General features: G+C 33.6%; 47 protein-coding genes and 1 tRNA gene (1 of these 48 running past the window's edge). 41 read left to right on the top strand and 7 right to left on the bottom strand.

Features of this window, described 5'->3' with window-relative positions:
• Both DWZ69_RS04755 and DWZ69_RS04750 read right to left on the bottom strand, forming a co-directional pair.
• Positions 1-352 carry the 5' end (the start) of a HAMP domain-containing sensor histidine kinase gene (locus DWZ69_RS04755; protein WP_118436299.1) on the bottom strand. 1,226 nt of this gene lie to the left of the window's left edge, so 352 of the gene's 1,578 nt are visible here — the first part of the coding sequence; it begins with the start codon at positions 350-352; the stop codon falls past the left edge of the window.
• A 2-nt stretch (positions 353-354) separates the two neighbouring features.
• The gene (locus DWZ69_RS04750; protein WP_158561037.1) at positions 355-1,026 is read right to left on the bottom strand and encodes a response regulator transcription factor; all 672 of its coding nucleotides are present in this window, start codon (positions 1,024-1,026) and stop codon (positions 355-357) included.
• A 298-nt stretch (positions 1,027-1,324) separates the two neighbouring features.
• Here DWZ69_RS04750 and DWZ69_RS04745 point away from each other — a divergent pair, with 298 nt between their 5' ends.
• Complete coding sequence (locus DWZ69_RS04745; protein WP_117998806.1) at positions 1,325-1,510, top strand: hypothetical protein; 186 nt, start codon at positions 1,325-1,327, stop codon at positions 1,508-1,510.
• Between the two features lie 41 nt (positions 1,511-1,551).
• Positions 1,552-1,836: a hypothetical protein gene (locus DWZ69_RS04740; protein ID WP_118436297.1), complete on the top strand. Its 285-nt coding sequence runs from the start codon at positions 1,552-1,554 to the stop codon at positions 1,834-1,836.
• Between the two features lie 752 nt (positions 1,837-2,588).
• Here the strand turns inward: DWZ69_RS04740 and DWZ69_RS04735 are convergent.
• Together DWZ69_RS04735 and DWZ69_RS04730 are read right to left on the bottom strand one after the other, a co-directional pair.
• Positions 2,589-4,304, bottom strand: coding sequence for a hypothetical protein (locus tag DWZ69_RS04735; RefSeq protein ID WP_118436295.1), 1,716 nt, complete (start codon positions 4,302-4,304; stop codon positions 2,589-2,591).
• Between the two features lie 399 nt (positions 4,305-4,703).
• Positions 4,704-4,775: transfer RNA gene (locus DWZ69_RS04730), tRNA-Gly, on the bottom strand.
• Positions 4,776-5,110: 335 nt separating this feature from the next.
• Between DWZ69_RS04730 and DWZ69_RS04725 the strand changes: the two genes are divergently transcribed.
• Positions 5,111-5,647 carry a phosphatase PAP2 family protein gene (locus DWZ69_RS04725; RefSeq protein WP_117998808.1) on the top strand — a complete coding sequence of 179 codons (537 nt, stop codon included), beginning with the start codon at positions 5,111-5,113 and terminating at the stop codon, positions 5,645-5,647.
• Between the two features lie 167 nt (positions 5,648-5,814).
• On the top strand, positions 5,815-6,225 hold the full coding sequence (locus DWZ69_RS04720) for an RrF2 family transcriptional regulator (protein WP_117998809.1): 411 nt from the start codon (positions 5,815-5,817) through the stop codon (positions 6,223-6,225).
• Positions 6,226-6,318: 93 nt separating this feature from the next.
• Here the strand turns inward: DWZ69_RS04720 and DWZ69_RS04715 are convergent, their stop codons facing one another.
• Positions 6,319-7,056 carry a cell wall hydrolase gene (locus tag DWZ69_RS04715; protein ID WP_118436293.1) on the bottom strand — a complete coding sequence of 246 codons (738 nt, stop codon included), beginning with the start codon at positions 7,054-7,056 and terminating at the stop codon, positions 6,319-6,321.
• A 478-nt stretch (positions 7,057-7,534) separates the two neighbouring features.
• On the opposite strand from DWZ69_RS04715, the gene nifS reads away from it, so the two are divergent.
• From nifS to DWZ69_RS04555, 32 genes are all read left to right on the top strand, one after another.
• Positions 7,535-8,716 (top strand): cysteine desulfurase NifS, encoded by a 1,182-nt coding sequence (gene nifS / locus DWZ69_RS04710; protein ID WP_022164752.1) that lies wholly within the window; start codon positions 7,535-7,537, stop codon positions 8,714-8,716.
• A gap of 62 nt (positions 8,717-8,778) precedes the next feature.
• Positions 8,779-9,165, top strand: coding sequence for a Fe-S cluster assembly scaffold protein NifU (gene nifU, locus DWZ69_RS04705; RefSeq protein WP_022164753.1), 387 nt, complete (start codon positions 8,779-8,781; stop codon positions 9,163-9,165).
• Between the two features lie 225 nt (positions 9,166-9,390).
• Complete coding sequence (nadA, locus tag DWZ69_RS04700) at positions 9,391-10,305, top strand: quinolinate synthase NadA (protein WP_118436291.1); 915 nt, start codon at positions 9,391-9,393, stop codon at positions 10,303-10,305.
• 83 nt (positions 10,306-10,388) lie between these two features.
• A complete protein-coding gene (mnmA, locus tag DWZ69_RS04695; RefSeq protein WP_117998813.1) occupies positions 10,389-11,477 on the top strand; it encodes a tRNA 2-thiouridine(34) synthase MnmA in 1,089 nt (362 codons plus the stop codon).
• 584 nt (positions 11,478-12,061) lie between these two features.
• Positions 12,062-12,994, top strand: coding sequence for a cysteine synthase A (gene cysK / locus DWZ69_RS04690; RefSeq protein ID WP_118436289.1), 933 nt, complete (start codon positions 12,062-12,064; stop codon positions 12,992-12,994).
• Between the two features lie 198 nt (positions 12,995-13,192).
• Complete coding sequence (locus DWZ69_RS04685; protein ID WP_118436287.1) at positions 13,193-14,482, top strand: O-acetylhomoserine aminocarboxypropyltransferase/cysteine synthase family protein; 1,290 nt, start codon at positions 13,193-13,195, stop codon at positions 14,480-14,482.
• Between the two features lie 317 nt (positions 14,483-14,799).
• Positions 14,800-15,972: a M20 family metallopeptidase gene (locus DWZ69_RS04680; protein ID WP_118436285.1), complete on the top strand. Its 1,173-nt coding sequence runs from the start codon at positions 14,800-14,802 to the stop codon at positions 15,970-15,972.
• Positions 15,972-16,109, top strand: a complete 138-nt coding sequence (locus tag DWZ69_RS12055) for a hypothetical protein (RefSeq protein ID WP_158561038.1) — start codon at positions 15,972-15,974, stop codon at positions 16,107-16,109. Before DWZ69_RS04680 ends, DWZ69_RS12055 begins: the two co-directional genes overlap by 1 nt.
• A complete protein-coding gene (locus tag DWZ69_RS04675) occupies positions 16,088-17,038 on the top strand; it encodes an L-lactate dehydrogenase (RefSeq protein WP_199640862.1) in 951 nt (316 codons plus the stop codon). The genes DWZ69_RS12055 and DWZ69_RS04675 overlap by 22 nt, the downstream gene beginning before the upstream one ends.
• A gap of 24 nt (positions 17,039-17,062) precedes the next feature.
• Positions 17,063-18,148: an iron-containing alcohol dehydrogenase family protein gene (locus tag DWZ69_RS04670; protein ID WP_117998817.1), complete on the top strand. Its 1,086-nt coding sequence runs from the start codon at positions 17,063-17,065 to the stop codon at positions 18,146-18,148.
• Between the two features lie 20 nt (positions 18,149-18,168).
• Positions 18,169-18,978 (top strand): Cof-type HAD-IIB family hydrolase, encoded by an 810-nt coding sequence (locus DWZ69_RS04665; RefSeq protein WP_118436281.1) that lies wholly within the window; start codon positions 18,169-18,171, stop codon positions 18,976-18,978.
• Between the two features lie 593 nt (positions 18,979-19,571).
• Entirely contained in the window at positions 19,572-20,579 is a 1,008-nt protein-coding gene (locus tag DWZ69_RS04660; protein ID WP_117998819.1) for an ABC transporter substrate-binding protein, read from the top strand.
• A gap of 139 nt (positions 20,580-20,718) precedes the next feature.
• Entirely contained in the window at positions 20,719-21,654 is a 936-nt protein-coding gene (locus tag DWZ69_RS04655) for an ABC transporter permease (RefSeq protein ID WP_117998820.1), read from the top strand.
• Positions 21,654-22,454: an ATP-binding cassette domain-containing protein gene (locus DWZ69_RS04650; RefSeq protein WP_118436279.1), complete on the top strand. Its 801-nt coding sequence runs from the start codon at positions 21,654-21,656 to the stop codon at positions 22,452-22,454. The genes DWZ69_RS04655 and DWZ69_RS04650 overlap by 1 nt, the downstream gene beginning before the upstream one ends.
• Before the next feature lie 243 nt (positions 22,455-22,697).
• Complete coding sequence (locus tag DWZ69_RS04645; protein WP_117998822.1) at positions 22,698-23,273, top strand: TetR/AcrR family transcriptional regulator C-terminal domain-containing protein; 576 nt, start codon at positions 22,698-22,700, stop codon at positions 23,271-23,273.
• Between the two features lie 234 nt (positions 23,274-23,507).
• A complete protein-coding gene (locus DWZ69_RS04640; RefSeq protein ID WP_118436277.1) occupies positions 23,508-25,757 on the top strand; it encodes a hypothetical protein in 2,250 nt (749 codons plus the stop codon).
• 15 nt (positions 25,758-25,772) lie between these two features.
• Positions 25,773-27,839 carry an MMPL family transporter gene (locus tag DWZ69_RS04635; RefSeq protein ID WP_118436275.1) on the top strand — a complete coding sequence of 689 codons (2,067 nt, stop codon included), beginning with the start codon at positions 25,773-25,775 and terminating at the stop codon, positions 27,837-27,839.
• Between the two features lie 240 nt (positions 27,840-28,079).
• The gene (locus tag DWZ69_RS04630) at positions 28,080-28,670 is read left to right on the top strand and encodes a cytidylate kinase-like family protein (protein ID WP_118436273.1); all 591 of its coding nucleotides are present in this window, start codon (positions 28,080-28,082) and stop codon (positions 28,668-28,670) included.
• 164 nt (positions 28,671-28,834) lie between these two features.
• Positions 28,835-31,963, top strand: coding sequence for a discoidin domain-containing protein (locus DWZ69_RS04625; protein ID WP_118436271.1), 3,129 nt, complete (start codon positions 28,835-28,837; stop codon positions 31,961-31,963).
• Positions 31,964-32,081: 118 nt separating this feature from the next.
• Complete coding sequence (locus DWZ69_RS04620; protein WP_117998827.1) at positions 32,082-32,498, top strand: hypothetical protein; 417 nt, start codon at positions 32,082-32,084, stop codon at positions 32,496-32,498.
• A gap of 625 nt (positions 32,499-33,123) precedes the next feature.
• Positions 33,124-33,819: a DNA/RNA nuclease SfsA gene (gene sfsA / locus DWZ69_RS04615; protein ID WP_118436269.1), complete on the top strand. Its 696-nt coding sequence runs from the start codon at positions 33,124-33,126 to the stop codon at positions 33,817-33,819.
• A gap of 774 nt (positions 33,820-34,593) precedes the next feature.
• Positions 34,594-35,166, top strand: coding sequence for an AAA family ATPase (locus DWZ69_RS04605; protein ID WP_022165440.1), 573 nt, complete (start codon positions 34,594-34,596; stop codon positions 35,164-35,166).
• Between the two features lie 276 nt (positions 35,167-35,442).
• Entirely contained in the window at positions 35,443-36,900 is a 1,458-nt protein-coding gene (gltX, locus tag DWZ69_RS04600) for a glutamate--tRNA ligase (RefSeq protein ID WP_117998830.1), read from the top strand.
• A gap of 99 nt (positions 36,901-36,999) precedes the next feature.
• On the top strand, positions 37,000-38,472 hold the full coding sequence (locus DWZ69_RS04595; RefSeq protein WP_117998831.1) for a LuxR C-terminal-related transcriptional regulator: 1,473 nt from the start codon (positions 37,000-37,002) through the stop codon (positions 38,470-38,472).
• Positions 38,473-38,523: 51 nt separating this feature from the next.
• Complete coding sequence (locus DWZ69_RS04590) at positions 38,524-40,473, top strand: ATP-dependent helicase (RefSeq protein WP_117998832.1); 1,950 nt, start codon at positions 38,524-38,526, stop codon at positions 40,471-40,473.
• 219 nt (positions 40,474-40,692) lie between these two features.
• Entirely contained in the window at positions 40,693-41,034 is a 342-nt protein-coding gene (locus tag DWZ69_RS04585; RefSeq protein WP_347475009.1) for a DUF1292 domain-containing protein, read from the top strand.
• Between the two features lie 111 nt (positions 41,035-41,145).
• A complete protein-coding gene (locus DWZ69_RS04580; protein ID WP_117998833.1) occupies positions 41,146-41,718 on the top strand; it encodes an SH3 domain-containing protein in 573 nt (190 codons plus the stop codon).
• Positions 41,719-41,995: 277 nt separating this feature from the next.
• On the top strand, positions 41,996-43,291 hold the full coding sequence (locus tag DWZ69_RS04575) for a folylpolyglutamate synthase/dihydrofolate synthase family protein (RefSeq protein WP_118436265.1): 1,296 nt from the start codon (positions 41,996-41,998) through the stop codon (positions 43,289-43,291).
• Positions 43,292-43,294: 3 nt separating this feature from the next.
• The gene (gene folE / locus DWZ69_RS04570; protein WP_118436263.1) at positions 43,295-43,852 is read left to right on the top strand and encodes a GTP cyclohydrolase I FolE; all 558 of its coding nucleotides are present in this window, start codon (positions 43,295-43,297) and stop codon (positions 43,850-43,852) included.
• Between the two features lie 134 nt (positions 43,853-43,986).
• On the top strand, positions 43,987-44,805 hold the full coding sequence (gene folP, locus DWZ69_RS04565) for a dihydropteroate synthase (RefSeq protein WP_117998836.1): 819 nt from the start codon (positions 43,987-43,989) through the stop codon (positions 44,803-44,805).
• Positions 44,789-45,667 (top strand): 2-amino-4-hydroxy-6-hydroxymethyldihydropteridine diphosphokinase, encoded by an 879-nt coding sequence (folK, locus tag DWZ69_RS04560; protein WP_118436261.1) that lies wholly within the window; start codon positions 44,789-44,791, stop codon positions 45,665-45,667. The genes folP and folK overlap by 17 nt, the downstream gene beginning before the upstream one ends.
• A 29-nt stretch (positions 45,668-45,696) precedes the next feature.
• Positions 45,697-46,824 (top strand): bifunctional chorismate mutase/prephenate dehydratase, encoded by a 1,128-nt coding sequence (locus DWZ69_RS04555; RefSeq protein WP_117998838.1) that lies wholly within the window; start codon positions 45,697-45,699, stop codon positions 46,822-46,824.
• Positions 46,825-46,952: 128 nt separating this feature from the next.
• Here DWZ69_RS04555 and DWZ69_RS04550 read toward each other — a convergent pair whose 3' ends face one another.
• Both DWZ69_RS04550 and DWZ69_RS04545 read right to left on the bottom strand, forming a co-directional pair.
• Positions 46,953-47,855: an alpha/beta fold hydrolase gene (locus tag DWZ69_RS04550; RefSeq protein WP_118436259.1), complete on the bottom strand. Its 903-nt coding sequence runs from the start codon at positions 47,853-47,855 to the stop codon at positions 46,953-46,955.
• A gap of 16 nt (positions 47,856-47,871) precedes the next feature.
• Positions 47,872-49,506, bottom strand: a complete 1,635-nt coding sequence (locus DWZ69_RS04545; protein WP_022165451.1) for an ATP-binding cassette domain-containing protein — start codon at positions 49,504-49,506, stop codon at positions 47,872-47,874.
• Positions 49,507-49,745: 239 nt separating this feature from the next.
• On the opposite strand from DWZ69_RS04545, the gene DWZ69_RS04540 reads away from it, so the two are divergent.
• The 5 genes from DWZ69_RS04540 to DWZ69_RS04520 all read left to right on the top strand — a co-directional run bounded on the left by DWZ69_RS04540 (position 49,746) and on the right by DWZ69_RS04520 (position 57,417).
• Positions 49,746-50,237, top strand: a complete 492-nt coding sequence (locus DWZ69_RS04540) for a hypothetical protein (protein WP_117998840.1) — start codon at positions 49,746-49,748, stop codon at positions 50,235-50,237.
• Positions 50,238-50,363: 126 nt separating this feature from the next.
• A complete protein-coding gene (locus tag DWZ69_RS04535) occupies positions 50,364-52,196 on the top strand; it encodes an alpha-amylase (protein ID WP_118436257.1) in 1,833 nt (610 codons plus the stop codon).
• Between the two features lies 1 nt (position 52,197).
• Positions 52,198-52,971, top strand: a complete 774-nt coding sequence (locus tag DWZ69_RS04530) for a TraX family protein (protein WP_118436255.1) — start codon at positions 52,198-52,200, stop codon at positions 52,969-52,971.
• A gap of 92 nt (positions 52,972-53,063) precedes the next feature.
• Positions 53,064-55,016 carry a family 16 glycosylhydrolase gene (locus DWZ69_RS04525; RefSeq protein ID WP_118436253.1) on the top strand — a complete coding sequence of 651 codons (1,953 nt, stop codon included), beginning with the start codon at positions 53,064-53,066 and terminating at the stop codon, positions 55,014-55,016.
• A gap of 292 nt (positions 55,017-55,308) precedes the next feature.
• Complete coding sequence (locus DWZ69_RS04520; protein WP_117998843.1) at positions 55,309-57,417, top strand: SulP family inorganic anion transporter; 2,109 nt, start codon at positions 55,309-55,311, stop codon at positions 57,415-57,417.
• The last annotated feature ends 254 nt before the right edge of the window (positions 57,418-57,671 follow it).

The following is a 57,671-nucleotide window of genomic DNA, read 5'->3' as shown; positions in this document are numbered from 1 at the left end:
GAGTATCGTTAGTTTCGTTATCAACAATAAGCATATTCTGTGTGTTAGCTAAAACGTTCCCATTTAAATTCGTAAGGACTGCATAAAAGCCAATATGATAATTAAGTCCTGCATTAGATAATTCTCTGTAAAAATAAGAACTTGCTGTTCTATCATCTTTCTTTTGGTCTAGTACAAGAGTAGCTCTATAGGCTTTGTCTGCTCTGGTGCAATATTCATTATACATATCGGTAAGATAATCATCTTGAATTTCTATTGCCTTATATAGTGTCAAACTAAGACTGCCTAATATTGCTGCAACAAATATCATAACTGTTAATTTTACTTTTAAACGTTTGTAGTGATTTTTCATTATTATTGCCTCCAAATATATCCACCTTTTATAATTGTATGAATATAATGGTTTTCCTCTCCAAGTATTGCTCTAAGTTTTTTTACATGAGTGTCAACGGCTCTGTCATAACCTTCATAATCATAACCCCATACAGCATCAAGAATCTGGGTTCGACTAAGTACCTGATTTTTATTGTCAATAAAGTACATTAGAAGCTCATATTCTTTTGGAGCAATGGAAATGACTTTTTTATTTACTGTCACAATACGTCTGGCAGGCTCGATTTGAATATTGCCAATTGTTATTAAACCTTTTTTGATTGTAAGACCATGGTATCTTTTTACCAATGAATTAATTTTCGCCATAAGTATTGGCATGGAAAATGGCTTGGTAACATATTCATCTGCTCCAATTTCATAGCCTTGAATAACATCCTGTTCTTTACCTAGTGCGGTAAGAAAGATAACAGGCACATCATATTTTGTTCTAATGTATTGACAAACCTGCCTGCCATCAATTTCAGGCATCATAATGTCTAATACAATAATATCAAATACATTTTTATCAACTGCGGCTATTGCCTCGGCACCATTTTTGGCAGTGATTACATCAAATCCGTTTCGTTCTAAATATTTTTTTGTAATGTCCCGTAAACCTTGCTCGTCATCTGCTAACAATACTTTGTAAACCATATATATTCTCCTTACAGTTGAAACAATAATTAATTCATGTGTATTCTTTATGTACATAATAACATAAATAAAAAAATTTTGATGAATAGGATAAATGATTTGCGATAAGTTTTACATAAAAACTTGGTTGAACAATTTGTTACAATATAGTTGAAGAGAAAACGAAAGCTAGATGTAATCTAGCCTCTGGCAGTATGCAAAATTTACAAAGTAGTGCTACATTTACCAGGTATGGGCATTACTTTTCAGCATTAGTAGTAGCTGATAAAGGGCATGACAAAAGGAGGAATGAAAGAATATGAGTGAAATGTTTGAATATGATGGAGTACAGTATACAAAAGAACAATGTAATCAAATAACTTCTGAATTTTTTAATCCAATTCTTTTAAATCAGTATCCTTTTGTTCATGCGGGGATGACTGTTAGAGATTATCTGGAAGAAAAACAATACTATTTAAATCATTGTAAAGAAGTTCGCAATTGAACATATAAGCCGTTGTGGAAACAAAAATAGATGGAGAGTGAATGTATATGATGAAAAAACAAAGTGATTGGGCTTCATATGTAATGATGGAAGAACCTTTTTGGCGAAATGATATGACCCCGGAAGAATTCGAATTAGAGCGTGCATATCTTGTAAATATATATAGTAGGGGAATAAAGGCTAAAATTAATTATAAACCACTTTGGTATCAAGGGAAAAAGGTTAATTATGATTCATCACAGGATTTTATGGAAATTGTAGAGCTTGCAGGTAAAATAGCACATATGACAGATGACGAATTAGAAAAGATTATTGTTGATGTATAAACATAATATTATTAAATGCTAAAAAGAAAGGTATAATATGGAAGTAGATACTTTAAAAAAAGATGTTTTTGGGATTCACATGGGCTCTCGCCAGAAGCGTTGGAGGAGAGTGTGAAAAAAGCAGATGAGGAAAGTAAGAATTTAAAAGAATGGCCAGAGGATTGATATAATCTAGTTATCGAAAAAAGATTAGGTGCTCATAAATTTTTTATTTAAATTTATGCAACGCAAACGGTTTCAAATACAAGAAAAGCCCTTTAAATAAGGGCAAAAAAACGCGAGGCGGGTTGCGGGTGTCCAGTGGACACCTCTGACGAAGTCAGAAGCAACGACCGAGGCGGAAGCCGAGAAATTGAACCGTCGATTCTAAGGTCAGCCTCGATATTACAATAAAAAAGGCACCTGTTAAGGTACCCATTTTATTGCAAAAAAAGAAGCGTGAGACGGGTATCGAACCCTAAAGTGAATCAATCAGAGTAGAGCATACAGTTTTTCTTATCTTATGAACAGACCGATATTTAATGTTTGTATTATCACATAAAGTTCTCAAACGTTTTTCAAAAATTCGAGGTCGAACAAATGTATCATTAACTAAGAACATAAATGAATCCATTGAAATATCATTTTGTGTGTAGTAGAACTGCAATCCTTGAGGTAACGTTTTGTCATATGGCTGTTTGTCTATTTCAAAGCATTAAAAAAGAAGAGAAAACCGGATTTTGGCTTTCCCTCCTTTTTAACTGTTTATAATTTTATTTTTTTATCTTAACCTGCTTTGGCTTTGACCATTTGCCCTGATAAGTTTTCTTTCCTTTGACAACAATGGCTTTTGCTCTTGCATACAATTTTTTAGCCTTTTTAAACTTGCTATTTGATACACTATATGTCAATTTCTTAGTTGTTTTTGTCACTATTGTCTTTTTAAACTTCTTATCTTTTGCAATCTGTACTTTGTACTTGGTTGCACCATTAACTCTCTTCAATGTAAGACTTATTTTCTTAGCATTTTTCTTTTTAATTGCTTTTTTAACAACTGCCTTTCCAACCTTTACAGATGATTTTTTTGTAGTCTGACTTGGTTGTTTTTTAGTTGTTGTTTGTGCATTTGTATTTGAATCCTGTGGCTTTGTAGTTGTTGGTCCTGCAGTAGTTGTTGGTTCTGCAGTAGTTGTTAGTTCTTCAGTAGTTGTTGGTTCTGCAGTAGTTGTTAGTTCTTCAGTAGTTGTTGGTTCTGCAGTAGTTGTTGGTTCTGCAGTAGTTGTTGGATTTGTAGTAGTTGTTGGATTTGTAGTTGGTTCCTCGTATTCTGAATATGCAGGATCTGCAAGCTCTGCAGGTGTTTTTCCTGAGAGTCCAGGGTCTGCTTTAATTGACACAGTTTTCTTTAATCCAAATGATTCTACATTGTTACTTGTATACTGTGATCTTACTTCTACTTCATATGTACCTGTCGCAAGTCTGTTTTCATAGTAACTTGCCACATTCCCATTGATTCCTACCTTAATACAAACACCATCTACAAAAAGATTCAATCTCTGACCTGTTAAATCTGCCACATCAGACCATGCAATAGTAAATCCATAGTCTATACCTTCTGTTAAAATTGAAAGTCCAAGTGGTAATGTTGGCTGATTTGGTTTGTCAAATGACTGTGCATTATCTATAACCTCACCTTTAACAGTAACCTTTGATGACTGACCAAATGATGGTGCCGCCAAAGCTGACTCTCTGCCTTCTGCATCCACTGCTGATAAATATGCCAGATATTCACCTGATGATACACTTTCCAATATAACATTTGATTTGGTAATTCCATCTACATATACACGTCTGTAAGGTGTACCTGTCTTTGCATCAAATAAATATAAATTGTAACCTACAACTGATGAATCTGCTGATGGAATACTTGCTTCTGATGATGGTGCCCATGCAACACCTAATTTATTGTCTGCCTGCGCCGGATTGTCAGCAGGAACTTCCGGATTTCCTGTAATATAACTTAATCCTGCCGGTGTTTTTGGACCTATGCAATCAACAGGATATGTGTAATTAAGAGTTGCTCCTGTTACTGTAAAGCTAACTTTTTCTGATAATGTTCCCTCACCCATGCTGTTTACATTTGCAGCCTGCGCTGTATATGAACCTGCTGGAAGTCCACCTACTACACCGCCTTTTGTAGCATTGCCAATCTTTGTAACTAACTCTCCATCCTTGTAAATATAAATGACTGTTGCTGTAACTGTTGGATCATATCCAGCTACATTTGCTGGGTCATCGGCTCCTGCCCATGCAAACATAATTGCATTTTCAATTGTATCCGAACCACTTTTGCTAACAGCAACAAGTCCTATTACTTCCTTAGGTAATGATGTTGCTGCACTTACATTGCTTGTTGGATAGTATGTAATCGAAGATACTATCATTGCAATGGCACAAATAATCGCACCAAATTTCTTTAATCTTTTCATTTCATAAACCTCTCTTTCATTTGATTAAATATACATTGTAATTATACACTTATAAAAAGTTATGTGTTAGTATCTTATTTTTATATAAGGGATTAATTTTTTAGAAAAGTGTTTTAATTTTAAGATTTTCCATATATATGTACAAACACAAAAAAATCCTAAAAATGGCAAAAAAAGTACGAGACGTGTTGCGGGTGTCCTGTGGACACCTCTGACGAAGTCAGAAGCAACGACCGAGGCGACAGCCGAGAAGCGGGTGTCCTGTGGACACCTCTGACGGAGTCAGAAGCAACGACCTAGGCGTCAGCCGAGAAATCGAACCTTCGAGCCTGAACTCAGGCTAGATTTTGCAATAAAAAAGGGCACCTGTTAAGGTACCCTTTTTATTGCAAAAAAAGAAGCGCGAGACGGGGATCGAACCCGCGGCCCCCTCCTTGGCAAGGAGGTGCTCCACCACTGAGCCACTCGCGCATTGCTTACTGTGTGATGTCTTGTGTGTCACACGCAAGATATATAATACAGTATGAATTAACTTTTGTCAACAAAAAAAACAAAAAAATTAAAAAAAATTTACAATCACTATTTTTACTAATAAATCATACCAAAAAACAAATACAAAACATACACAGAAATTAACATAATGATATACATTAAATATAATTGCAAATATTAAACATTCTGATTTGAATTTAAACAAAAACTAAAATCCTATAAAAATAATAGAAAAAATATAAATGAAAATAGACAAAAGCAGGGGATTGTGTTTTAATAGTAGTGTTGTAAAAAAAGAGAAGTGAGGTCGGCTTATGGCAATTGATTGGACCATATTAGACGGTATACAAAAGATATTTGGTGGAAGTTTTATGGACTGGCTGATGCCAAAGATAACGGTACTTGGAAATGGTGGCATTGTCTGGATTATAATTGCAGTATGCCTAATATTGACTAAAAAACATCGTAAAGCAGGCTTTTTAGTTTTAATAGGAATGTTACTGGGGCTTATAATAGGAAATGGCATCCTAAAGAATGTAATAGCCAGATCAAGACCATGTTGGATTAATAAGGATTGGCAGATGCTTATTAGCATACCAAAGGATTATTCGTTCCCATCAGGTCACACACAGGCTTCAGTGATTGCGGCAACAATTCTTACTTTATATAAGAAAAAATGGGGTATAGTTGTTATACCACTTACAGTTATCATAGCATTTTCAAGACTATATTTATATGTGCATTTTCCAACCGATGTGTTAGGTGGAGCATTGCTTGGTTTAATAATAGGCTTGTTTACATACTATGTAGGAAATAAGATTATTGAAGCAAGAATATATAGTAAGAAGTAATTAAATGATTCAAAAAATGAGATAATTCTGAAACTGTAAAGAGAAGTGTAGATTCGAAAACTAAGGACGCTGGTATAAGTATTATGCAGAAAAATAGGCATTATATTTAATAAAATAAATATAAAAAGAAAACATTAAAATATATAACATATAAAGAGGGCAGAAAAATGAAGATTTCAACAAAAGGAAGATATGCATTGAGAGTTATGATTGATTTAGCACAAAATGCAGATGGAAAATATATTTCCTTAAAGGATGTGGCAGAAAGACAGCAGATTTCCATGAAATATTTGGAAATGATAGTTTCGCTACTTCATAAAGGAGGTATGGTTAATAGTTTAAGAGGAAAGTCAGGTGGATACAAATTAGCAAAAACACCGGCTGAATATAAAGTTGGTGATATTATCAAATTAGCTGAAGGTTCACTGGCACCGGTTACCTGTTTAGAAGAAGGTGAAATATGCGAAAGAGCAGAGCAGTGTGTAACACTTCCCCTTTGGCAGAAATTAGATTCAGTTATAAATGATTATCTTGATAGTGTAACTTTAGAAGATGTAATTGAAAAGAAAATTTCTTAAAAGAAGAATCAGATACATTAAGAATAAAAAATTAAGAATAAAAAATTAAAAATAAGCAACAAAAAAACATCCATTGGATGTTTTTTTTGTTGCTTATTTAAATTGATGACTTTGAATTGATAATCTCGCACCACTTACATATCCACTAAAGAATAAGTAGCTTGACATATTAATAGTCTGTTTCTTATATCTTACATTCTTATCACCGTTAAGAGTTCTCTTTGCTGCTGTGATACAACTTTTATTTAAAGATTTGTTATCGTACAATGCTAATGATCTTTTTAATGAACCATTTCTAACAGGACCGAACTGATAAGGCTGATAAATAACACCATTTAATGAGTTTGGATAACTTTTAGATTTTACACGGTTCATAATAACAATACCAACAGCCTTTTTTCCGGCGAAACATTCAGCACCGGCTTCGCTATAAATAATAGCAGACATTAATCTTAACTGTTTCTTTGTGTAATTATTTTTTACTTTAATATTAATAGTAGCGTATGTTTTCTGATTTGCATTCGAAACCAATGTAACTACAGAAGAACCTTTTTTAACACCTCTTATAACACCTGCTGCTGAAACAGTGGCAACTCTTGGGTTGCTTGATGTTATTGTGTAATTCTTCATCTTTTTTTTCTTTATCTTAAGTAATTTGTATGCTTTTACATTTTTGTTTACTTTTACTGTTTGTGTGGCTGTTACTTGAGTAGTGGATGCTGTCTGCTGAACTGTTGTCTGCTGTGTAGGTTCAGCCGCTTTAACAGTCATAGTGCTTACTGCACATGATGTAAAAAGTAAAAGTGCTAAACTTAAAAATCTCTTTTTCAAAATAACCTCCAAATTTGTTACAAATTTATTACATTTGTCTCACGAATGTCAATTATGCCGTAAAATTTGTAATTTGTCAAGGTTATTAATGTAATAATAATGCCATATTCCAGTAATTTCCTAATAATTATTTACTTATTTTAGTAGGATATTTCGGTATGCTCAAAGTAAACTTACCTTATACAAACCTATAATAAATATATAAACAAGGGTAGATTAGGGCATTTTTCACTATAATTTGTCACTAAGAATATTTTACAGAAAAATGTCAAAAATAAAGATTAAAAAAAATCCTATTAACCTTATATATAACATTGGGAAAAGAATTGTAAAAAATTAAAAAATGTGTAGAATATATAGAGAAAAGGTTATTCCTATAAGAAACAAAGGAAAAAGTTTTGAAAAGGTATTTACAAATTTTGAATAAGGCTATATAATTCCTAGTGAATTAATAGGAATTAATAAGGAGGAAAGTATTATGTATATATACGCAGATAATGCAGCAACAACTAAAATTAGTAAATCAGCACTTGATGCGATGATTAAAACAAATGAAGAAGCTTACGGAAATCCATCCAGCTTACATAGCGTTGGACAGAAGGCTAAGGAAGTTTTGGAACAGGCGAGAGTTGATATAGCTAAGTGCATTGGTGCGGACTTTAAAGAAATATATTTCACATCAGGCGGAAGCGAAGCTGACAATCAGGCAATTATTTCAGCTGCTAAACTTGGTGCATTAAGAAATAAGAAACATATTATTTCTACAAAAATTGAACATCATGCAGTTCTTCATACTTTAAATAAATTAGAAAAAGAAGGATTTGAAATTACGTTATTAGATGTGCCTGAAAACGGTGTTGTTAATGTAGAAGATGTTGAAAATGCAATTAGAGAAGATACAGCATTGGTTACAATTATGTTTGCCAACAATGAAATCGGAACATTACAGCCAATTAAGGAAATCGGTGCAGTTTGTAAGAAACATGGTGTTGTTTTCCATACAGATGCAGTTCAGGCAGCAGGTCATGTTAAGATTGATGTAAATGAATTAAACATAGACATGCTCTCAATTTCAGGTCACAAATTCCATGGACCAAAGGGTGTAGGTGTTTTATTTGCCAGAAAAACTGTTCCACTTACTAATGTAATAGAAGGTGGCGCTCAGGAAAGAGGTAAGAGAGCCGGTACAGAAAATCTTCCGGGAATAGTAGGAATGGCAGTAGCTTTACAGGAAGCTTGTGCTAATATGGAAGAAAATGCAAAGAAGGAAACAGCTTTAAGAGACAGATTGATCAAAGGTTTATCAGAAATTGAATATTCAATGTTAAATGGTGATCATGAGAAGAGACTTCCAGGTAATGTAAATTACATTTTTGAAGGTATTGAAGGTGAATCTCTTCTATTATTATTAGATGCAAGAGGTATTGCAGCTTCATCAGGTTCTGCATGTACATCAGGCTCACTTGATCCAAGCCATGTATTACTTGCAATTGGAAGACCTCATGAGATTGCTCATGGTTCACTTAGACTTACAATTACTGCTGAAAATACAGAAGAAGAAATCGACTACATTGTTGAAAAAACAAAAGAAGTAGTTGCTTACTTAAGAAGTATTTCACCGGTATGGTCAAGAATGATGGAAGAAAAGAACAACAAATAAAGTACATTAATATATATTGTGATTAGATGCAAAAGCAATTTTGTATTGAAAGGAGATTTAATATGTTATATAGTGAGAAAGTAATGGATCATTTCATGAATCCTAGAAATGTAGGAACAATCGACGACGCAGACGGTGTTGGAGAAGTAGGAAACGCTAAATGTGGCGATATAATGAAAATATTTATAAAAGTAGATAATGATATTATTTCAGATGTAAAATTTCAGACATTTGGATGTGGTTCAGCTATTGCAAGTAGCTCAATGGCAACAGAATTAATTAAGGGAAAACCATTAAGTCAGGCACTTGAACTTACAAACAAGGCTGTAGCTGAAGCATTAGATGGTTTGCCAGCACACAAACTTCACTGTTCAGTATTAGCTGAAGAAGCTATTAAGGCAGCTATTGAAGATTATCAGAAGAAAAAAGAAGCTGGAGAAGTAAAATAATTTCATTAATTCTCTTGCATTCTAGGTTGTTGTGTGATTAAATAAAGAGTCGATTGTCAAGACAGAGGCTGGCATAATATATACGGTTGATACGCATTTATGCCTGACACCTATTGGGCGTGATGTGCAGGATGCCACTGGCTATGTTTTGGCGTATGAAGATTGACTGATTTTACAAGCTTATAATTCATAAGATTAAAAACAAAAAAGGATTGGAAGAGAAAAGTGAGTATTAAAGAAATTCAAGATGAAATTATTAAGTTAAAAAAAGAAAAAGATATTTGTATATTAGCCCATTGTTATCAGAATCCTGAAATTTTGGAAGTGGCAGATTTTACAGGTGACAGTTTTGGACTTTCTGTTGAAGCGGCAAAAACTGATGCAAAAACAGTTATTATGTGTGGCGTTAGATTCATGGCTGAAACAGTTAAGATTTTATCACCTGATAAGAAAGTTATTTTGTCAAATGCTGATGCAGGTTGCCCAATGGCAGAAATGATGGACAAGGACTTAATCGAACAGGTTAAGAAAAGTTATCCGGATTACACAGTTGTAGCTTACATTAATACAACAAGTGAGTTGAAGACAATATGCGATGTTTGCGTAACATCATCTTCAGCAGTTACAATTTGTAATAAGATTGAAAATGACAAGATTTTATTTATACCGGATTGTAATTTAGGTGATTGGGTTTCACAGCAGATTTCTCATAAAGAATTCAAGTTACTTTCAGGTGGTTGTCCAACTCATGCAAGAATGAGTAAGGAAGATGTGAAGAAGGCAAAAGAAAAATGGCCTAACGCACAGTTGTTAGTTCATCCTGAGTGTAAACCTGAAATTGTTGAACTTGCTGATTATGTTGGCTCAACAACAGGAATTATGAATTATGCAAGAAAAAGTGATCATAAGGAATTTATTATTGGTACAGAGAATTCTATCGTAACTCATTTACAGATGGAATGTACAGATAAGATTTTCCATCCATTGTCAAAAGATTGTGTATGCCACAATATGAAGGCAACAACTTTAACAGATGTTTTAAACTGTTGTAAGGGTATTAGTGGTGATGTAATTGAAATGGATGAAGATACAAGAATTAAAGCGAAGAAATGTATCGACAAAATGATTGAAATGGGATAAATTAAAATAATGAGTATAAGGCTGAAATGTATTTTCAGCCTTATGTTATTATCAAAATCCTATAGAAAATTTAGGAGGAAAATATGAAAGCATTAATAGCTATGAGTGGCGGTGTTGACAGCAGCGTTGCAGCAGTTTTTATGAAAGAAAAAGGATATGATCCAATAGGCGTTACAATGAAGCTTTACGACAACGAGGATATTAATATTTCTAATGAAAAAACATGTTGTTCATTAAGTGATATTGAAGATGCAAGAAGTATTGCTTTTCAAGAAGGATTTCCATATTATGTTTTCAATTTCAAAGCACAGTTTAGAGAAAAGGTAATGGATAAGTTTGTTAATTGCTATAAATGCGGTATGACACCTAATCCATGTATTGACTGTAACAGATATTTGAAATTTGACGAGTTAGACAGAAGAGCCAAAGAGTTAGGCTGTGATGTTATCGTAACAGGTCATTATGCAAGGATCAGATTTAACGAAGAGACAGGCAAGTACGAACTTCTTAAAGGTATAGATGACTCAAAAGACCAAAGTTATGTTCTTTATTATATGACTCAGGAAGAATTAAGCAGAACAATGTTTCCTTTAGGGGAATATACAAAAGACGAAATCAGAAAGATTGCAGAAGAGCATAAACTAATTAACGCCAACAAACACGATAGTCAGGATATTTGTTTTATTCCTGACGGTAATCACATGAAGTTTATAGAAGAATATACTCATGAAAAAGTTGGCAGAGGTAATTTCCTTGATATTAATGGAAAAGTAATTGGCCATCACAATGGTTATTACAGATATACAGTAGGTCAGAGAAAAGGAATTAATGTTAATCGTGATGGAAAACATTATGTATTAGAAATCAGACCGGAAACAAATGAAGTTGTAGTTGGTAGAAATAAAGACTTGTTTGCTAATCAGTTAATCGCATCTGATTTTAACTGGATTTCAGGTGAAACTCCAACAGAGCCTATAAGAATCAGTGGTCGAACAAGATACCATCAGCCATTAACAGAAGGAACAGCAGAAGTTTTAGAAAATGGTGACGTAAAAGTTACATTTGATGAACCAATCAGAGCCATTACAAAAGGCCAGTCAGTTGTTTTATATAACGGCGATGTTGTTTTAGGTGGCGGTGCTATAGTGAAATCAATGAACAGCCAGGTATAAATTTATCAATTAAGATTAGAGCTAACACCCAAAATATAATATATGAACAAAAAGCAATTTCTATTTAAACTATTTTTTACAAAACATAAAGTTTAGTAAGAAGAACAGTTTTAAGTAGAAGTTGCTTTTTTACAAAATAATTGGTGTTTTAACATATGATTCAATATAGTAAAATAGAAAATATAAAAAACATCTTAAAACATACTAAATATATATACAATAAATATTTTTTAAAAAAAGTCAATATCTCCTATTGACATTGTAGGAAATAAGTTGTATCATTCCTATTGTAAACAAAACCTACTAAACATATAGGAAATAAAACATTTCTTATAACAAGGAATTAAAAAGGAGTAAGGTAATGAACAAGACAAAGACAGCGTATAATTACAAAATGAGAAAAACATACTGTTGTGTCAGAAGTTACATAGGAAATGCAAAGGCACGAATGTGCAGTTAATATATAATAAGAAGTAATGATTTGAGATTACCGATGAGCCAATTAAATGTAAGTCAAAAGAAAGCTAAAGGAAATATCAAATTATTGAATTAAAGTTTTATAAAAAAAATTGGAGGAAACAAAAATGGCAAAAGTTTACGAAAGTGCATCAGAGTTAGTTGGTAAGACACCACTACTTAAATTAAATAAATATCAGGAAAGCGTAGGAGTTAAGGACGCAAGCATTTTAGCAAAGCTTGAATATTTAAATCCTGCAGGAAGTGTTAAGGACAGAGTTGCTCTTCAGATGATTGAAGATTTAGAAGAGAGCGGACAGATTAAACCAGGAGCAACTTTAATTGAGCCAACATCAGGAAACACAGGTATTGGTATTGCAGCAGTTGCCGCATCAAAGGGATACAAAGTAGTAATTACAATTCCTGAAACAATGAGTATTGAAAGAAGAAACATTATTAAAGCATACGGTGCTGAAATTGTTTTAACAGACGGAACAAAGGGAATGAAGGGCGCAATTGCTAAGGCTGAAGAGTTAAAGGAAGCAACTCCTGGTTCAGTAATTCTTGGACAGTTTGTAAATCCTTCAAATTCTAAGGTTCATAGATTAACAACAGGACCTGAAATTTGGGAAGACACAGATGGGAAGGTTGACATTTTTGTTGCAGGCGTTGGTACAGGTGGTACTGTTACAGGTGTAGGTGAATATTTGAAATCAAAGAACCCTAACGTAAAAATTGTTGCAGTAGAACCAAAAGACAGTCCTGTTCTTTCAGAAGGCAAAGCTGGAGCACACAAGATTCAGGGTATTGGTGCAGGATTTGTTCCTGATGTACTTAATACAGAAATCTATGATGAAATTATTCCTGTATCAAATGAAGATTCTTTTGAAACAGGTAAGGCAATTGCGAAAACAGAAGGTGTTTTAGTTGGTATTTCATCAGGTGCAGCATTATTTGCAGCAAAGGAACTTGCAAAGAGACCTGAAAACAAAGGAAAAACTATTGTAGCATTATTTCCTGACTCAGGAGACAGATACTACAGCACAGCTTTATTCCAGTAGAAATTAAATAGAAATATAAAAAAATAAACCAAAGATAGAATAACAAAAGAAAACATGGCTTTATAATGACAGTTAATGTAAAGCTAGATAAAAGCACTGATTTTAGCAAAAATATATTGCAAAATAAAGAACAAAATACAATTGAATAAGAAATTATATTAAGTATAGTAAACAAGAAAAACAGATAGGAGATTTTAAATGAGCGAAAGAAATTATAGATTTGAAACATTACAGTTACACGTAGGACAGGAACAGCCGGATCCGGCAACAGATTCAAGAGCAGTACCAATTTACCAGACAACATCTTATGTATTTAAGAACTCAGCACATGCAGCAGCAAGATTTGGATTAGCTGATGCAGGTAACATTTATGGTAGATTAACAAATTCAACACAGGGTGTATTCGAAGACAGAATCGCAAAACTTGAAGGTGGTGTAGCGGGTCTTGCAGTTGCATCAGGTGCAGCAGCAATTTCATACACAATTCAGGCTTTAGCAGGAGCAGGCGAACATATTGTTGCCCAGAAGACAATTTATGGTGGTACATCAAACCTTTTAGCACATACATTACCAAACTACGGTATCACAGCTACATTTGTAGATGCTCATAACTTAGAAGAAGTTGAAGGAGCAATTCAGGGAAATACAAAGGCTATCTACCTTGAAACATTAGGAAACCCTAACAGTGATATTCCTGATCTTGATGCAATCGCTGAAATTGCACATAAGCATGGACTTCCTGTAGTAGTTGATAACACATTTGGTACACCATACCTTATTCGACCAATCGAACATGGAGCAGACATTGTTGTTCATTCAGCAACTAAGTTCATCGGTGGCCATGGAACATCACTTGGTGGTGTAATCGTTGACGGTGGTACATTTGATTGGGCTGCAAGCGGAAGATATCCTGGAATTTCAGAACCAAACCCAAGTTACCATGGCGTAAGATTTACAGAAGCAGCAGGTCCTGCAGCTTTTGCAACATACATTAGAGCAATTTTACTTAGAGATACAGGTGCAACAATTTCACCATTTAATGCTTTCTTATTACTTCAGGGTACAGAAACATTATCTCTTAGAATTGAAAGACATAACGAAAATACTAAAAAGGTTGTTGAATATTTATCAAATCATCCATTAGTTGAAAAAGTAAATCATCCATCATTACCAGATCACCCAGATCATGGGTTATATGAAAAATATTTCCCAAATGGTGGGGCAAGTATCTTTACTTTCGATATCAAGGGTGGTCAGGAAGAAGCTCATAAGTTTATTGATAATCTTCAGTTATTCTCATTACTTGCTAACGTTGCAGATGTTAAGTCATTAGTAATTCATCCTGCAACAACAACACATAGCCAGTGCACAGCTGAAGAATTAGCAGAACAGAACATTAATCCAAACACAATCAGATTATCAATTGGTACAGAAAACATTGATGATATTATTGAAGACTTAGATGAAGCATTTAAGGCACTTCAGTAATTAACATAACAATTGATTGAAAAATATATAGGCAGGCATAGACGGGAAACTGTTTATGTCTGCCTTGATTTTTTTAAAAATATTATAAGTACCACATAAATGAATGTGTACTTGATTTTTAAAATAAATAATATAAAATCGTTATAGGTATTAATATTTGTTTCGCGAAAATTATTTCGTGTGTGCTAAGGTTAAGTTCATTCATATTAGAGGACAGTTAGAATAAGAACTTTAGACACGATGATTTTATAAATAAATTAATGAAAATTGAACAAATTAAGTAGTAAAAATTAAATAAATATATTGCGAGGTTGTATATGGATTATTATAAAAGAGCAGTAGAATTAAACGATGACACAGTAGCTAACAGACGTTATATACACGAAAATGCAGAAGTAGGTTTGGAACTTCCAAACACAGTTGAATATATAATGAAGAAGTTAGAAGAGTATGGCTTAAAACCTGAAAAGTGTGGCCATGGTGTAACCGCAACAGTAGGTAGAGGTGGAAAAGTTATTTTACTAAGAGCAGATATGGACGCCCTTCCAATGACTGAGGAAAGTGGCGAAAGTTTTGCCAGCAAAAATAAAAATGCGGCACATTGTTGCGGCCATGATTTTCATGCAGCCATGTTATTAACAGCAGCAAGAATGTTAAAAGAAAACGAAAAAGAACTAAAGGGAACTGTTAAGTTTATGTTCCAGCCGGCAGAAGAAATTTTTGAAGGTAGCAAGGACATGGTAGAAAATGGCTTGCTTAAAAATCCAAAACCGGATGTAGCACTTGCAACTCATGTGGTAGTTGGTAGAATCCCAATTGGAACTTATATGTATAACAGCAAAGATACAATGATGTATTCAGTTGACGGCTTTAAAATCACTGCTAAGGGAAAAGGTTCTCATGGGGCATATCCTCATGTGGGAATAGATCCAATCAACATTGGGGCACACATTCATTTGGCATTACAGGAGTTAGTTGCAAGAGAAAGTGATCCTTCAAAAGCAGTTGCTTTGACAGTTGGAAAATTTCAGGCAGGTACAGCAGCAAACATTATACCTGAAACAGCAGTTTTAGAAGGCACTCTTCGAACAAACGATAGCAAAATGAGAGAAAAAATTGTTAACAGAATAAAAGAAGTAGCAGAAAAAACTGCAGAAGTTTATGGTGGCAGTGCAAGTATTGAAATGATATATGAAGTGCCTACAATAACATGCGATAGCAAACTTACGGAAGAGTTTGTTAAGTATATTAAAGAAATTAACGGCCCTGAAATGATACCGTATCCTGATGTTACAGCTAGTGCTTCAGACGATTTTGCAGTAATAGCTGAACAGATACCAAGCACGTATTTATATATTTCGGCAGGTTTTATGGATGAGAGAGGTGATTATCCTGTTCATCATCCAAAAGTAAAGTTTAATGAAGAAGTTTGCCCTATAGGATCCTCGGTTATGGCTCACTTGGCAACAAGATGGCTGGGAGAAAATTAGTGAATAACAAAAAAGAAGTAATTAGAATGATAAAATTTATGCTGTTTTCAATATCAGCAGTAGTTATTGAGGGTATAGTTTTTGGAAAAGCAACAGACACAAAGGAGACGATATCATGTTATCAAATAGAAGAATAGTTATTATAGGAGCAGGTCACGTGGGAACTCATTGTGCAGCAGCACTGAGTTTTCAAAATATATGCGACGAGATAGTTTTTATTGACAGAGATAAGGAAAAAGAAAAAAGTCAGGCAATGGATTTAGCTGACAGTGTGGCATTTTTACAGTCGGCACCGGTTATAAGAGTTGGAGATTACAAAGATTGTGAAGATGCAGATATTATTGTAATTGCAGCAGGGGTACCAAGGCTACCGGGCCAGACAAGACTTGATACATTAGGGGCATCAGTTGAATGTATTAAGGATGTTGTGGAAAACTTAAAGCAAGTGAAAATAAATGGTATTGTAATTACAATTACTAATCCTGCCGACATAATAGCTGATTATGTAAGGAAAGGGCTTGATATGCCTAAAAATCAGGTGTTTAGCACAGGTACATCATTAGACACAGCCAGAACAAGAAGAACCGTTGCAGATTTATGTAATGTAGATCCAAGAAGCGTTCTAGCTTTTGCAATGGGAGAACATGGCGATTCATCAATGGTTCCTTTTTCTCACATGACAATATTTGGAAAGCCTTATAAAGAATTTGTATCAGAAAATAAGGGAAGAGTAAAAGAATTTTCTGAAGAAAAAGTAGTTGAAGGCACACATATGCGTGGAATGGATATTATTAACGGAAAAGGTTCAACTGAATTTGGCATAGGTGCGGCACTTGCTGATATGGCAAAGGCTGTTTTAACAAATGAACACAGAATACTTCCTGCATCAACTTTACTTGAAGGGGAATACGGTCAGAAAAATGTTCACGCAGGAGTGCCATGTATCATTGGTAGAAATGGCATTGAAAGTGTAGTGGAACTTCATTTGACAGAAGAGGAAAATAAGCAGTTTGCAAAATCCTGTGATATTATAAGAGAGCACATAAAAATGGCAGAGACTATTTAAAGTTAAAAACAGAAAGAAGGAAAAATGGAAAATTACAGCATACATCTTCCAAGTTATTCTATTGGAGACAAGGTATATAACAAGATTCCCGAAATATGTGGAACTTATGGAAAAAAGATTATTGCAATTGGTGGTCATAAGGCAATTAATGCAGCAAGAGAAAAAATAGAAAAAGCAATTGAAGGTTCAGATTTAGAAATACTGGATTTTTTATGGTACGGTGGAGAGGCAACTTATGAAAATGTCGAAGCCTTAATGGAAAATCAGCTTGTAAAAGAAGCCGACATAATTTTTGCAATTGGTGGTGGAAAATCAACAGATACAGGAAAATGCTTGGGGGTAAAAATAGACAAACCGGTATTTTCTTTTCCAACAATAGCATCAAACTGTTCAGCTTGTACAAGTGTGTCCATAATGTATTATCCTGATGGAAGATTTAAGGAGCCTTTCTTTTATCCGGCACCACCGGTTCATGCTTTTATTGATACAGAAATTACAGTAAATTCACCATCAAGATATTTATGGGCTGGTATGGGCGACACTTATGCAAAATATTTTGAAGCTGAAATGTCTTCAAAAGGAGAGGAATTACAGCATTATTTCCAAATGGGTGTAAATGCAAGCCGAATGTGTTACGAGCCTATAATGAAATATGGAAAAGCTGCCATGGATTCAAATGACAGAAAACAAAATTCTTATGAATACGAGCAGGTTGTATTGGCAATTATAGTATCAACTGCTGTTGCTTCAATTTATCTTACGGCAGAGCACACAGTTCATTACAATTCAGGATTGGCACATGCTATATTTTATTCTTTGACAGCGCATCCTCATATTGAAAAAAATCATCTTCATGGGGAAGTTGTAAGTTATGGTGTTTTAAATCTTTTACTTGTAGACAACAATATGGAAGATTTTGAAACAGTATATAAATTTAACAAGTCAGTAGGACTTCCAACATGTCTTAAAGATTTGGAATTTACAAAAGACAACATAGAACAATTAGCAGAAAATGCGGTAATAATGAAAGATATCGAGCATAACCCATACGTTATTACAAAGGAAATGTTAATAACATCAATGGAAAAATTAGAAGAATTAAATAAATAAAATTGCAAAGGATAAGATTAATGGACAAGAAAATAATATTTTTGGATTTAGATGGAACATTAACAAATGATGAAAAGAAAATTACACCTAAAACAAAAGAAGCCCTTATGGACATTCAAAAAAGAGGTCATATTGTGGCTCTTGCGTCTGGCAGACCAACGCCTGGCATGGGATTTATTGCAAAAGAGCTGGAACTTGAAAAATATGGTGGATATGTTATGTCATTTAATGGTGGAAAAATTATCGACTGGAAAACAAAGGAGACAGTTTTTGAGAATACTCTGGATAGAAAATATCTTCCTGATTTAATAAGATATGCAAGACAAAACAATCTGGGGCTGATTACTTATGACAACAAGCAGGGACTTGTGGCTACACGAGTAGATCCGTATGTAATGCTTGAAACTGTAAAAATCAACAGAATACCGGCATTTTTAACAGATGTAGTAAAGTATGTGGACTACAATCCAAACAAATGCCTTTACACTGTAGATCCTGAAATTTCAGAATATCACGAAAAAAGGCTTGCCGAAAAATTCGGAGATGTTCTTTCAGTGTATCGTTCTACAGATTACTTTATTGAAATTGTACCAAAGGGAATTGACAAAGCTGCATCAATTAAAGTTTTAATTGACAAATTAAACATACCTCATGAAAATACAATTGCCTGTGGTGATGGATTTAATGATTTGTCAATGATTAAATATGCAGCAGTTGGTGTTGCAATGGAAAATGCTGTAGATGCAGTGAAAGAAAATGCTGATTATATTACAGCATCAAACAACGATGATGGTATAGCAAAGGTAGTAGAAAAGTTTATAACGGATTAATGATGGGATGAATGTATTACTTTCTAAACTTGATGAAGCAATTGATGATTTAGAAAATGGTCGTGTACTTACAGAGGAAGAGTTATGGGAAGAAATTGACAGCATATAGAGGATTGGGTATGGAAACAAAAGACTGCAAAATAGAAATTTAGGGTTGACTGACAGAAATGGTTGACGTATAATCCTTACTAACAGTTGAAGATGACCATTGAAACCGTTGATGCGGAGGTAAAAGTGAATCGTGCACTTACAGAGAGTAGGGAGTAGCTGAGAACCCACAGAACGCAGCTCACATAAATGGACCGCAGAGGGCATGGAACAAAACTTTTTTAGAAGCCAGTATTTCATGACGTGAAGGCATACGTTAGTTGCACAGAGTATGTTTGTACTCGTTGAGAGCATATCGTTTGATATGAATCAAGGTGGCACCGCGGAAGATTTTTAGATTATCCGTCCTTGATAGTAGATTAATACTATCAAGGACTTTTTTTCGTATAAAGAAAAATAGATTATAGAAGTTATAAAAGTAATTTAATTTCTATATACTCTGAAGGGTTATCTAAACTGAAATAACTTTTAAAAGGAGAAAGATTATGAGAGGATTTAAGAAAGTTTTAGGTTTAGTTTTAACAGTAGCATTAGCTACATCAGTATTCACAGCATGTGGAAACAGCAAAAAGGGTGGAGATAATGACAATGACAAGAAAAAAATTGGAATTATCACAATGGTAGAAAATGGCGCTTTTATGGATATGAAAGAAGGAATTCTTGAAGAACTAAAAGCAAAAGGCTACACAGAAGACAACACAACTTTTGATTACCAGTGTGCATCAGGTGATGCAACAACTTTATCAACTATAGCAAGTAACATGGCTGACGGTTCATACACGGCAGTGTTTACAATTGCAACACCTCCAACACAGACATTTGTAAGTACAGAATCAGACACACCTGCATTTTTCTGTGCAGTATCAGCACCACTTGCAGCAAAGGTTTTAACAGACATGGATAAGCCTGACATGAATGCTACAGGAACATCAAATGCAATTCCTGTTTCAGAAATAATTGATTTTGCACAGGCAACAACACCTGCAAAGAAATACGGTCTTATTTATAGTGGAAACGAAGACAACGCTACAAACACAATTAAACAGGTTGAAGAATACTTAAAGAAAATCGGTGTTGAATATGTTGAAAAAACAGCTCCTACAGCAGCAGATGTAGAAAACGCAACAAACGCTTTAATAGCTGAAAAAGTAGATGCAGTATTTGTTCCAAATGATTCAATTATTCAGGACGGTGTTTCAAAACTTACAGAAATCTGCAAGGACAAAAAAGTTCCAACATATTGTGCATCAGCAACAACAGTTCAGTCAGGTTGTTTTGCAACACTTGCAATTGACGACAAGGGAATCGGTAAGAAAACAGCAGATATGGCAGTTGAATATTTAAAGAATGGTAAGAAGGTAGAAGATATACCGGCACAGGTTGTAGGTATTGACTACTGTTCAGTAAATAAAGACACAATGAAAGCTTTAGGACTTACAAAGAAAGATATAAAAACAAAGTATGAAGTAAAAGAACTTGATACAGCTAAGTAAGTTTAAAAGTATAAATTAGATAACATGAAAAAACATTTGAAAAGTATAAAGCAAAAAGTTTGCTACAAAAATGAAAATAATAGAGTAATGAAAAACTGAGAATTAAAATATTACAATAATAATTGAAAGTGAAAAAGAAATGGTAGAATTACAATATTATTTATCAAATGTGCCAGAAGCATTAATTTACGGTTTATTGGCAATGGGTATATATATTTCTTTAAGAATATTAGATATACCTGATTTAACAACAGAAGGAAGTTTTGGATTTGGAGCTGTAATTTCTGTTTTAGTTTCTCTTAACGGTCATCCCATTCTTGCAGTTTTTGCTGGAATGGCGGCGGGAATGATAGCAGGATTAATTACAGGAGCTTTGCAGACTAAACTTAATGTGCATCCTGTTTTGGCAGGTATTATTACAATGAGTGGTTTGTATTCCATTAATTTGGTTTGCTATTCTTTGACGGATAAAGGTCAGACTACAAACTTAAGTTATGGTAAAGTAACAATTTTTGAAAAAGTAAAAGAAACCTTAGGTATTAGAGGTATGTTTGAAACTTCTATGGTAAAGGCTGGTGTTAGTTTTATTATTGCTTTAGTTGTAATTCTATTAGTGATTTGGTTTTTTAAAACTCATTTAGGACTTTGCATTAGAGCAACAGGCGACAATCCTGATATGGTAAGAGCATCATCAATTAACGTAGACAGAACAAAGATTGTTGGTTTGATGATGGCAAACGGTCTTATTGGTTTATCAGGTGCACTGCAGTCACAAAGCATTAGCTATGCTGATATTAGTTTACAAAACGGAACTTTGATTTATGGTCTTGCTGCAGTAATTATTGGTGAAGTTATTTTTGGAAAAAGAAGTGTGGCAACAGGAATTGTTTCAGCAGTAATCGGTTCTGTTCTATATAAAATAATAGTTGCATTCGTTATCAGACAGCAGTTGTTTGGCGATATGAGTTCAAACCTTATGAAATTCACATGTGCATTAATAGTAGCTATTACATTGGCAGTACCTGCAATTAAGGAAAGAATGGCTGCAAGAAAAATCAGAAAGGGGGCAATGTAATGTTAGAAATAAATAACATATCAAAAACCTTTGCCAAAAGTACAGTTAATGAACATACAGCAATTAACCATATGTCATTAAACCTAAAAGATGGTGATTTTGTAACAGTAGTTGGCTCCAATGGTGCAGGTAAATCAACCTTATTTAATGCAATATGTGGTACCTTTATGGTGGATAAAGGTAATATTTTATTAGATGGAGAAGATATTACTTTTAAGAGTGAACATGCAAGAGCTAAATTAATCGGCAGAGTTTTTCAGGATCCAATGAAAGGAACAGCTCCTAATATGACAATCGAAGAAAATCTTGCGTTGGCATATACAAGAGCAGGAAAGAAAAATTCACCTTTTAAGAGAGCCATAACTAAGAAGCAGACAGCTTTCTTTAGGGAGAATCTTGCAAGATACAATATGGGAATTGAAGACCGAATGAAAACCAAAATCGGCTTACTTTCAGGAGGCCAGCGACAGGTAGTTACATTGTTAATGTGTACTTTATCAATTCCAAAGTTGTTATTGCTTGATGAGCATACAGCAGCTCTTGATCCTGCAACAGCAGAAAGAGTAATGGAAATAACAAAAGAAATTGTAGTAGAGAATAACATTACCACAATGATGATTACACATAATTTGAATCAGTCATTAACCACAGGTAACAGAACAATTATGTTAGACAGCGGTGAGATTATATTGGATCTTTCAGGAGAAGAAAGAGACAATATGACAATGGATGATTTGATTAAGATGTATTCAGCAAAGAAACAGAAAGCATTTGATAATGATAGAATATTGTTAAGTTAAGAAAAAAGAAGTTGTAGCATTGCTACAGCTTCTTTTTTTGTGTAATAAGAACTTACTTCAGAACTTCTTATTACGCAAAAAAACAATACGCAATTATACAATTTGAGACAAACGTATAAAAAACAGAAAGAATGGTTGCATTTAGCAAAAAGTAGAGTTATATTACAAATATAAGAAAATCATACACAAGTATAAAAAAGATGCTAATGTAAAATTTAGATACATTAGTATAAGGAGGATGTTATGGCAAATTCAAACATTACAAAAAAAGCTTTGGCACAAAGCTTAAAAGAGTTGGGGGCCACAAAGATTTTGGATAAAATAACTGTTGCAGACATTACAGACCATTGCGGTGTTAACAGACAGACATTTTATTATCATTTTAATGACAAGTATGAATTGCTTAGTTGGATATATAATCAGGATTTATTTATTCCATTAACACAGGATTTGACTTTTGAAAACTGGGTTGAAAAGTTAATTGGATTGTTCAAATATATGAAGCAGCAGAAAGCGTTTTTTATGAACACTATTAAATCATCCAACAATTTCTTCGCTGAATATAGTAATAAAATTTTCGCAGAGTTGTTTGTGAAGGCAATAGCAGAACTTGACTTATATCAGCATTTAGATGATAAAGAACAGGATATATATGCGAGATTTTTCGCTTATGGCTTAACAGGAGTAATTGTTGACTGGGCATTAAAAGGTATGAAGGAAAATGAAGATGATTTAGCTGTTTTGCTACAGAAAATGACATTACAAACTGAAGAGTTAGGTCATGAGATTTACATGTATAAAAGAAATACAAAGAATTAAAAAAATGATTTAACAGGAAATTGATTTTAGTCTATTTGAAAATATACAGAGTTATATTTTTACAATAAAGAGGTACAAATGAAATCTAATATCTGTTTATTATACAGAAAGTAAATGACTTATACAATTTCATACAGGTGTCATAAAAATACATTGGTGTATAAGAATGTATAATGATTTTTTTACATATAAAAGTATACTGTACAATAGAAAAGAAAAGGAGTGTATGTTGAAATGAGAAAGTATGTTCAAAAAGGAATAAGTTTGGCGTTGGTTATGACAATGTCAACCTGGTGTTTGTCAGGATGTGGAACTACAAACACACAGTCAAAGAAAACAGAAAAAAAACAAACAGAAGCTTCTGACACAATTAAACAGTCAGATTTGCAAACATTATTAAGCAGTAAGATTGGTGACACAGCCAATACTGAAAAGAAAGAAACAGTTTTCGTGGAAATGGATCCATCTGGTGAAGTTACTAAGACAACAGTAAGTGATACTTTGAAAGTTTCTGATAAGGATAGCATTAGTGATGTATCAAATCTCGATAATATTACAAATTTAAGTGGTGATGAAAAATATACTACAGATGAGAATGGCAATATTGTTTGGGAGAATAAAGGAAAAGACATTACATATCAGGGTACAACAACAGAGTCTACACCTATTAAAGTAAATGTTAAATATTATTTAGATGATGAAGAAATATCACCAGATGATTTGGCAGGAAAAAGCGGAAAAGTAAAAATTGTTTATGACTATGTTAATGAAACATCATCTGAGGGAAAATTCATTCCATTTATTACTTTAACAGGTATGGTTTTAGATGATAATTTCACAAATGTAAAAGTTGATAACGGTAAAGTAGTTGAATATGATGGCTCAAACATTGTAATCGGTTATGGAGCACCGGGCTTTAAGGACAATATTATATCAACAGTTAGCAAGGCTGAAGATTATTTAAAGGATATTGATATTCCTGAATCATTTACAGTTGAAGCTGATGTAAAAGACTTTAGCTTAAACATGTCACTTACAATGGCAACATCTGAAATTGCTGATTTAGATTTAGACAAGAGCTTAGATTTCTCAGATATTGAAGATAAGATGGATGAGTTAAAGGACGGTACAAATCAGTTAGTAAAAGGTGCTGGAGATTTAGTATCAGGTGCCAGCAAATTAAATTCAGGTGCAGATAAGATTGATAAGGGTGCAAAGGATATTGCTAAATATACATCTGATTTATATTTAGGAACAACTACATTATTAACAAGCTATAAGAAGTTTGACTGTGCTCTTGTTTCAGGTGTTAAGAGTGCAAACAAAGGTGCTAAGAAATTATACAAAGGAACAAAGAGTGTTAAGTCAGCATCTAACAAGTTGAATTCAGGTGCCCAGACATTAAACAGCGGCGCTAAGAAGGTTAACTCAGGTGCACAGGAACTTGCAAAAGGTTTAAGCAGTGCAAAAGCAGGTTTTGAAGATGTTAAGGACAGCAAGGGTAATGTTAAGAGCCAGGGCTTAAAGAATGGCTCAAAGGCTTTAGCAACAGGAACAAAAACAGCAGAAGCAGGCGTAAAACAGTTAGTTGGTACATTACAGTCAACACCAAGTTCTATCCAGACTCAAATTGATGGTGTTGTTAAAAAAGTAAGCGCAGCTACAGGCGGTGCAATTGCTTCTGAAAAAGCATTAAACGCAACTATTGAAAAGATTAACGGTGCCATTGCTCAGGGCGCAGACATGACTACTGTTTTAACAGGTGCAGGTTTAAATGCAACAGCTTATTATCAGTTATTAGAAGCATATTATGGAATTAAAACATTAGAGCAGGTTAAATCAACATTTGAAACTCAGATTACTTCACAGGCATCAAGCATTAAGGCTCTTGTTGATGGCATGGGAGATTTAACAGATGGTGCATCAGCGTTAAATACAGGAATTAATACATTATACACAGGTATTAGCAAGTTAAATACGGGTGCCGGTACTTTAGCAGCAGGCACAAAAAGTTTATATGATGGAACAAGTACATTAGCATCAGGAACAAACCAGTTAAAGAGTGGTGCAAAAACTCTTAACTCAGGTATGAAGTCACTTAACCAGGGAACAGATAAGATGAACAGTAAGTTAGGCGATGCAAGCTCACAGGTTAAAGATGGTATTGCAACTGTTAATTCAGGTGCAGGACAGATTAGTGATGGTGCTAAAACATTAGCAAATGGTACAGGTTCATTAAGCAGTGGTGTTGTAACATTATTTAATGGAACAAAAACATTAAAAGATGGTGTTGTTAAATTAAATGACGAAGGTATAAGCAAGATTACTGAAATCTTTGGCGATGATACAAAGGATGCAGTTAATAGTATTGAAGATATATTAAATAACGGAAAAGAATACAAGTCATTCTCAGGAATTAAGAGTGATATGTCAGGTAACGTTAAATTCATATTTAAGACAGCCGAAATCAAGTCGGATAAGTAAAGGAGCTAATAAGTTATGAAGAAGTTTGGACAGTTTGTTGTAAAAGCCAGATATGTCATATTACTAATTAGTATTTTACTACTAATTCCAGCAGGCATTGGCTATATGAATACAAAAGTAAATTACGACTTATTATACTATTTGCCGGACGGAATTGACACAATGACAGGTCAGGACATAATGATGGACGAATTCAATTCAGGTGCATTTAGTATTGTTATGGTTGATAAGATGGACGATAAAGATGTCACAAAGCTTATTGACAAAATGAAAAAAGTTGACCATGTAAGTAAAGTTTTATGGTATGACTCTTTTGAAAAAGCAGGTGTACCAAAATCAATGCTACCAGATGATGTGTACAAAGCCTTTAACAAAGGTACATCAACAATTATGATGGTTATTTTTGATGACACAAGTTCCGGTGAGGGAACAATGGATGCAATAACACAACTTAGAAATCTTACACAAAAACAGTGTTATATTAGCGGTATTTCAGCCATTGTTACAGATACAAAAGTGTTAGTTGAACAGGAAATGTTCATATACGTTTGTATAGCAGCATTAGTTTCAATTGTTGTTTTGTCGTTGTTAATGGATTCATACTTAATTTCAATTTTCTTTATGTTAAGTATTGGAATGGCTATTATATATAACTTAGGCAGCAACTTTGTGGTGGGAGAAATATCCTATCTGACAAAGGCGTTAGCGGCGGTGCTTCAGCTTGGTGTTACAATGGACTACTCAATATTCCTGTGGCACAGTTTTGAGGAAGAACTGGAGAAACATGACGGTGACAGTAAATCGGCTATGGCGGATGCTATTGCAGCTACAATATCTTCTGTTGTAAGTAGTTCAATAACAACAGTGGCAGGTTTCATTGCTTTATGCTTTATGAGTTTTACATTGGGACTTGACCTTGGTATTGTAATGGCAAAAGGTGTAATTTTAGGTGTTATCTCATGTGTAACTGTTTTACCGGCTTTCATTTTGGTATTTAACAAAGCCATTCAGAAAACAAAGCACAAACAGTTATTACCTGATTTTAAAAAGATTCCTGCGTGGATTACAAAGCATTATAGAATATTTATTGTATTGTTCTTATTATTAATTGGTCCTGCAGCTTACGGTCAGGCAAATACAAATGTATATTATGATTTAACATTAAGTTTGCCGGAAAGCTTAAAGAGTGTTACAGCTCAGAATAAAGTGGCAGATACTTATGATTTAGGCTCGGCTAACATGATTTTAATAAGTTCAGATACAAAGACGAAAGATGTTAAAGATTTATTGTCAGATGTTAATGATGTAAAAGGTGTAAAAGTTGCAATGGGACTTGAAAGTTTCTTAGACGGCTCAGTTCCTGATTCATTTATACCGGAAGATTTAACAAGTGCATTAAAGAGTGAAAAACATGAAATGTTAATCTTTATGTCTGAGTATAAGACAGGTTCAGATGAAGCCAATGCACAGTGTAATCAAATCGAAAAGATTATTAAGAAATACGACAAGTCAGGAATGCTTGTAGGCGAAGCTGCATGTACAAGAGACTTAATTAAGATAACAAACAAAGACTTTGCAACAGTAAGTTTTGTTTCAATATTTGTAATTTTTGCAATTATCGCAATTGTATTTAAGTCAATTACACTTCCTATAATTTTGGTAGCAGTAATTGAACTTGCAATCTTTATCAACATGGGTATTCCATTCTATACAGGAGCAACGTTACCATTTATTGCTTCAGTTGTAATTGGAACAATCCAGTTAGGTGCGACAGTTGACTACGCAATCTTAATGACTAACAGATATAAGTTAGAGCGTAGCAGTGGCAAGGAAAAATATCTTGCTGCAAAAGACGCATTAACAGCAACAATGAAGTCAATTATTGTTAGTGCTTGTACATTCTTTGGGGCAACATTTGGTGTAGGTGCTTACTCAAGTATTGACATGATTAGTTCACTTTGCTTACTTATGGCAAGAGGTGCCGTAATTAGTATGCTTTGTGTAATTTGTATTTTACCGGCAATGTTTGTTGTTTTTGACAAGGCTATTGTAAAGGGAAGTTACAAATTCTTAGACAAATAATTAAAACAGCAAATTAATGTTTGTTTTAAAAAGTAAATCAATGTTAGTTTTAAATAGTAAATTAATACTAGTTTGAAAAAGCAAAAAATGAAGTTTTAGAGGTTCAAATATAAGTTAAACATTATAAAGTTTAATGGAATTAGAACCTCTTTTTAGTTTAAAAAAAATGAAAAATGTGGTATAATTAGCATAAAATTAAGTACGGATTATTTTTAATCTTAAAGACTGGAGGGATGTACTATGAAGCAGATAGTAATTGCTATAGGAAGAGAGTTTGGTAGCGGAGGTTTAAAGGTAGCAGAAATGGTAGCAGAACATTACAATATACCTTTATATCACAAGCAATTATTAGATGAAGTGGCAAAGGAAGGAAAGTACAGTAGAGAAGTAGTTGAGAAGTACGACGAAAAACCTATTAACCTTACTTTTATGCCAATTCCATTAGGTGGTGTAACAACGTCAATAGAACAGGATGTTGCCATTAAGGAATTCAATATGCTTAGAAAGAGAGCAAATGAGGAAAATGAATCATTTGTTGTTGTAGGCAGATGTGCAGATGAAATTCTCGCAGATAATCCAAATCTTACAAAAGTATTTATTTTAGGAGATACAGAAAGTAAGGCTAAGAGAGTTATGGAAAGAGACGGCATTGATAAGAAAGCTGCTTTATCCAAGATGAAGAAAAGAGACAAAGTAAGAAAAACATATCATAACTTCTATTGTGAGAATAAATGGGGTGATTCAAGAGCTTATGATTTGTGCATAAGCACAGCAAATATCTCATTAGAGAATGCAGCAAAGCTAATTATTGACTATGTTGAAATGAAATAAAAACAATTCAATAAGAAAAAGCCTTTATTTATAGGCTTTTTCTTATTTTTTTGGCTGAAAATAAAAATGGTTTCTTGAATCGGATATATGGTTGTCAAACATTAAATATGATAAAATAATACCATGGTTAAACTTAACAAAGAAAATGTAAAAAGGAGGATTTTATGAGAAAAAACGTACAAAAAGCTTTGAGCTTAGCACTTAGCTTGTCAATGGTATGCAGTTTAATGGCGATTGATGGAAACTCTTACAAAAATATCGTAAGAGCTGATGAAATTATTGCTGCAGATGAAGGAAGCGGTAGTGGTGAAGTAGAACCGGAGATTGATTATTCTGATTTGATTAAGTCGGATTATAATTTGTTGAAAGGAGCAGGATATACTTACAGCAGCAAGGGTCAGGAAAATACAGACACTGCACTTACTAATGGAAGTCTTGATGGAGGCTTTTATAATTCAAAATGGGGAAAAGATGCAAATCAGAGAGTTACAATAACAACAGATGGAATTCAGGAAGTAAGTAATTTGAAGTCGTTTTTAATTTTCTTCAATAATGCGAATACATACTGTAAGAAATTCAACATTCAGTTATCATTAGATGGTGAAAATTTTGAAACGGTATATGAATCAACAGATGATTTTACTGAAAAGGTAAATGAATTAACAGTTGACAAATCTAATTTAACAATAACACAGTTTAAGTATGTAAGAATTAATCTTTTAGACGGAAAGAAAGATTATGGTTATCAGATAAAGGAATTTGCTGCAATTGGTGAAGAAGAAAATAAAACTCCAAATACAGCAAATAGTTCTAGTGAGCTTGAAGAGGGATTACCTGTAGATGAATCTAAATTTTTAGCAACAGACTATAATCTGACATATGGGGCTGAGTACACACAGACATCAGTTGGAAGTCAGAACTTTAAGGTTTTAACAGATGGTAATGTATCAGGTACAGAATTTGTTAATACTGAAAGAAACGATGATGCGAAGGATCAGACTTTTGTAATTGATATTGGAAGAGGAATGAGTCAGAAAGTAAGCAACATTGATTACTTGCAGCTATATAACGTTAATGATGCTACAAATGTAACAGATTTTGAAGTATCAATATCATTAGACGGAGAAAATTACCAGACAATAGGAAAATATTCAGGTGTAGAATGGGAACAGACACATTATAACGTGGATTTATCAGAGGTTACACTTGAAGATTTCAGATATGTTAAATTACATTTAATAAATGGTAATACAGGATTTGGATACCAGATTAGAGAATTTGCTGTAATGGGCAAAGATAAAGCATATTATCCGGAAGTAAAGGATCAGACATCATTAGTTTCATCAAGTGATAAAAATCTTGCATTAAATAAGACAGTATATGTATCATCAACAGGTGAAAATGAAGGAACAGATCCTACAGTTCTTACAAATGGCAATGCAGATGCATTTTGGTCATCACTATGGGATGCAACAAGAACATTCGAATATGTTGTAATTGATTTGGGAAAAGAAGTTGAACCATCATTACTTAGCAAAGTACTTGTTAATTTCCAAAATAAAGTTACATACTGTAAGGATTATACAGTATCAGTATCAAAAGAATTTGATGAAGAAAATCCGGATGAAGGATTCGTTAAAATAGGAGAAACAAAGTCTATAGTTTGGGAAGTTTTACAGCATTTTGCAGATCCGAACGGATATGTTGTAACAAACTTATATGATTTACCAACAGAACCAATTAGATATGTAAAAGTTTATATGAATGGACATGCTGATTATGGCTTCCAGATTAAGGAAATTGCCGTAATTCAGAAGACGGATATTACAGATGCAACAGTTAATGTAACATTAGATGATGAATTGAAGGCAACAGTTAGTGCAAAATATAGTGGAACAGAATTAGTTGAAGGAACAGATTATACAGTTGAACAGACAACAACAGCTGAAGGTATAGAAGTTAAGTTGAATGGTATAGGAGACTTTGGTGGTTCTGTTACAAAAACTATTAAAGCAGAGGATATTGCTGTTAGTGAAGCTAAGAACTTAACAGTAGAAGCAATAGAAGCAAATACTTTAAAGGTTTCATTTGAAGGAAGCAATTTACCAAAAGAATTTGCTCAGGTATATGACATTTATGTGGGAGACAAGTTAGTAGCAGAAAATAAAGAACCGGGTGAATACACATTTGATAAAATTAATGCTGGTAATGTTACAGTTAAGGTTGTAGCAAAACGTGGTGAAGTTTCATCTGAAGGTGTATCACAGGAAACTAAAATTTCAGGGATAGATATTTCAAAATTTGAATTATTTATTGGAGAGATTGGACATATATACAATGGAAAAGAACAGACAGTTCCAGTTACAGTAAAAAACGGTGATGAACAGCTTGAAGAAGGAACAGCATATGAAGTAAAATACGAAGATAATGTAAATGCGGGAACTGCAAAAGTTATCGTTAATGGTATAGGATTATATGAAGGTAAGCTTGAAGGAGAGTTTACTATTGCACAGGCAAATATTGAAGATGATATTATAAAGAAAGATTTTTCAAATTTAGCAGAAAGTTACGAATATAAGGTGGCAGACATCCAGCCTCAGATTAAGATGAGTCAGGGTGATGTTTACTTATCAGCAATGAAGGATTACGAAATTGTTTATTCAGATAATATGAATCCTGGTACTGTGACAATGACAATAAAGGGTATTGGAAACTACACAGGAACAATTGAAAAGACATTCGTTATTACTAAGAGAAAACTTGCTAACACAACTATTAAGACATCATTTGATGCTAACAAGCAGTTAAATGTATTAGTTCAGGTACCTGATAATGGACGTGCATTAACAAAAGATAAGGATTATAAATATACAGTAGCTACAGATGCAACAGGTAATATCACAATTACAATTACAGGAATTGGTGAAAATTGTGAAGGTACAGTTGTTAAAACAATTGCAGCTAAGGATAATCCTAACAGACCAACTCAGAAGCCAACAACAACAAAGGTTAAGGTGGCAAAGGTTTCACCTAAGGCTAAGAATGTTAAGGGTAAGAAGATTAAGTTGTCATGGAAGAAGATTAAAGGTGTAAAGGGTTACCAGGTTCGTTACGCTTTAAGCAAAGGCAAACTTAAAAAGGCAAAGATTAAAGCTTGTAAGAAGAATTCTTATGTAATTAAGAAACTTAAAAACAAAAAATACTTCGTTCAGGTTAGAGCTTACAAAGTAGTTGGAAAGAAAAAATACTATGGAGCATGGAGCAAAGTTAAAAGTGTTAAAGTGAAAAAATAATGTCCTATTGTAGGATATAGTTAATAAAAGTGGAATGTAGATTAAAACGGTCTACATTTCACTTTTATTAATGATTAAGTAATGATATAATTACAGGAAAAGAATAAGGAGGCATTAAATGGGAGATTTAGTTTTTAATGGAATTAAAGTAGAAGAACTTGATTTAACAAATAAGATAGAAGGAGCTGTCTCTTTGGATATTAGCCAGAGAGCATCTTTTAATGTTAAATATACAAGGGATGATAAGAAGTGCGCAGCTACATTAACTATTGATATGATGGATAAGAATCAACCAATGGATTTCAATTTCAAAATAAGTGCAGTGGCATTTTTTGACTGTGACCAGTTATCAGACAAAAAGGAAATTCATAAGAAAGCATACGATGAAATATTCCCACATGTAAGATCAATGGTAATTACATTTTTTGTAAATTCAGGTTTGCCACCAATTGCAATTCCTAAGGTAAAAATGGACGATGCAAACATTAAAGTATCAGGAGAAGATAATTCAGAGGACGATAAAATTTATAGTTAAAAATGTTTTTTTTAGTTTTTTGGAAAATTTAAAAAACGTAAAAAATACAAAAAACATAAAAATTGTAACAAATGCTTATAAAAAAGCCCTTTTATTTCAAAAAATAAAAGGATAAATGTACATAATTAACAAAAAAATACATTAGATTTATAGGTTGTTGCAAAAAATGTTTTTAATTTTTAAACTATAAGTGTATTAGATTTTTAGGTAACATAATAATCTAAACCCTTTCAATTTTGTGGCGTTTCGGAGAATTCTGAAACGCCATTCCTGATTTGAGAAGCAATTTTTCTAAATGCTTATCTAATAGACAAAACATACAAAATAAAATCATATCTGAACAATTATAAATAATAATTCCATAATATAAAAAGAACTAATCCTTTGGTTAATAATCAAAATTCTACAATCATTAATTATGCATTAAAAAGTATGTGCAGGAAAACAGCTGTTAATTAATAATGAAAAGTGTTAATATTAGTTTCGGCAGATAATAAATTATAGACAGCAGAAACGAATTAAGATAAGAGATTGAATTACAAAGAACAGAAAAGAAAGATAAGAGATTGAATTACAAAGAACAGAAAAGAAAGATAAAGGATTGAATTATAGAGAAGAAAGTATTATGGAATATAAAAAGATTGTAAAAGGAATTTTTAGGGAAAGACCCAACAGGTTTATAGCGTATGTTGATGTAGAAGGAATGGATAATAATCCCCAGGTTGTTCATGTGAAAAATACAGGACGTTGCAAAGAACTTTTAGTTAATGGTGTAACTGTATATTTGGAGGAATCAGATAATCCCAATCGAAAAACAAAATATGATTTGGTTGTAGTTAGGAAAAATGAAAGAATAATAAATATGGATTCCCAAGCACCAAACAAAGTAGTACAGGAATGGCTAAATAAAAATGGCTTATATAAAAATACAAAACTTGTTGCTCCTGAGAAAAAATATGGAGAATCAAGGTTTGATTTTTATATTGAGGGAGATAATAAAAAAGCGTGGATGGAAGTAAAAGGTGTTACCCTTGAAAAAGATGGTGTAGTTTTATTTCCTGATGCACCAAGCAAAAGAGCGGTAAAGCATATAGAACATTTAATCAAAGCCAAGGAAGAGGGCTTTGACGCTTATATTATGTTTGTTGTGCAAATGGAAAACGTAAAATATTTTACACCTAACAAAGAGACTCATAAGGCTTTTGCAGAAGTACTGGTAAAGGCAGAAAGTAAAGGAGTTAAAATAATGGCGTATAACTGTGTGGTAACAGAAAAAGAACTTAAAATAAATAACCCCGTAGAGATAAAACTCAACAAATAATTACATGGATTGCTCCGTGCAGAGCACTCCCACAATCCATACAAATATTCGCATATGGGAAAGCTGACGCTTTCCTTTTATGCTCATATTTGGGCGTGTTCCAAAGTTCAGCTCACCTTTGTGCAAGCACAGGTGTGGACCTTGAGAAATGTATTTTTAATTACATGGATTGCTCCGTGCAGAGCACTCCCACAATCCATACAAACATTCGCATATGGGAAAGCTGACGCTTTCCTTTTATGCTCATATTTGGGCGTGTTCCAAAGTTCAGCTCACCTTTGTGCAAGCACAGGTGTGGACCTTGAGAAATGTATTTTTAATTACATGGATTGCTCCGTGCAGAGCACTCCCGCAATCCATACAAATATTCGCATATGGGAAAGCTGACGCTTCCCTTTTATGCTCATATTTGGGCGTGTTCCAAAGTCCAGCTCACCTTTGTGCAAGCACAGGTGTGGACCTTGAGAAATGTATTTTTAATTACATGGATTGCTCCGTGCAGAGCACTCCCGCAATCCATACAAATATTCGCATATGGGAAAGCTGACGCTTCCCTTTTATGCTCATATTTGGGCGTGTTCCAAAGTCCAGCTCACCTTTGTGCAAGCACAGGTGAGCTGGACCTTGGAACACTGTAATTAAAAAAGTAGTCGAAAAAACAAAAAAATACGGTCAATCTTATTGACTAAAGGAATTAAAAAGTGATATAATTACGAGAAATTCGGGTTTATTTGAAACGATTTAATATTTTTATATAGAAGAGGTAGATATATTATGAAGAAAATGATTTTAGTAACATCACCACCAGCATGTGGAAAAACATTTGTAACAAAGAAGTTAGCAAAGGCTATGCCTAACTGTGTTTACCTTGATAAAGATTCACTTATTGTTTTATCAAAGCAGATTTTTGTTGTGGCAAATGAAGAATACAATAGAAGTTCAGATTTCTTTGAAGCAAACATCAGAAATTATGAATATGATGCAATCATGGAAATCGCAAGAGAAGCTTTAGAATACAATGATACGGTATTCATTAATTCTCCATTCACAAGAGAAGTTAGAACACCCGGTTATATGGAAAATCTTAGAAACGAACTTTTAAAGATTGGAGCTGAATTAGTTGTTGTTTGGGTTCATTGCGACAAGGAAGTTTGTAAGGAAAGAATGATTAAACGTAACTCTGACAGAGATACATGGAAGATTGAACATTGGGATGAATATATTAGCAGACAGAACTTTACAGTTCCTGAAGGAATTAAGAATTTATTCTTATTCGATAATTCATCAGATGATTCATTCAAGAAGTCATTAGATGAAGCTGTTGAATATTTCAAAAATTTAAAATAAAGCATAAAAAAATATTAAGTATATTTAGAAAAAGACTTTCACGGAACTTGAATTATTCCTAAAAAGTTAGGTTTTAAAACCTGACAATAAATAGGCGATTCGGTTAAGGAAAGTCTTTTTTCGTAACAGGAAAATCTTTTAGGATTTTCTATTACATAAAAAATATTGCGTTATGGATTATTATAAAATCCATAAGTTGATGTACTTGCTTATAGGCAAAAAAAGCATTATAATAAATTAGATTTATGTCAATAATTGTTAAAGAGGAGAAATAAAATGTCAAAAGTAAGAACAAGATTTGCACCTAGTCCAACAGGTAGAATGCATGTAGGAAATTTAAGAACAGCTTTATACGAATTTTTAATTGCAAAACATGCAGGTGGCGATTTTATTTTAAGAATAGAAGATACAGATAGAGAACGTTATGTGGAAGGTGCTGTGGATATTATATACAGAACACTTGAAGCAACAGGACTTGTACATGATGAAGGTCCTGACAAGGACAAGGGATATGGACCTTATATTCAGAGTGAACGTCAGGCGTCAGGTTTATATCTTGAATATGCAAAGAAATTAATTGAGTCAGGAGATGCATATTACTGTTTCTGTGATAAGGAAAGATTGGCTACACTTAAAACTTCTGTAGGGGAAGACGGAAAAGAAATTACAATGTACGACAAGCATTGTTTACATCTTTCACAAGAAGAAATACAGGCTAATTTAGATGCTGGAAAACCTTATGTTATCAGAATGAACATGCCAACAGAAGGAACAACAACTTTTGTTGATGAATTGTATGGAGAAATTACAGTAGAAAACAAAGAGTTGGATGACATGATTTTAATTAAGTCAGATGGCTATCCAACATACAATTTTGCAAATGTTATAGATGATCATTTACAGGAAATCACTCATGTAGTAAGAGGTAATGAATATATTTCATCTTCACCAAAGTACCAGAGACTTTATGAAGCATTTGGCTGGGAAGCACCTAAATATGTACATTTGCCACTTATTACAGATGAAAATCATAAGAAATTAAGCAAACGTTCAGGTCATTCATCATACGAAGATTTAGTTGAACAGGGATTTTTACCTGAAGCAATTGTAAACTATATTGCACTTTTAGGTTGGAGTCCGGAAGACAATCAGGAAATATTTTCACTTGATGAATTAATTAAGAATTTTGATTATCACAAGGTTAATAAGAGCCCTTCAGTTTTCGATATTACAAAGTTAAAATGGATGAATGGTGAATACATTAAGGCTATGGACAATGAGAAGTTCTATGAAATGGCAAGACCATACGTTAAGGAAGTTATCAAGAAAGATTTGAACCTTGAAACAATAATGGATATGGTCAAAACAAGAATTGAAACATTCCCTGAAATTGGAGACATGATTGACTTCTTCCAGGAACTTCCTGAATATAGTCCTGAAATGTATACACACAAGAAAATGAAGACTAATTCTGAAAATTCTTTAGAAATTTTAAAGGAATTACTTCCAATATTAGAGGAAACAGATGATTATTCAGTACAGGGATTACACGATACTGTATTTGAATATATTAAGAAAAAAGAAATTAAAAATGGTCAGGCTTTATGGCCACTTCGTACTGCAGTATCAGGTAAGCAGATGACACCGGCAGGAGCTTTCGAAATTATGGAAGTAATTGGAAAAGAAGAGTCATTAGAAAGAATTAAAAAAGGTATTGAATTATTATCAGAATAATTATCAAAATAATTCAAGGAAGATTATAAAAAGTCCGGCTGTTTGTCAGTCGGACTTTTTGTGTAATAAGAAATCCTTTTGAAAGGTTCAGGTTAAAATATGGAAAATACAGTTACTAAGAAAAATATAAATAAAAATTGGCTTGAAATGATAATATTAATATCGCTTTTTAATTTTTTGTTTTTAGGAAGTGAATACCTTTTTGATAACATGATTGCTAAAGTGGCAAATCCAAGTAAAGTTGTAATAGCACAAAGTTATGTTTTAGGTGCAAGCGTAGTGGGATTTGTTTTGTATCCAATAATAAAGAAAATATTAGATAATAAAACAGGTATTAAAAACACTAAAAATATAGCGGTTAGTTTAGCGATTGTATTAGGTTGTTTTTGTGTTTGGAAATTTTCACACAGTGATTCTTATAATGTTATATTAATGTGCGGCTGCCTTCTTTTTATTATACTTGGAGCTTTTGGAAGCACGGTTTTTTATTTTACGGCAATTAATTACGGTAACAGCAAATATTTAGGAAAAACAATAGGCTTTGCTTACGGTTTTGGACTTTTGATACAGTTTGTAAGCAATAATTTAATAAAATCAAATAATCTGGAAAGTGTTTCGATAGTTGTATTATGGGTTGCAGCAATCATAATAGTGCAAAAAATTTCAGGGAAAAGTAATAGTGATGACAGATGTGATAATGCAGTCAAAGAAAAGGGTGGTTTAAAAAACAATTATGTAATGGTAATTCTTTTAATTGCAATTGTTGTATTAATGGCAAATGTTTTTACAACCCTTGATAATGTTGTGACTTTATTCCATGCAGATGGTACTTTTGATGTAGGTCAATATCCCCGATTATTTTTAGCCGTAAGTGGAATTGCAGCTGGTATACTTTTCGACATAAAAAAAGGCAGATTCATGTACATAATAATGTATTGCATAACTCTTTTGTCAACAATATGTATTTTGACAATTGTATCCGGCGGGGCGTTTTTAACAGGCCTGGTTGTTTTCTATTTGTCAGCTGGGTTCTTTGCTGTGTTTTTTACAACAGCATTTGTGAAAATATCTCTTAAAATGGAAAATACACGCCTTTGGGCAGGTATGGGAAGAGCAGTAAATAATTTGATGGCTGTGCTAATGGGGAGTTGGTCTTTGAAACTATATTCAACAGAAAATGTTTTACTGATTACCGTATTATCGTTAGTTTTGTTTGTGGCAATTAGTGTATTAATATTTTTGTACACAATGAAAAATATACAAATCAACAGAGCTGAAATAATAGAAAATAACTGGGACAATCTAACAAACAGTGAAAAAGAAACTAACAGCACAAACGAAACTGACAAATTACAAATGTTTTCGGAGAATTTTTCTTTAACCAAAAGAGAAAAGGAAGTGTTAGAAGCTTTACTTAATTCTGACGATAGTGTTCAGAATATTGCAGCCGGGTTATATATTTCAAGAGCTGCTTTATACAGACATATTTCAAATATAAATAAAAAAACAGATACCAATTCAAGAGTAGGTTTAATTAAATTTTACTATACGTGGACTGAAAACACTATTTAAAACACATCCAATATGTGATAATATATAAAGGGACATATTGGAAAGGTGTTTATGGAATTTAATAACGCACAAAGAGAAGCTGTTAATCATTTTAAAGGAGCAGCCATGGTTCTTGCAGGACCTGGCTCAGGTAAAACTACAGTTATAACACACAGAATAAAAGAGTTAATTAGAAAAGACGTTTCACCTGAAAAAATATTAGTAGTAACTTTTACAAAAGCTGCCGCAGTTCACATGCAGAGAAAATTTTTTCAGATAATGGAAGGAGAACATTGGGTAAAAAGCAGTTATCCTGTGTCCTTTGGAACTTTTCATGGAATCTATTTTAGAATTTTAAAATTATCCAAGAATTACAGTGGGCGTAATATTTTAACGGAAAATCAGAAAAGTCAGATTTTACGTGAAATTATTATTAGAAACAGAATAAATACAACTTCCCTTAATGAATTTATTCAAAACATTATTGGCGAAATAAGCAATGTTAAGGGGAATATGATTCCATTGAGTGATTATGCACCAAAAAGCTGTAAAAATAGGGAATTTAAGCTTATATTCGATGAATATGCAAAAGAATTGAAGAGTCAGAACAAAATTGATTTTGATGATATGCTGTTGGACTGTTATACGTTGTTTAAAGAGGAACCGGTGCTTTTACAAAAATGGCAGCAGGTTTTTGAATATGTTTTAATAGATGAATTTCAGGATATTAACAAGATACAGTATGAAATCATAAAAATGCTTGTGGCTCCTGAAAACAATTTGTTTATAGTAGGTGATGATGACCAGAGCATTTATGGATTTCGTGGGGCGTGTCCTGAGTTAATGTTTAGATTTGAAAAGGACTATCAGGCATGTAGAAAAATTATATTAAATATAAACTATAGGTCTACAGATGAAATTATCCAAATGTCTAAGAACCTAATTAAAAACAACAGTTCACGTTTTGAAAAAAATATCATGTCACCGAAAGGTAACAATAATAAAAATGATGAAAATAGTAATGAAAATGAGAACATAAAAGATGGTTGTTCAATCCCAAGGAAAAGGAACAATAACAATACCAAGAACAAGAATAATAACAAATGTAAAGATACTGATGTTAGAATTTTCAGAAATCAAATGGAGCAATTGCAGTATACAGCAGTTAAGATTACAGAGTTGCAAAGTAGAGGGATAGATGACATTGCAATACTTGTGAGAAACAACAGCCAGATTGATATTATCCAAAGATTTTTAGAAGAACAGGAAATTATATCTGAAAGCAAAGTCGCTAAGAAATCTGTTTTCAAAACTCAGGTGGGAGTGGACATTTATAATTACATAAAGGCAGCCATTAATTTGAATAAAGTTGAAATACGAAATAATGAAAGCCTAATTTATATATTAAATAAACCAGCCAGACTTATTAGTAACGGAATGATAAGTGATTATGGAATTGATTTTAATAGTTTGAAAAATGTTTACAGTCATAGCAGTGAAATTGTGAAAAAAATAGAAAAGCTGGAATTTGATTTGCAGATGTTGTTAAGATTAAAGCCCATGGCAGCTTTAATGTATATTCTAAAAGGTATAGGATATGAGAATTACCTGAAAGAGCTATCAAGAGAGAGAAAGATAAACTATTCTGTTTTTGAAAAAGAAATTGAAGAAATAAAAACAAACAGTTTAAAATATGACACTTTGGAAAGTTGGATTTTACAGGAAAGTGAAGAAAACAGTGCTAATACAAAGTCAAAAGAAAAGCAGGTAAGAAAGCCGATTCATATTATTACAATGCATGGCTCAAAGGGACTTGAGTTTGACAGCGTTTTTATTTTAGATGCAAATCAGGGCATAATACCAACATCTAAAGCAGTAAGAGAAAGAGATTTCGCAGAGGAAAGAAGACTTTTTTATGTGGCAATAACAAGGGCAAAAAAATATTTAAATATATATTGTGTAAGCGAAAATCTTGGCTGTTATGTGGAACCATCAATTTTTATGAAGGAAGTAATGGCATAGAATATGTATATTTTTTGAAAATTATGTAGATAATACATTAAATTAAGGTGCATAATATTGCAATTTTAATACACTTTTGATAAAGTTAAAATAACAAAAAATGCGTTTATTACAAATGCATAGTAAGATTGTGAAAATAAATAAGAAAGGAAAATGCAGGCATAGTAAAAATATTATGTTTGTGTCTTTCAAATTCATACGGGAAATGTATGAGGATTGTTGAAAGACTTGGTAAATGATATGGGAAATAATCAATTAGAAGAAGATGAAGATTTATTTGTAACTTTAACATTAGAAGATGACAGTGAGGTTGATTGCCTTGTTGTAAGTATATTTGAAGCAGAAGGAAGAGATTACATTGCATTACTTCCAACTGAAGGACCTGAAAACGAAGAAGGAGAAGTGTTCTTATACAGATACTTTGAAGACGAGGACGGAGAACCCGGACTTGACAATATTGAAACAGAAGCTGAATTCATGTTAGCATCACAGGCTTTTGATCAGTTAGTTGAAGACGGTGAATATGATGAAATTATTGAGGAAGAAGAAAACTTACATTGATTTGTCGTTTTTTGAATTTGTAAGATAATGCATTTTTAAGATAATAATGTTAGAAATACATTGTTATTTGAAAATCATAACAAAAAGAAAATACATTAAGAAGGTGGAAAAATGTCATACGAAGATGAAACTAGACAGAGAATAGAAGCAAGAAAAAGAAATGCTGAGTTAAAGAAAGAACAGCAGATTAAGAAAAGAAAAATAACATTAGGAATTTTAGCAGCAGCAATTGTTGTTATTGTAGTATTAATTATTGTTGTAGCTTCAGTTTCAGCCAAGAAAGATAGTGAAGTGAAGACAACAGCTCCTAAGGAAACATCAATATTAGGAGCAACAACAGCAGAGACAACAGAAGCTGTAACAACAACACAGAAGGTTGCTCAGCAGACAACATCAGAAACTACTGTAGTTGCAACAACTGAGAAAACTGTTCCAGAGACAACAGAAGAAGAAACACAGGCACCTACAGAGGAACAGACTGAAGAGGAAACAACACGACCTTCAGGCGAAATCAAACATGCAAGGGACGATGTCAACATAAGAAGAAAACCAAAAGAAAGCTCAAAGGTTTTAGACATTGTTAATAAAGGAGACGAATTAGAAGTCTTAAGCACTGACAAAGGTTGGTGCCATGTAATCTGGAATGGTATCGAAGGTTATGTATCAGCAAGATTCATAAAATAATAATTACAAATAAACAAAAAACGTATTTTATGGTAGACTAATACTTCCCATAAAGTACGTTTTTTATTACAGTGTACCAAAACATAAGCGTACTTGTGCTTGCACAAAAGTACGCTTATGTTTTGAGGACACGCCCGCATAATGAGCATAAAAGCGCAACGAAGTTGTGCGATATGCGAATTATGTGGTGAAATTGCAGGAGTGCAAAGCACGTAGCAATTTCGTAATAAAAAACATGAAGGGCAATATAGCATAAAAGCACAACGAGGAAAACACAATGAACTATAACGAAGCAAAACAATATTTAAAAGAAGTAAATAAATACGGCAGTGTCTTAGGTCTGAAAAGCATCACAACACTTTTAAAAGAAATGGGTAATCCTGAAAAAAGTCTGAAAGTTGTTCACATAGCAGGTACAAATGGAAAAGGTTCCACAATGGCTTTTTTAAACAGTATTCTCATGGAGGCAGGCTACAAAGTAGGTAGGTACAGTTCTCCGGCAGTTTTTGAAGAAGATGAGATTATTCAGATTAATAACCAAAACATAGAGCCAAACAGTTTAGGAGAAATAATCACTCATATTAAGGAGAAATGCGATTACATTGCTAAAACTTATGGATTTCATCCAACACCTTTTGAAATTGAAACGGCTTTGGCTTTTGAATATTTCAAAAGAAAGAATTGTGATATTGTGTTAGTTGAATGTGGTATGGGTGGTGCAACAGATGCCACAAATGTTTTCCATAAGGTTCTTTGTAGTATTATTGCCAATATTTCCTTGGACCACACAGCTTTTTTAGGTGACACAATTGAAGAAATAGCAATGGTAAAATCGGGCATAATAAAAGCAAACTGTCCCGTTGTAGTAGCAAAACAGCAAAAAGAAATATGCGATGTAATAAGGGAGGAAGCTGAAAAAAAGAATTCCCATATAGTTATGGCTAAAGAAGCACAACTGGATTTGGGTAATGGAGAAAATATTGTAACTTACAGAGCCTCTAATGGAAAAGAATATAAAGCTAATCTAAAAATGCTTGGAACTTATCAGGGAAAAAATGTGGCAACAGCAATTGAGGTTGCATTAATTCTTGAAAAAAAGGGTTACAATACAGAAAAATATATAAAAAGTGGCATTGAAAATGCAGTCTGGAAGGGAAGATTTGAAATAATTTCAAAGCAACCATTATTTGTAATTGATGGCGCACATAATCCCGGAGCTATAGAGGAATTGGTAAAATGTATTGATTTGTATTTTACAAATAAACGAATTACCTTTATAATGGGAGTGTTGGCCGATAAAGACTTTGAGAAGGAAGCAGGTCTTATTGCAAACAAAGGAGAAAATATTTTAACTGTTACACCAAATAATGCCAGAGCATTAGATGGAAAGAAGTTGGCTAATACAATTTCTAAATACAACCAAAATGTTCAGTATGTAGAAAGTATAGATCAGGCTGTAGAGAAGGCAATTGATTTAGTAAACAGTAAAAAATCAGATATGATATTAGCTTTTGGCTCTTTATCACATCTAAATGATATTAATCAAGCAGTTAAAGCCGGAAGGAGAGATTGACTGATGTTTGATAAAAACAAAATAGAACAGGGAATCAAATTATTATTAGAAGGTATCGGTGAAGATCCAAGTAGAGAGGGTTTAGTGGATACTCCAAACAGAGTTGCACGTATGTATGAAGAGTTATGTGCAGGTATGGACAAAGATCCAATGGAGCATCTGTCAAAGACTTTTACATGTGATAATGAAAATGTAGTTATTGAAAAAGATATTACATTTTACTCAACTTGCGAGCATCATTTGATGCCTTTTTATGGTAAAGCAAACATTGCTTATATTCCAAATGGAAAAGTTGTTGGAATAAGCAAGCTTGCAAGAACAGTGGAAGTTTTTGCAAGACGATTGCAGATTCAGGAACAAATGACAAATCAGATAGCCTATGCTATTGAAGAATGCTTAAATGCAAAGGGGGTATTGGTTATGGTTGAGGCTGAGCATATGTGTATGTCAGCAAGAGGAATTAAGAAACCGGGTAGCAAAACAATTACTTTTTCAGCAAAAGGCGCTTTTGAAGAAGACAGCAGTTTAAGAAGAGACATTCTTCGTTTAATGGAAAAGTAATTAGACTTCTTATTATGGAGCATATGGCAGAAGGTAAAAATAGTTGCTTAATAGGCACGTATTTTTTGTGTAATGTATCGTAAGTGATATTCTTTTTTTACAAAAATAATTAATAGAGAGTAGAGAAAAAATAAATGCAAATTGGAAAATATAATTTTGACTTAGATAACGATCCTATTATTATGGGAATTTTAAATGTAACACCTGACTCATTTTCTGACGGTGGTAAGTGGAACAACATGGACGCAGCTTTAAAGCACACTGAAGAAATGATCAAGGACGGTGCAAGAATTATTGATGTTGGCGGTGAGTCAACAAGACCGGGCTATACTTTAATTAGTGATGAAGAAGAAATAGAAAGGGTTGTGCCGGTTATTAATGCGATAAAAGAAAGATTTGATGTATGCGTATCCCTTGATACATACAAAACTAATGTGGCAAAAGCCGGAGTTGAAGCCGGAATCGACATGGTTAATGATGTGTGGGGATTTAAGTGGGACAAGCAGGATATGGCTGATTTAGTAGCAAAATCAGGAGTTGCTGCATGTGTTATGCATAATAAGGATAATACTAACTATGAAAGTTACGTGGAAGATGTTTTAAAGGAAATGAAGGAATCAATTGACATTGCCCACAAAGCAGGAGTAAAGGATTCACAGATTGTATTAGATCCGGGCGTTGGTTTTGGAAAAGATTATGCACAGAATTTATCGATTATTAAACATGTGGACAGGCTAAAAGAATTTGGTTATCCTGTGCTTCTTGGAACATCCAGAAAGTCAGTTATCGGACTTACACTGGACGTAGATAAGAATGACAGAATGGCTGGAACTGTTGCAACAACTGTTATGGGATATGAGAGAGGCTGTAGTATTTTCAGAGTCCATGATGTAAAAGAAAACTATCAGGCATTAATGATGGCAAAGGCGATAAGAAATGAAAAATTGTATTAAAATTAAGCAGTTAGAAGTATTTGCATACCATGGCTGTGAGGAACAGGAAAAAATAAATGGTCAGAAATTTTATATTGATGCTAACTTATATACAGACATAAGTGTTGCAGGCAATACTGATGATTTAAATGAAACTGTTAATTATGCTGAGGTTTGCGACTTTATAAATAAATTTTTAACAAAAAACAGATTTGATTTAATAGAAGCTGCAGCATGGCAGTGTACAACAGAATTGTTAAAAACATTTCCGAAAATCAGAGAAGTGGATTTTACAATATACAAACCACAGGCACCTATACCGTTGCCTTTTGGAAATGTTGCAATTTCCACTAACAGAAAATGGAGTAAGGCAATTTTATCAATCGGCTCTAATATGGGCGACAAGGAAGAACACCTAAATTGTGCAGTGGACAGTTTGTATGACGATGATAACTGCAGAGTTAATGTAGTATCAAATTATATAGAAACTGAGCCTTATGGGCCTGTTGAACAGGACAATTTCCTAAATGGCTGTATTGAAATAGAAACATTGTATTCACCTGAAGAATTACTGAAAAAAGTCAACCAAATAGAAGCTTTTGAAGGTAGGACCAGGGAAATACACTGGGGTCCAAGAACATTGGATATAGACATTGTTTTTTACGAAAACCAGATAGTGGATTTACCAGAATTAAAGATACCACATGTGGAAATGCACAAGAGAATTTTTGTGTTAGAACCATTAAAACAAATTGCACCATATTGGACACATCCTATTTTAAATAAAACAGTAACTCAGTTGTTAGAGGACCTAAGTCCTAATAGTGGCGGTTGCAGTGGTTGTGGTGGTTGCCCGAAAATTTCAGAGGAGACAGATAATTAAACAACGAAAGAAAGGTCTTTAATGTATATATGAAAGATTTGCAGGAAAGTAGAAAAGAAATTGATTCAATTGATAGCGAGATTGTAAGCTTATTTGAAAGACGAATGGAAGTCTGTAAAGACGTTGCTGAATACAAATTAAGAACAGGTAAGGCTGTTCTTGACAGACAAAGAGAATTAGACAAAATTAAAACATTAAAAAACAAAGCCTCAAGTGATTTTTATGCTCATGGTGTGGAAGAATTGTTTGAACAGATAATGGCAATGAGCAGAAAGATGCAGTATAAGCTTCTAACAGAAGAAGGGGTAAATAACGACATTGGATTTGATATTGTTGATAAAATCCCAATGGATGGTGCAAAAGTCGTATATCAGGGAATTCCAGGCGCCTACAGCCAGCAGGCAGCTACAGAATACTTTGGAGATAAGGCTGAATACTTAAATGTAACAACTTTTAGAGAGGCAATGAAGTATGTAAGAGACGGCAAGGCTGATTACGCAGTTTTACCAATGGAAAATTCATCTGCAGGAATTGTAACAGATGTGTATGACTTGCTGGTTGAATTCTCTAATTATATTGTTGATACATTCGATGTAAAAATAGAGCATTGTCTTTGTGGTTTAAAAGGTTCAAGAATAGAGGATATTCATGAGGTATATTCTCATCCACAGGCTTTTATGCAAAGTAATAAATTTATTGAGGAACATGGTTTTGGAAAAGTAAATCTTGCTAATACAGCAATTAGTGCAAGATATATTTCAGAACAGAATGACAAGACAAGAGCATGTATAGCAAGTGCTAATGCAGCAGAAATTTATGGACTTGAAATATTACATAGAGGAATTAATTTCAATGATACAAATACAACAAAGTTCATTATCATAAGTAGAGAGAGAATGGCAAGAGTTAATGCTGATTTAATATGTATCAGTTTTGAGATGCCACATGAAAGCGGTACTTTATATCAGATGTTGTCTCATATTATTTACAATGACTTAAATATGACACGTATAGAATCAAGACCTGTACCTGATAAGAAGTGGGAATACAGATTCTACGTTGAATTTGAGGGAAAAGCAAATCAGGCAGGAGCAATTAATGCTTTAAGCGGTATTAATGCAGAAGCCCTTAATATGAAAATATTAGGAAATTACTAGAAAAATTAATATCCTATTGCGTGGCTATATGAAAAAGGGTTGCATTTTTGCAACCCTTTTTCATATATGATTTTATTCTATTGTAACTACTTTCTGCAGTGATAAACATAAAGCAGTTAATGTTAGTCCTAATATCTAATATCTTCAATGCCAGCCTTGATTTCCAAAAATTTAAGTATGTCTTCATAAACTTCCGAAGCGTTCTTTTCATTAAATACTTCATGTCGCATACCTTTGTATACTTTAGAAAAAGTATTAGGAAAGCCACAATGCTTAAAGTGTAAAACAGCCTTCTTGAAAGCTTTGTCCCCTTGTCTGCAAGGATCATTCTCACCTGAAACAAACATTACAGGAAGATCACGATTTTTCTTGGACCAACCAAGTTTGCTGTATACTGTTTGAATCAAACTAAACAGTGCATAGTAACCATTTAAAGTAAAAGTCACGCCACATAACGGATCCTTGTTGTATTCTTCAACAACATCTCTATCTGAACAAATCCATGCATTTACGATGCCCTCTTTCATAAAAGGTTTTTCAAAAGGTCCATTAACCATTTTCTCAATCATTGGACTTCTGTAATTCCAGCCTCTAAAAAGAGCCATAAATCGAATTAGTCGTTTGCCAAAGCCGGCAAGCTGATTATCAGAAGGAGAACCACTTAAAACGACGGCATTCACTTCGTTAGAAAACTTTTTCAAATAAGCTCTTACAATAAGAGAACCCATGCTGTGTCCTACAATAATAAGTGGAAGATTAGGATATTCTCTTTTTAGAAACATTGTAAACTGATGAACGTCTTCGACAAGTCCTTTGTAGCCCTCGTGACCAAAGTAGCCCAAGTCATCAGTGGTTAAAATGTTTTCACCATGCCCTTTTATGTCGGAAATGGCACAAATAAAGCCACAATTACTAAAATACTGTAAAGTTTTTTCGTAACGTTTTCGCGTTTCACACATACCATGTACAAATTCAATTATACCAAGAGGTTCAATACCCTCCGGTGGAAAAGTAATAGTAGTTGGTCGCATATTACTCACCTCGCAATTAGTCGTTTATATCCATTCCCTCAGTTGTGTAAACAGTTCTCTTTCTAGCCATTTCGTCATTTTCAAGATATTCGTCATAAGTTGTAATCTTGTCAATAAGCTTGCCGTTTACAATTTCCATAATACGGTTTGCAGTTGTCTGAACAACCTGATGATCTCTTGATGAGAATAAAAGTACACCAGGGAACTTAATAAGGCCTGTGTTAAGGGCTGTAATACTTTCCATGTCTAAATGGTCAGTAGGTTCGTCAATAACTAAAACGTTAGCACCGCTAATCATAAGTTTTGAAAGCATAACCCTAACTTTTTCACCACCTGAAAGAACCTTAACTTTTTTAACACCATCATCACCTGCAAAAAGCATTCTACCAAGGAAACCACGAACGTATGTGGCATCTTTGATTTCTGAATACTGTGTAAGCCAGTCAACGATTACATCGTCACAGTCAAAATCTTTTGTGTTGTCTTTAGGGAAATATGACTGACTTGTTGTGATACCCCATTTGTAATCACCTTCATCAGGTTCCATCTGTCCCATAATAATCTGAAATAATGTTGTTTTTGCAAGTCCGTTTGAACCAACGAAAGCAACTTTGTCTTCTCTACCGATTGTAAATGAAACATCATCTAAAACCTTAACACCGTCTATAGTTTTTGATAAATGTTCAACAGTTAAAACTTCGTTACCGATTTCTCTTGCAGGTCTGAAATCAATGTAAGGGTACTTTCTGCTTGAAGGCTTAATGTCATCAAGTTCGATTTTTTCTAAAGCACGCTTTCTTGAAGTAGCCTGTTTTGATTTAGAAGCATTGGCGCTAAATCTCTGGATAAAGTCCTGTAATTCCTTGATTTTTTCTTCTTTCTTTCTGTTAGCTTCTTTCATCTGTTTAACAATTAACTGACTTGATTCGTACCAGAAATCGTAGTTACCGGCATAAAGCTGAATCTTTGCATAGTCAATATCAGCAATCTGTGTACAAACTTTATTTAAGAAATATCTGTCATGAGATACAACGATTACTGTGTTTTCAAAATTGATTAGGAATTCTTCAAGCCAGGCAATTGCATCTAAATCCAAGTGGTTAGTAGGTTCGTCTAAAAGAAGAATGTCAGGGTTACCAAATAATGCCTGAGCTAAAAGAACCTTAACCTTTAATGTGCCGTTTAAATCTTTCATCTGGCTGTAGTGATATTCCGTATCTACTCCTAAACCATTTAAAAGAGTAGCAGCATCAGCTTCAGCGTTCCAGCCGTCCATATCGGCAAATTCAGCTTCAAGTTCTGATGCCTTAATGCCGTCTTCATCAGAAAAATCTTCCTTCATGTAGATTGCATCTTTTTCTTTCATAATTTCGTAAAGACGGGCATTACCCATAATTACTGTATCAAGAACAGTGTATTCATCATACTGGAAGTGGTCCTGTTTTAAGAAAGAAAGACGTTCACCAGGTGTGATAATAACTTCACCGCTTGTAGGTTCAATCTCCCCTGTTAATATTTTTAAAAATGTTGATTTTCCGGCACCGTTAGCACCAATAAGTCCGTAGCAGTGACCTGGAACAAATTTAATATTTACATCTTCAAATAATGCTTTTTTGCCAAAACGTAAAGAAATATTACTTGTACTTATCATTTATAAATCTCCTTATTTTTATACATGTTTTAGGTAAATGCAAAAGAATAACGGATTTTTGACCGCAAAAATCCCGTAAACTTTTGCTGATTGCTCATCAAAGTATATCAGTTTTTAGGAATTAAAGCAATCTAGGAAAGGGAAAAATTACCTTATAATATGGGAAAAATAATTAAAAACAGTTTTATGTTTTTATAAACGGGCAAATATGTTATTATATGTCAGTAGGAGGCGAGGACATGAATAAGAAGAGACTGATTAGTTTGTTGTTGGTTTCAGCGCTTACAATTACAAGTGTATGGGGCTGTTCTTCAACAAAAGAAAAGACTACTCAAAAAGATAATACATCAAAAACCAAGGCTGAAACTACTGTAGGACTTGATCCTGCAAAAGATTCAAGCTGGCCAAGAAGTTTTAGTATAAATGAAGGTTCAAAGAAATCGGATAATGGAACATATATTGAACAATTAAAAATAGATGGAAGAAGACTTTACATTAAAGGAAAGTTTGGTGTAATTGATGCTATGGATGGTCAGACGTCAACAAGAGAGGAAGCAGATATTGAAATATCAAAATCCTGTTCTTTTTATGATCAGAGATTAGATGGTGATGGCTCAATGACATTTAAAGAATTTAAAGAACATATTGCAGATAGCGGTTACACAGCCCCTGATAATTACATGATAACAATAGATCGGGGAAAAGTTTATTTGATACAGTTATTTGATTAGAATGATTCCGTTACAATGGCGGAAGTTAGAAACAGGGAGAGGGACCTGTAATAGAGATTGGTTTTTTGAAACCAGATTAATTTAAGCATAAAATAAGACAAGTTACAGACATGAAAGGACGACAACATGGACAAGTTAGGCAACATAAAAGTATATAGGGGAAATCCGTTAATAATGGGTGCTACGGTAATGGGTGACAATGTTAATTTTGCAATTACTGCAAAGTATGGTAGCAAGTGCGAAGTAATATTGTACAGGAAAGGTGAAGACAGGGAAGCTTTTCGAATCCCATTTGAAAATGCACAGGTTATTGGGAGTGTTTATGCCATGTGTGTAACAGGACTTGATTATAAGAAATATGATTATAACTTTTGTGTTAATGATGAGATAATTGTAGACAAATACGCAAAGGCTTTATCAGGAAAAAAGCAATGGGGAGAAAAGAGCAAAAATCTTAGGGCAGGAATTGTTTCAAATGAATATGATTGGCAGAATGATGCCCCTTTGAATATTCCTTTTGATGAGACAATTTTGTATCGTCTACATGTTAGAGGCTTTACAAAGCATGTTAGTTCAAAGGTAAAACATAAAGGAACTTATTTAGGTATTGTAGATAAGATTCCTTATTTCAAAGAACTTGGAATTACAATGATTGAGCTTATGCCGGCATATGACTTTAATGAAATAAAATCAAGACCTGCAACTTCAATGAAAGGCCAGTTCTCAATTGAGGAGCCAAAGCTAAACTATTGGGGATATACTGATGGTTTTACTTTTGCACCAAAAGCGGCTTACGCTTATTCTAATGCCATTGGTGGAGAAGTAGAAGAATTTAAGTATATGGTTAGGGAATTACACAAAAATGGAATTGAGATTTCCATGGAATTTTTCTTTCCTGAGCAGACTAACCCTAAGGAAATTTTAGACTGTCTTCATTATTGGGTAATGGAATACCACATTGACGGAATTCATGTGAACCTTGAAAGTGCAGTGATGCGAATGGTTCAAACAGATAATTTGCTATGCACAACGAAAATATTTACTTATAGCTTTGCGACAGATACAGATTTTTACAATAGTGCAACGGAAGTAAGAAATCTGGCTAATTTTAATGATGATTTTATGATTGCCACACGAAGATTTATAAAAGGTGATGAAGACATGCTTTCAACCATTGCCTATAAGGTGAAGGCAAATCCACCAGCAGTGGCAATAGTAAATTATGTGGCAAATCACAACACATTTACATTGTATGATTCTGTATCTTATGACAGAAAATATAATCAGCCAAATGGTGAAAACAATAGAGACGGTGCTGTCTATAATTACAGTTGGAACTGTGGGGCTGAGGGAGATACAAGAAAACGTAAAATAATGGACTTAAGAAAAAAGCAGATTAAGAATGCTTTAAGTTTGGTATTTTTAAGTCAGGGTGTGCCTATGCTTTATGCAGGTGATGAGATGTGCAATTCTCAAAAGGGAAACAATAATCCATATTGTCTGGATAATGAAATTTCGTGGACTAATTGGAATAAAACAGCAATGGCAAAGGAAATATTTGAATTTACAAAGAATATAATTAAATTTAGAAAAGAACATAAAGTATTGCACATGAAAAATGAAACAAGGCAGATGGATTATAAATCCTACGGTTTACCGGATATGTCTTATCATGGAACAAAGGCGTGGTACGGAGATTTTAGTCATTTTAACAGACATTTTTCAACCATGTATTGCGGAAAATATGCAATGGATGAAACGGGAAGTGATGAAGCTGACATGTATATTGCATACAACATGTATTGGGAAGAGCAAAGTTTTGGCATTCCTTCAGCAAGAAATAAAAGGAAATGGAAGGTTGCTTTTTCAACCAGCCCTAATCAGAAAAGTGAAGAGGTGGGCAGAACATTTAATGTACCGGGAAGGAGCATAACGGTTTTGATTGCAAAACCTGAATAATATGTTAAAAGAATTAAACGAAAAAGGAATTGGTAAATATATTAATCTTGAAAAATGGGGATTAAGCACATTTGAATTAAAGATTTTAGCAATCCTTGCAATGTTTATTGACCATTTTTCAATTATTTTTTTAGAAAACAATAACAATACATTGTATTTAACAGGCCGTGCCATTGGAAGAATTTGTTTTCCCATAATATGTTTTGTTTTGGTTGAGGGATTTTTCCATACAAAAGACAGAATGAAACATGGAATTATTTTAGGAATATTCGCGTTATTATCAGAGGTTCCTTATGATTTAATGTATGGTTCATTATGGGACCTTACAAGACAAAATGTGTTAATAACTTTGTTTATTGGGTATATGATGATATGGATGCTTGATTTAATTTCAAAGTTCAGAATTTCATATCCTGACAAAGTGTTACAAAAAATCGGAGCAGCAAGACTAAATACTTTGCTTGAATTAGTAGTTATGTTGGTAGGATTTGCCATGGCATATTTTATTAATTGCTCATATTCCTATGCAGGGATAATGATAATTCTTTGCTTTTATGTTTTTAGAAAACATCACATAAGTCAGGGGATTGTAAATATTGTTTTTAATATGGGTATGTACCCATTGTCGATTCAGTGGTTTGGGGCATTAAGTATTATTCCTATTGAATTATACAATGACACACCGGGAAAACATAAATGGAAATATTTCTTTTATTTATTTTATCCATTACATATAGTGATTTTTGTAGGCATAAAAATATTTTTAATAAAATGATTACCTTTTATATAATTTTTTATCTTTCTATAGTTTTTAGTTTTTGTATACTTAAATTAGCTTTGAGCGGAAAATTTTTAGGAGGGTAAATTATGATATCAAAGTTAATTAAGAAAACAACAACATTTGTAGTTTCAGCGGCTATGGTTTTTTCGACAATTACATTTACAATGCCTGAAAAAACAGTTAGTGCTTCTCCAACTACAGGCTCTAAATTAGTATGGAGCGATGAATTCAATGGCAATTCCATTGATACTTCAAAATGGGGATTTGAAATAGGAACAGGTTCAAATGGATGGGGAAACAACGAACAGCAATATTATACTAACAGATCGGACAATGCTTATGTTGCTGACGGTGCCTTACACATTAGAGCGAAGAAAGAGTCTTATGGTGGAAGGAATTATACATCCGCAAGACTTAATACAAATGGAAAATTTACATTTACATATGGCTATGTAGAGGCAAGGCTTGCATTACCATCTAATCAGGGAATATGGCCTGCTTTTTGGATGCTTGGCGCAAATATTGGTAGCGTAGGCTGGCCATCATGTGGTGAAATTGACATTATGGAAGCAATTAATGCTGAAAATAAAACATACGGTACATGTCATTGGAACGTAAATGGACATGCAGAGTATGGTAAGCCAACAGGCAATTTTGATATAACACAATATCATACATATGGCCTACAGTGGGATAATGAATATATCAGATTCTTTGTTGATGGAAATAAATTCTACGAAATGTCAATTGCAAACAATGTAGGAGATACAGATGAATTCCACAGACCATTTTATTTATTATTAAATGTGGCAGTTGGAGGAAATTGGCCTGGCTTCTCAATTAATGACAGTGCATTTCCACAGGAAATGAAGGTTGACTATGTTCGTGTATATCAGGATAATCCTTCATACAACAGTTCTTCGTCAAACAATGTGGATAAGAGCAATGGTAGCAATGCAGGAAGCAGTGGAAATACAGGAAATACAGGAAACAGCGGCAATAATGGTTCATCTTCAAATACGCCGGCTAGTGGTATGGGAATGAATTATGCAGGAGACAGTTCGGCAACAGCTTATGTAAATAATTCAAAGTGGACAGACATTCATTATTCAGTAAATGGTGGTGGACAGCAGAACGTAAGAATGACTCAGTCAGGAGATAAAGCAACTTACACAGTTAATGGCTTGAAGTCAGGGGACACAGTTAAATACTGGTTTACATACTGCAATACTTCAGGCTATGTAAAAGACACAGCAAGTTATTCATATACACATAAAGGTAACAGTTCTTCAGGTGGTTCATCAAGTGGTAGTTCTTCATCAGGAAGTACATCAGGAACAGTAAACACTGCATCAGGTGATGTAACAATTTATCAGGATGCAAATTATGGTGGTAGAAACACATCATTAGGCGTTGGAAGTTACAATCTTGCATCACTTATTGCAAAAGGCTTTAAGAATGATGATATGTCATCATTAAAGGTCCCATTTGGTTATAAGGTAACAATTTATCAGGATGACAATTTTAGTGGAAAGTCAAAGGTAATTACAAGCGATGCAAGTTACATTGGAAATGACTGGAATGACCAGATGTCTTCTATTAAGGTTGAAAAAGCAAGATATAAAATTATCAACAGACACAGTGGCCTTTGTCTTGATGTTGCAGGAGCAAACAAAGCAAGTGGTACAAATGTACAACAGTGTCAGGCAAACGGAAACGTAGCCCAGGAATGGGAAATTGATTTTAATAAAGATGATTCAACATACATTCTTAAGAGTGCATTAACAGGAAAAGCACTTGATATGGATGACTGGTCACAGAATAACGGTGGAAATGCCATAATCTGGGACAACAACAAAACTAATAACCAAAGATGGTACATTACAATGGTTGATGGAGAATATTCATTCCTTATTAACAAACACAGTAACAAATCATTAGAAGTTGCTGGTTGGTCAACATCAAATGGCGGTAATGTACAGCAGTGGGATTATTCTGCTCAGGCAAATCAGCAGTGGAAGTTTGTTTTAGCTAATTAAATACATCTAAAAAGCTTAAAGGCTTAAAAAGTAAAAACAAAAATACCTCTAAAGTAGACAGATAGAATTGGAAAGTCTGTTACTTTAGAGGTATTTTTATGTAAATGAGTGTGGTATATTATTAGCTAAAGATTTATTTTTTTGGGGGAAGAACATATTAATTTAAAAGTATTCAGTAAAAATTAAGAATAGATTAATTAAAGGTTTACCAGGGAGAAAATTAAGAAATTTATTAGCTAAAAGTAATTTGAGAGAAAATTATAAACTAAAATTTATTCGGGAGAAAATGAAAATGAAGATAAAACCAGCGTATACGTTAAAAGGATATAAGAAAGAAAATTTAATAAAAGATATATTTACAGGAATCATTATAATGGCTGTGTCTATTCCAATATCCATGGGATATGCACAGATAGCGGGCTTGCCGGCAGTATATGGTTTATATGGCTCGGTTTTCCCAATTATAATTTTTGCACTTTTTTCAACATCACCACAGTTTATTTTCGGAGTTGATGCAGCTCCGGCGGCGTTGGTAGGTGCAGCTCTTCTTAGTATGAATATTCAGGGCGGTACAAAAGAAGCAATGGAAGTAGTTCCTATAGTTACTTTTTTAGTAGCAGTTTGGCTGTTGGCTTTTTATTTTATGAAAGCAGGAAAACTTGTAAATTATATTTCTGCACCTGTTATGGGTGGCTTTATTACAGGAATATGTACAACGATTATTTTAATGCAGGTTCCTAAAATTATGGGAGGCACATCAGGTACAGGAGAGTTGCTTGAATTGGTGGAACATATTATTGACACGGTAAAAGATATTAATATTCCTTCAGTTTATATTGGAATTGTGGCACTTGTTATTTTAGTTATTTCTAAGAAGGTTATGCCCAAATTCCCTATGGCGGTTGTACTAATGGTTGCAGGTGTTATGATGACAAAATTTATGCCGTTACAACAATGGGGTGTAAAGACTCTTGATAGTGTTGCACCGGGACTTCCAAGTTGGAAAATTCCTAATTTTGGAGCTTATCCTATGACTGATTTGTTTATGATAAGTCTTTCTGTAGCGGTTGTTATTATGGCTGAAACACTTTTGGCTGAAAATAGTTTTGCGCAAAAGAACGGTTATAGAATAAATGATAATCAGGAAATACTTGCTTTTTCTCTTGGAAATTTGGTAGCGGCATTTACAGGTTGCTGTCCTATAAATGGATCGGTTTCAAGAACTGCAATGGGAGAGCAGTATCAGGGAAAAACACAATTAACAGGAATTATAGCAGGCTTATCCATGATGCTTCTTCTTTTTGGTGGTACAGGCTTTATTGGATTTTTACCGGTACCAATTCTTACGGCAATAGTAATTTCAGCATTAATTGGTGCAACAGAGTTTGATTTGGCTGTCAGACTTTGGCAGGTAAGTCGTAAGGAATGCTTTATTTTCATAGGTGCATTTATGGGTGTGCTTATGCTTGGAACAATTAATGGTGTTTTAATTGGAATAATTCTTTCATTTACTGAGATGATTATCAGAACAGCAAAGCCGGCTACATGTTTTCTTGGCATACAGCCGGGACATAAGCATTTTAGAGATTTGAATGAGGGACGCCACATATATGCCATACAGGGTGTGATTATTTACAGATTTAGCAGTAATTTGTTTTTTGCTAATATACAAACATTGCAAAGAGACATTGAGGATGCCATTAAGGAAGATACAAAGGCGGTAATTATTGATGCAAGTGCAGTGGGCAGTATTGACATAACAGCAGCAGACAGATTGGAAATCTTATATAAATCTCTTCAGGAGAAGGAAATTCGCTTTTATATAACCGAACATATTTCAGGTGTTAATGAACAGTTAAGAAAATTAGGTCTTGGTTATTTGATTGAAAATGGAAATGTTAGAAGAACAATTCATGTAGCGTTAAAAGACATGGGAATTAACAGACCTTATCCATTAGAAGGTAATGTAGAAAATGAGCAACTTACACCTTCAAGAAAACGTGTAGACAATAGGGTTCAGGAATTTGTTTGGGCATTTGGTAAGGAAAGTGAAAAAGAAATCGAAAATCAAATAATGCTACAGATAGATCAATTAAAGAAATCAGGAGATGTGGAAAATCTTTTCCATGGACGCTGGTCTCACATGGATGCTTTTGACGAGGACGAATGGTTGGAGCATCTTGAAGAACACTTAAAAGAAATTGTTAATATTTCAGGCAAAGACGAAAAAGATATTGCTAAGCGACTTGAAGAACATAGAAGAGAAATTCACAATCGTATACATAAGGAGCATCCTGAACTTGCAGAACGCTTTGTAGAACGCAGACATATACTGGATGAGCATTTGCAGAAACGCCATCCGGAAGTGTATGATTTGATTGTAAGCATTAGAGAAAAATAAGAAGTGTATGATTTGATTGTAAACATTAGAGAAAAATAAGAAGTGTAGTTGTTTTTTTCAATAGATTTGATGATTTGACTCTTATGCTTGCAAAAGATTCCAGCGATTTCCACCCCTTTAGTCATGTTATAGAGCATAGGGGTGTAAAAAGTGAGCTTGATGAACTTATGCTTGCAAAAGATTCTGGCAGTTTCCACCCCTTTAGTTATGTTATAGAGCATAGGGGTGTAAAAAGTGAGCTTGATGAACTTATT

This window comes from Eubacterium sp. AF34-35BH, assembly GCF_003477765.1.
In the GTDB taxonomy this organism is placed as follows: Bacteria; Bacillota; Clostridia; order Lachnospirales; family Lachnospiraceae; genus Eubacterium_G.
Note: the sequence above shows the minus strand (reverse complement) of the source record. Positions and strands in the feature narration are given on the sequence as shown.

What these genes read in the sequence shown, in the direction of transcription:
- DWZ69_RS04635 (WP_118436275.1), top strand. Translation starts at nt 25,773, where the DNA reads ATGAAGAAGTTTGGACAGTTTGTTGTAAAAGCCAGATATGTCATATTA.
- mnmA (WP_117998813.1), top strand. Translation starts at nt 10,389, where the DNA reads ATGAAAGCATTAATAGCTATGAGTGGCGGTGTTGACAGCAGCGTTGCA.
- nifU (WP_022164753.1), top strand. Translation starts at nt 8,779, where the DNA reads ATGTTATATAGTGAGAAAGTAATGGATCATTTCATGAATCCTAGAAAT.
- DWZ69_RS04675 (WP_199640862.1), top strand. Translation starts at nt 16,088, where the DNA reads ATGTTATCAAATAGAAGAATAGTTATTATAGGAGCAGGTCACGTGGGA.
- DWZ69_RS04640 (WP_118436277.1), top strand. Translation starts at nt 23,508, where the DNA reads ATGAGAAAGTATGTTCAAAAAGGAATAAGTTTGGCGTTGGTTATGACA.
- folE (WP_118436263.1), top strand. Translation starts at nt 43,295, where the DNA reads ATGTTTGATAAAAACAAAATAGAACAGGGAATCAAATTATTATTAGAA.
- DWZ69_RS04660 (WP_117998819.1), top strand. Translation starts at nt 19,572, where the DNA reads ATGAGAGGATTTAAGAAAGTTTTAGGTTTAGTTTTAACAGTAGCATTA.
- DWZ69_RS04645 (WP_117998822.1), top strand. Translation starts at nt 22,698, where the DNA reads ATGGCAAATTCAAACATTACAAAAAAAGCTTTGGCACAAAGCTTAAAA.
- DWZ69_RS04530 (WP_118436255.1), top strand. Translation starts at nt 52,198, where the DNA reads ATGTTAAAAGAATTAAACGAAAAAGGAATTGGTAAATATATTAATCTT.
- DWZ69_RS04720 (WP_117998809.1), top strand. Translation starts at nt 5,815, where the DNA reads ATGAAGATTTCAACAAAAGGAAGATATGCATTGAGAGTTATGATTGAT.
- DWZ69_RS04550 (WP_118436259.1), bottom strand. Translation starts at nt 47,855, where the DNA reads ATGCGACCAACTACTATTACTTTTCCACCGGAGGGTATTGAACCTCTT.
- folK (WP_118436261.1), top strand. Translation starts at nt 44,789, where the DNA reads ATGAAAAATTGTATTAAAATTAAGCAGTTAGAAGTATTTGCATACCAT.
- DWZ69_RS04745 (WP_117998806.1), top strand. Translation starts at nt 1,325, where the DNA reads ATGAGTGAAATGTTTGAATATGATGGAGTACAGTATACAAAAGAACAA.
- DWZ69_RS04680 (WP_118436285.1), top strand. Translation starts at nt 14,800, where the DNA reads ATGGATTATTATAAAAGAGCAGTAGAATTAAACGATGACACAGTAGCT.
- DWZ69_RS04650 (WP_118436279.1), top strand. Translation starts at nt 21,654, where the DNA reads ATGTTAGAAATAAATAACATATCAAAAACCTTTGCCAAAAGTACAGTT.
- nifS (WP_022164752.1), top strand. Translation starts at nt 7,535, where the DNA reads ATGTATATATACGCAGATAATGCAGCAACAACTAAAATTAGTAAATCA.
- DWZ69_RS04685 (WP_118436287.1), top strand. Translation starts at nt 13,193, where the DNA reads ATGAGCGAAAGAAATTATAGATTTGAAACATTACAGTTACACGTAGGA.
- DWZ69_RS04575 (WP_118436265.1), top strand. Translation starts at nt 41,996, where the DNA reads ATGAACTATAACGAAGCAAAACAATATTTAAAAGAAGTAAATAAATAC.
- DWZ69_RS04580 (WP_117998833.1), top strand. Translation starts at nt 41,146, where the DNA reads ATGTCATACGAAGATGAAACTAGACAGAGAATAGAAGCAAGAAAAAGA.
- DWZ69_RS04590 (WP_117998832.1), top strand. Translation starts at nt 38,524, where the DNA reads ATGGAATTTAATAACGCACAAAGAGAAGCTGTTAATCATTTTAAAGGA.
- DWZ69_RS04605 (WP_022165440.1), top strand. Translation starts at nt 34,594, where the DNA reads ATGAAGAAAATGATTTTAGTAACATCACCACCAGCATGTGGAAAAACA.
- DWZ69_RS04630 (WP_118436273.1), top strand. Translation starts at nt 28,080, where the DNA reads ATGAAGCAGATAGTAATTGCTATAGGAAGAGAGTTTGGTAGCGGAGGT.
- DWZ69_RS04520 (WP_117998843.1), top strand. Translation starts at nt 55,309, where the DNA reads ATGAAGATAAAACCAGCGTATACGTTAAAAGGATATAAGAAAGAAAAT.
- DWZ69_RS04625 (WP_118436271.1), top strand. Translation starts at nt 28,835, where the DNA reads ATGAGAAAAAACGTACAAAAAGCTTTGAGCTTAGCACTTAGCTTGTCA.
- DWZ69_RS04735 (WP_118436295.1), bottom strand. Translation starts at nt 4,304, where the DNA reads ATGAAAAGATTAAAGAAATTTGGTGCGATTATTTGTGCCATTGCAATG.
- DWZ69_RS04740 (WP_118436297.1), top strand. Translation starts at nt 1,552, where the DNA reads ATGTATATGATGAAAAAACAAAGTGATTGGGCTTCATATGTAATGATG.
- DWZ69_RS04540 (WP_117998840.1), top strand. Translation starts at nt 49,746, where the DNA reads ATGAATAAGAAGAGACTGATTAGTTTGTTGTTGGTTTCAGCGCTTACA.
- DWZ69_RS04670 (WP_117998817.1), top strand. Translation starts at nt 17,063, where the DNA reads ATGGAAAATTACAGCATACATCTTCCAAGTTATTCTATTGGAGACAAG.
- DWZ69_RS04525 (WP_118436253.1), top strand. Translation starts at nt 53,064, where the DNA reads ATGATATCAAAGTTAATTAAGAAAACAACAACATTTGTAGTTTCAGCG.
- cysK (WP_118436289.1), top strand. Translation starts at nt 12,062, where the DNA reads ATGGCAAAAGTTTACGAAAGTGCATCAGAGTTAGTTGGTAAGACACCA.
- DWZ69_RS04620 (WP_117998827.1), top strand. Translation starts at nt 32,082, where the DNA reads ATGGGAGATTTAGTTTTTAATGGAATTAAAGTAGAAGAACTTGATTTA.
- DWZ69_RS04665 (WP_118436281.1), top strand. Translation starts at nt 18,169, where the DNA reads ATGGACAAGAAAATAATATTTTTGGATTTAGATGGAACATTAACAAAT.
- DWZ69_RS04545 (WP_022165451.1), bottom strand. Translation starts at nt 49,506, where the DNA reads ATGATAAGTACAAGTAATATTTCTTTACGTTTTGGCAAAAAAGCATTA.
- gltX (WP_117998830.1), top strand. Translation starts at nt 35,443, where the DNA reads ATGTCAAAAGTAAGAACAAGATTTGCACCTAGTCCAACAGGTAGAATG.
- DWZ69_RS04555 (WP_117998838.1), top strand. Translation starts at nt 45,697, where the DNA reads ATGAAAGATTTGCAGGAAAGTAGAAAAGAAATTGATTCAATTGATAGC.
- sfsA (WP_118436269.1), top strand. Translation starts at nt 33,124, where the DNA reads ATGGAATATAAAAAGATTGTAAAAGGAATTTTTAGGGAAAGACCCAAC.
- DWZ69_RS04595 (WP_117998831.1), top strand. Translation starts at nt 37,000, where the DNA reads ATGGAAAATACAGTTACTAAGAAAAATATAAATAAAAATTGGCTTGAA.
- DWZ69_RS04725 (WP_117998808.1), top strand. Translation starts at nt 5,111, where the DNA reads ATGGCAATTGATTGGACCATATTAGACGGTATACAAAAGATATTTGGT.
- DWZ69_RS04750 (WP_158561037.1), bottom strand. Translation starts at nt 1,026, where the DNA reads ATGGTTTACAAAGTATTGTTAGCAGATGACGAGCAAGGTTTACGGGAC.
- folP (WP_117998836.1), top strand. Translation starts at nt 43,987, where the DNA reads ATGCAAATTGGAAAATATAATTTTGACTTAGATAACGATCCTATTATT.
- DWZ69_RS04655 (WP_117998820.1), top strand. Translation starts at nt 20,719, where the DNA reads ATGGTAGAATTACAATATTATTTATCAAATGTGCCAGAAGCATTAATT.
- DWZ69_RS04535 (WP_118436257.1), top strand. Translation starts at nt 50,364, where the DNA reads ATGGACAAGTTAGGCAACATAAAAGTATATAGGGGAAATCCGTTAATA.